The organism is Aeromonas sp. 1805 (assembly GCF_013085525.1).
Taxonomy (GTDB): domain Bacteria; phylum Pseudomonadota; class Gammaproteobacteria; order Enterobacterales; family Aeromonadaceae; genus Aeromonas; species Aeromonas hydrophila.
The window spans coordinates 2,788,697-2,846,367 of sequence record NZ_CP038515.1 but is presented as its reverse complement, the minus strand read 5'-3'; the positions used below and the strand labels follow the sequence as shown (position 1 = coordinate 2,846,367).

The 57,671-nt window shown below is 62.2% G+C and carries 45 protein-coding genes and 1 pseudogene (2 of these 46 running past the window's edge); 16 read left to right on the top strand and 30 right to left on the bottom strand.

Features of this window, described 5'->3' with window-relative positions; genetic code table 11:
• Together E5E96_RS13435 and E5E96_RS13430 are read left to right on the top strand one after the other, a co-directional pair.
• Positions 1-429, top strand: the 3' end of a protein-coding gene (locus E5E96_RS13435) for an alpha/beta hydrolase (protein WP_171282371.1). The gene continues 441 nt to the left of window position 1, outside the view; only the last 429 of its 870 coding nucleotides appear in the window; its start codon lies beyond the left edge, outside the window; the stop codon is at positions 427-429.
• A 121-nt stretch (positions 430-550) separates the two neighbouring features.
• On the top strand, positions 551-1,696 hold the full coding sequence (locus tag E5E96_RS13430) for a patatin-like phospholipase family protein (RefSeq protein ID WP_171282370.1): 1,146 nt from the start codon (positions 551-553) through the stop codon (positions 1,694-1,696).
• 85 nt (positions 1,697-1,781) lie between these two features.
• Here the strand turns inward: E5E96_RS13430 and E5E96_RS13425 are convergent, their stop codons facing one another.
• Positions 1,782-3,734 (bottom strand): monovalent cation:proton antiporter family protein, encoded by a 1,953-nt coding sequence (locus tag E5E96_RS13425; protein ID WP_029303696.1) that lies wholly within the window; start codon positions 3,732-3,734, stop codon positions 1,782-1,784.
• A gap of 100 nt (positions 3,735-3,834) precedes the next feature.
• Here E5E96_RS13425 and E5E96_RS13420 point away from each other — a divergent pair, with 100 nt between their 5' ends.
• A complete protein-coding gene (locus E5E96_RS13420; protein ID WP_029301567.1) occupies positions 3,835-4,755 on the top strand; it encodes a GGDEF domain-containing protein in 921 nt (306 codons plus the stop codon).
• Between the two features lie 65 nt (positions 4,756-4,820).
• Here E5E96_RS13420 and tilS read toward each other — a convergent pair whose 3' ends face one another.
• Positions 4,821-6,161: a tRNA lysidine(34) synthetase TilS gene (gene tilS, locus E5E96_RS13415; protein ID WP_171282369.1), complete on the bottom strand. Its 1,341-nt coding sequence runs from the start codon at positions 6,159-6,161 to the stop codon at positions 4,821-4,823.
• A 128-nt stretch (positions 6,162-6,289) separates the two neighbouring features.
• Here tilS and E5E96_RS13410 point away from each other — a divergent pair, with 128 nt between their 5' ends.
• From E5E96_RS13410 to E5E96_RS13395, 4 genes are all read left to right on the top strand, one after another.
• A complete protein-coding gene (locus E5E96_RS13410) occupies positions 6,290-8,320 on the top strand; it encodes a M13 family metallopeptidase (protein WP_171282368.1) in 2,031 nt (676 codons plus the stop codon).
• Between the two features lie 111 nt (positions 8,321-8,431).
• Positions 8,432-8,869, top strand: coding sequence for a PliI family lysozyme inhibitor of I-type lysozyme (locus E5E96_RS13405; protein WP_016349890.1), 438 nt, complete (start codon positions 8,432-8,434; stop codon positions 8,867-8,869).
• 364 nt (positions 8,870-9,233) lie between these two features.
• Positions 9,234-10,973 (top strand): ABC-F family ATP-binding cassette domain-containing protein, encoded by a 1,740-nt coding sequence (locus E5E96_RS13400; protein ID WP_171282367.1) that lies wholly within the window; start codon positions 9,234-9,236, stop codon positions 10,971-10,973.
• Positions 10,974-11,056: 83 nt separating this feature from the next.
• Positions 11,057-11,596 (top strand): GNAT family N-acetyltransferase, encoded by a 540-nt coding sequence (locus E5E96_RS13395; RefSeq protein ID WP_171282366.1) that lies wholly within the window; start codon positions 11,057-11,059, stop codon positions 11,594-11,596.
• Positions 11,597-11,637: 41 nt separating this feature from the next.
• On the opposite strand, the gene yjeH is transcribed toward E5E96_RS13395, so the two are convergent.
• The gene (gene yjeH, locus E5E96_RS13390) at positions 11,638-12,918 is read right to left on the bottom strand and encodes an L-methionine/branched-chain amino acid transporter (RefSeq protein WP_171282365.1); all 1,281 of its coding nucleotides are present in this window, start codon (positions 12,916-12,918) and stop codon (positions 11,638-11,640) included.
• Between the two features lie 123 nt (positions 12,919-13,041).
• Entirely contained in the window at positions 13,042-13,938 is an 897-nt protein-coding gene (locus E5E96_RS13385; RefSeq protein WP_049048385.1) for a LysR family transcriptional regulator, read from the bottom strand.
• Between the two features lie 244 nt (positions 13,939-14,182).
• On the opposite strand from E5E96_RS13385, the gene E5E96_RS13380 reads away from it, so the two are divergent.
• Positions 14,183-15,094 carry an alpha/beta hydrolase gene (locus tag E5E96_RS13380; RefSeq protein WP_171282364.1) on the top strand — a complete coding sequence of 304 codons (912 nt, stop codon included), beginning with the start codon at positions 14,183-14,185 and terminating at the stop codon, positions 15,092-15,094.
• A 20-nt stretch (positions 15,095-15,114) separates the two neighbouring features.
• A complete protein-coding gene (locus tag E5E96_RS13375; protein WP_171282363.1) occupies positions 15,115-16,059 on the top strand; it encodes an alpha/beta hydrolase in 945 nt (314 codons plus the stop codon).
• 19 nt (positions 16,060-16,078) lie between these two features.
• Here the strand turns inward: E5E96_RS13375 and E5E96_RS13370 are convergent, their stop codons facing one another.
• Positions 16,079-16,981 carry a LysR family transcriptional regulator gene (locus E5E96_RS13370; RefSeq protein WP_171282362.1) on the bottom strand — a complete coding sequence of 301 codons (903 nt, stop codon included), beginning with the start codon at positions 16,979-16,981 and terminating at the stop codon, positions 16,079-16,081.
• 156 nt (positions 16,982-17,137) lie between these two features.
• Between E5E96_RS13370 and E5E96_RS13365 the strand changes: the two genes are divergently transcribed.
• Positions 17,138-18,178, top strand: coding sequence for an MBL fold metallo-hydrolase (locus E5E96_RS13365; RefSeq protein ID WP_171282361.1), 1,041 nt, complete (start codon positions 17,138-17,140; stop codon positions 18,176-18,178).
• Between the two features lie 19 nt (positions 18,179-18,197).
• Here E5E96_RS13365 and E5E96_RS13360 read toward each other — a convergent pair.
• Together E5E96_RS13360 and E5E96_RS13355 are read right to left on the bottom strand one after the other, a co-directional pair.
• A pseudogene (locus E5E96_RS13360) lies at positions 18,198-19,160 on the bottom strand (IS1595 family transposase).
• A gap of 124 nt (positions 19,161-19,284) precedes the next feature.
• Positions 19,285-20,580: an HAAAP family serine/threonine permease gene (locus tag E5E96_RS13355; RefSeq protein WP_024946034.1), complete on the bottom strand. Its 1,296-nt coding sequence runs from the start codon at positions 20,578-20,580 to the stop codon at positions 19,285-19,287.
• 504 nt (positions 20,581-21,084) lie between these two features.
• Between E5E96_RS13355 and E5E96_RS13350 the strand changes: the two genes are divergently transcribed.
• Positions 21,085-21,993, top strand: a complete 909-nt coding sequence (locus tag E5E96_RS13350) for a LysR substrate-binding domain-containing protein (RefSeq protein WP_045790426.1) — start codon at positions 21,085-21,087, stop codon at positions 21,991-21,993.
• Between the two features lie 106 nt (positions 21,994-22,099).
• Positions 22,100-23,521 (top strand): MATE family efflux transporter, encoded by a 1,422-nt coding sequence (locus tag E5E96_RS13345; protein WP_171282360.1) that lies wholly within the window; start codon positions 22,100-22,102, stop codon positions 23,519-23,521.
• A gap of 9 nt (positions 23,522-23,530) precedes the next feature.
• Here the strand turns inward: E5E96_RS13345 and pdxY are convergent, their stop codons facing one another.
• The 21 genes from pdxY to rpsB all read right to left on the bottom strand — a co-directional run bounded on the left by pdxY (position 23,531) and on the right by rpsB (position 50,034).
• Entirely contained in the window at positions 23,531-24,397 is an 867-nt protein-coding gene (gene pdxY / locus E5E96_RS13340; RefSeq protein WP_171282359.1) for a pyridoxal kinase PdxY, read from the bottom strand.
• A 72-nt stretch (positions 24,398-24,469) separates the two neighbouring features.
• On the bottom strand, positions 24,470-26,602 hold the full coding sequence (locus E5E96_RS13335; protein WP_139391135.1) for a lysine decarboxylase CadA: 2,133 nt from the start codon (positions 26,600-26,602) through the stop codon (positions 24,470-24,472).
• Between the two features lie 76 nt (positions 26,603-26,678).
• Positions 26,679-28,013: a cadaverine/lysine antiporter gene (gene cadB, locus E5E96_RS13330; RefSeq protein ID WP_171282358.1), complete on the bottom strand. Its 1,335-nt coding sequence runs from the start codon at positions 28,011-28,013 to the stop codon at positions 26,679-26,681.
• 791 nt (positions 28,014-28,804) lie between these two features.
• On the bottom strand, positions 28,805-30,325 hold the full coding sequence (gene cadC, locus E5E96_RS13325; protein ID WP_130632840.1) for a lysine decarboxylation/transport transcriptional activator CadC: 1,521 nt from the start codon (positions 30,323-30,325) through the stop codon (positions 28,805-28,807).
• Positions 30,326-30,728: 403 nt separating this feature from the next.
• Positions 30,729-31,679: an acetyl-CoA carboxylase carboxyl transferase subunit alpha gene (accA, locus tag E5E96_RS13320; protein ID WP_171282357.1), complete on the bottom strand. Its 951-nt coding sequence runs from the start codon at positions 31,677-31,679 to the stop codon at positions 30,729-30,731.
• Between the two features lie 16 nt (positions 31,680-31,695).
• A complete protein-coding gene (gene dnaE, locus E5E96_RS13315) occupies positions 31,696-35,175 on the bottom strand; it encodes a DNA polymerase III subunit alpha (RefSeq protein ID WP_171282356.1) in 3,480 nt (1,159 codons plus the stop codon).
• A gap of 38 nt (positions 35,176-35,213) precedes the next feature.
• A complete protein-coding gene (rnhB, locus tag E5E96_RS13310; RefSeq protein ID WP_039212964.1) occupies positions 35,214-35,804 on the bottom strand; it encodes a ribonuclease HII in 591 nt (196 codons plus the stop codon).
• A 75-nt stretch (positions 35,805-35,879) separates the two neighbouring features.
• On the bottom strand, positions 35,880-37,019 hold the full coding sequence (lpxB, locus tag E5E96_RS13305; RefSeq protein WP_011705104.1) for a lipid-A-disaccharide synthase: 1,140 nt from the start codon (positions 37,017-37,019) through the stop codon (positions 35,880-35,882).
• Positions 37,012-37,803: an acyl-ACP--UDP-N-acetylglucosamine O-acyltransferase gene (lpxA, locus tag E5E96_RS13300; protein WP_011705103.1), complete on the bottom strand. Its 792-nt coding sequence runs from the start codon at positions 37,801-37,803 to the stop codon at positions 37,012-37,014. Before lpxA ends, lpxB begins: the two co-directional genes overlap by 8 nt.
• Before the next feature lie 5 nt (positions 37,804-37,808).
• Entirely contained in the window at positions 37,809-38,270 is a 462-nt protein-coding gene (fabZ, locus tag E5E96_RS13295; RefSeq protein WP_010634777.1) for a 3-hydroxyacyl-ACP dehydratase FabZ, read from the bottom strand.
• 24 nt (positions 38,271-38,294) lie between these two features.
• Positions 38,295-39,314 (bottom strand): UDP-3-O-(3-hydroxymyristoyl)glucosamine N-acyltransferase, encoded by a 1,020-nt coding sequence (gene lpxD, locus E5E96_RS13290; protein ID WP_171282355.1) that lies wholly within the window; start codon positions 39,312-39,314, stop codon positions 38,295-38,297.
• A 3-nt stretch (positions 39,315-39,317) separates the two neighbouring features.
• Complete coding sequence (locus E5E96_RS13285; protein WP_011705101.1) at positions 39,318-39,830, bottom strand: OmpH family outer membrane protein; 513 nt, start codon at positions 39,828-39,830, stop codon at positions 39,318-39,320.
• A gap of 148 nt (positions 39,831-39,978) precedes the next feature.
• Positions 39,979-42,402 (bottom strand): outer membrane protein assembly factor BamA, encoded by a 2,424-nt coding sequence (gene bamA, locus E5E96_RS13280; protein WP_171282354.1) that lies wholly within the window; start codon positions 42,400-42,402, stop codon positions 39,979-39,981.
• A gap of 34 nt (positions 42,403-42,436) precedes the next feature.
• Positions 42,437-43,789 carry a sigma E protease regulator RseP gene (gene rseP / locus E5E96_RS13275; RefSeq protein WP_044799422.1) on the bottom strand — a complete coding sequence of 451 codons (1,353 nt, stop codon included), beginning with the start codon at positions 43,787-43,789 and terminating at the stop codon, positions 42,437-42,439.
• 82 nt (positions 43,790-43,871) lie between these two features.
• A complete protein-coding gene (ispC, locus tag E5E96_RS13270; RefSeq protein ID WP_171282353.1) occupies positions 43,872-45,065 on the bottom strand; it encodes a 1-deoxy-D-xylulose-5-phosphate reductoisomerase in 1,194 nt (397 codons plus the stop codon).
• A 63-nt stretch (positions 45,066-45,128) separates the two neighbouring features.
• A complete protein-coding gene (locus tag E5E96_RS13265) occupies positions 45,129-45,986 on the bottom strand; it encodes a phosphatidate cytidylyltransferase (RefSeq protein ID WP_005303453.1) in 858 nt (285 codons plus the stop codon).
• A 26-nt stretch (positions 45,987-46,012) separates the two neighbouring features.
• Complete coding sequence (uppS, locus tag E5E96_RS13260) at positions 46,013-46,789, bottom strand: polyprenyl diphosphate synthase (RefSeq protein ID WP_017408605.1); 777 nt, start codon at positions 46,787-46,789, stop codon at positions 46,013-46,015.
• Between the two features lie 72 nt (positions 46,790-46,861).
• Positions 46,862-47,419, bottom strand: coding sequence for a ribosome recycling factor (gene frr, locus E5E96_RS13255; protein WP_011705096.1), 558 nt, complete (start codon positions 47,417-47,419; stop codon positions 46,862-46,864).
• Positions 47,420-47,513: 94 nt separating this feature from the next.
• Entirely contained in the window at positions 47,514-48,248 is a 735-nt protein-coding gene (gene pyrH, locus E5E96_RS13250) for a UMP kinase (protein ID WP_011705095.1), read from the bottom strand.
• A gap of 71 nt (positions 48,249-48,319) precedes the next feature.
• Entirely contained in the window at positions 48,320-49,201 is an 882-nt protein-coding gene (gene tsf / locus E5E96_RS13245; RefSeq protein WP_016349867.1) for a translation elongation factor Ts, read from the bottom strand.
• 104 nt (positions 49,202-49,305) lie between these two features.
• Positions 49,306-50,034, bottom strand: a complete 729-nt coding sequence (gene rpsB / locus E5E96_RS13240; protein ID WP_005303470.1) for a 30S ribosomal protein S2 — start codon at positions 50,032-50,034, stop codon at positions 49,306-49,308.
• A gap of 359 nt (positions 50,035-50,393) precedes the next feature.
• Here rpsB and map point away from each other — a divergent pair, with 359 nt between their 5' ends.
• From map to E5E96_RS13220, 4 genes are all read left to right on the top strand, one after another.
• Positions 50,394-51,182: a type I methionyl aminopeptidase gene (gene map, locus E5E96_RS13235; protein WP_011705093.1), complete on the top strand. Its 789-nt coding sequence runs from the start codon at positions 50,394-50,396 to the stop codon at positions 51,180-51,182.
• Positions 51,183-51,279: 97 nt separating this feature from the next.
• Positions 51,280-53,934 (top strand): bifunctional uridylyltransferase/uridylyl-removing protein GlnD, encoded by a 2,655-nt coding sequence (gene glnD / locus E5E96_RS13230; protein WP_171282352.1) that lies wholly within the window; start codon positions 51,280-51,282, stop codon positions 53,932-53,934.
• A 165-nt stretch (positions 53,935-54,099) separates the two neighbouring features.
• Positions 54,100-54,927, top strand: coding sequence for a 2,3,4,5-tetrahydropyridine-2,6-dicarboxylate N-succinyltransferase (gene dapD, locus E5E96_RS13225; RefSeq protein WP_005303473.1), 828 nt, complete (start codon positions 54,100-54,102; stop codon positions 54,925-54,927).
• A gap of 128 nt (positions 54,928-55,055) precedes the next feature.
• Positions 55,056-55,439: a DUF3461 family protein gene (locus E5E96_RS13220; RefSeq protein ID WP_011705091.1), complete on the top strand. Its 384-nt coding sequence runs from the start codon at positions 55,056-55,058 to the stop codon at positions 55,437-55,439.
• Positions 55,440-55,619: 180 nt separating this feature from the next.
• Here the strand turns inward: E5E96_RS13220 and ptsG are convergent, their stop codons facing one another.
• Positions 55,620-57,050 carry a PTS glucose transporter subunit IIBC gene (ptsG, locus tag E5E96_RS13215; protein ID WP_016349865.1) on the bottom strand — a complete coding sequence of 477 codons (1,431 nt, stop codon included), beginning with the start codon at positions 57,048-57,050 and terminating at the stop codon, positions 55,620-55,622.
• A 432-nt stretch (positions 57,051-57,482) separates the two neighbouring features.
• Positions 57,483-57,671: the 3' end of a MalM family protein gene (locus E5E96_RS13210; protein ID WP_168966188.1), read on the bottom strand. The gene runs 783 nt beyond the window's last position; 189 of the gene's 972 nt are visible here — the last part of the coding sequence; its start codon lies off the right edge, out of view — the gene reads right to left on this strand; its stop codon occupies positions 57,483-57,485.

Genomic DNA, 57,671 nt, shown 5'->3' with positions numbered 1-57,671 from the left:
CAGGGCGTCATCGCCCACAGCATGGGGGGCGCCGTCACCCTCTCCAGCCGCCGACGCGAGCTGGATGCCCTGCCGCTGCTGCTCATCTCGCCGGTGCTCGACTACGTGCCCCAGCTCTACGGCATGGTGGCGCGCTCCGGCTACTCCATCCGGCTGTTCGATGCGGTGGTCAAGGAGATTGAACAGGAGTACCAGCACCCCTTGAGCACGGTCGACCCGCTGGGGCGGCTCGCCGGCCGCAGCGGGCTCGCCATCATAGTGCACGACGAGGAGGACCGCTTCGCCCCGCACGGCGATTCCCTGCGCGCCACCCAGGATGGTCGCACCCGGCTGGTGAGCACCCGCGGCCTCGGCCACGGCCGCATCCTCGCCAGTGCCCCCGCATTTGCCGCATTCGATCAGCTGAGCGCCGCTCGCCGCGCCAACTAAACAGCCTCAAAAAGGGCCTGCAAAAAATGGTTGGCAGGCCTGTTTTTATATTTGATACAGCGTCTTATAGTTAAATTGCTCGGTGGCAACACCCCCAGTGGCATGCATAAGGCGCAGTATCATGGCCAAACCCAACACAGCTCTTCTGTTGACCGGTGGTGGTGCCCGCGCCGCCTATCAGGTCGGCGCCCTCAAGGCGATCGCCGAGTTCTATCCCCGCAATCTCGGCATTCCGTTTCCCATCCTGTGCGGCACCTCGGCCGGCGCCATCAATGTCACCGCGCTGGCCTGCTACGCCTCCTGCTTTCATCTGGGGGTACGCAAGCTGGAGTGGGTCTGGCGCCGCTTCGAGACCCACCACATCTTCGACTTTCACCCGGGGCGCCTGTTGTGGCGGCTGATGTATGAGGGCTCGGCCGGGCTCATCAATCCCCACACCAACCACGCCTTTCACCTGTTCGACAACGCGCCGCTGCGCCGCCTGCTGGATCAGCTCATCGACTATCACCGCATCGATGACAACATCCTCTACGGCAGTCTGGAGGCGCTGGCCATCACCGCCTCCGACTACGACGACGGCCTCTCCACCACCTTCTTTCAGGGGCGAGCCGAGCACCTGCCGTGGGAGCGGGCCAGACGGCGCGGGCTGCGCACCCTGCTCACCTCGGATCACCTGCTCGCCTCCTCGGCGCTGCCGTTCGTTTTCCCGGCCACTCACATCGGCGACAAGTTCTACGGCGACGGCTCCATCCATCAGTTGAGTCCGCTCAGCCCCGCCATCCACCTGGGGGCGGAGCGGATCCTGCTGATCACCCTGGATCCGCCGGCGCACACGGCCCCCACCTTCCACCATGGCCACCTGACCAGTTCCAACATCGCCAGCCACCTGCTGGACACCGTCTTCACCGACACCCTCAACTCGGATCTGGAGCGATTGTGGCGCATCAACCAGACCCTGGCTCTCATCCCGGAGCGGGAGCGCAACCGGTTGAAACTCAAACGGGTGGAGACCTGCGTGCTCAAGCCGAGCCAGGATCTCGACCTGCTGGCGCTGGCCTATCTGCGCAAACTGCCGGTGCACCTGCGCCGCCTGCTGCGGGTACTGGGGGTGACGGGGGACGAGACCAGCAGCCTGGCCAGTTTCCTGATGTTCTATCCCGGCTACTGCCAGCAGCTGATCAAGCTGGGCTACCTGGATACCCTGAACGAGCGCCGGCGGGTAGAAGCGTTTCTGGGGATAGAGGAGATGGTACCGGTCGAAGCCTGAATTGGCCTCTTGAGGGTGGGCCGGTACGCCCGTCAGCAAGCGGCTCACTCACCTTCGGCATGGATGAATACACATTAAGGGAGGGCTAACGCCCCTCCAGCAGGCGCTGCTCCGCCTGCTCCACCGCCACCCCATTGCCGAACAGCACCAGCCGATCCCCTGCCGCCAGCACCAGCTCAGGCTTGGGCTCCAGCCGCAACTCGCCGCGCTGTACCTCCTTGATCCGCACCGTCTCCAGCGCCAGGGCCTGCACGCTGCGCCCCACCGCCCAGGCCTGCTCGTGCAGCAGTACGGGGTGCAGCCGCTCGAGCAGCTGGTCCGTTTCCAGATTGCCGGCGCTTTGATCCCCCCAGTAGAAACCGTGCAGAAAGCGGTACTGGCTGCTGCGCTCGTGCTCCATGCGCCGGATCACCCGGCCGATGGGGATGTCGCAATTGAGCAGCAGGTGGGAGACCAGCATCAGGGCCCCCTCCTGGGATTCGGGGATCACCGCAAAGGCGCCCGCCCGCTTGAACGCCTCCAGAAAACTGTCATCCCGGGTGCGCACCAGCACCTTCACCTCCCCCGCCAGTTCCCTTATGAGCGCCAGCATGGCCTCCACCCGCTTGTGATCGTCAAAGGTGATGATCACCAGCCTGGCCCGCAGCAGACCGGCGGCCAGCAGGATGTCGCGGCGGCTGGCATCGCCAAACGCCACCTGCTCCCCCGCCGACTTGGCCTCGCTCACCCGCTCCGGGTCGAGATCCAGCGCCAGGAAGGGGATCTCCTCCTGCTTGAGAAAACGGGCGCAGGTCTGGCCAGCCCGACCAAAGCCCGCGATGATCACATGCTGGGTCTTGCTCAGGCCCGACTGGGCCACCTCGGAGCGGGTGAGCAGGGCAGGATCTGTGAGGGAGCGGGCCAGATGATGGGCCTGCAGCACCAGCCAGGGCGTCATGGCGATGGAGGTGACACCGATGCCGATGAGCAGGGAGACCAGCCGATGGTCGAGCAGACCGTGGTGGTTGGCCAGTGCCAGCAGCACGAAGCCGAACTCCCCCACCTGGCTCAGCATGATCCCCGCCGCCATGGCATCACGCTTGCGCTCCCCCATCAGCCGGCCGGCCAGCAGCACCAGCAGGGACTTGAACAGGATCAGGCAGAGCACGCTGGTGGCCACCAGCCACCAGTCCTGCGCCACCCGCTGCCAGTCCATGGTCATGCCGATGGTGATGAAGAAGAGCCCCATCAGCACGTCCCGAAACGGCCGGATGTCCACCTCCAGCTGATGGCGATAGTGGGACTCCCCCAGCATCATGCCCGCCAGAAAGGCCCCCAGCGCCATGGAGAGCCCCATCCACTGGGTCAGCGAGGCCGCCAGCAGCGCCACCAGCAGGGCGCTCAGCACGAACAGCTCGTCGGAGCGGGCCCGCGCCACCTCGTGAAACAGCAGCGGCAACAGCCACTTGCCCACCGCCAGCAGGCTCAGCAGGGCAAACAGTCCCTTGAGGGTGGCCCAGGCGATCTCCGCCAGCAGGGCGCTGCCCTGGATCTCGGGCCTGGCCAGGATGGGGATCATCACCAAGAGCGGCACCACCGCCAGATCCTGAAACAGCAGCACGCTCACCCCGAGCTGGGCGCGGCGGGTGTGCAGCTGCTTCTGCTCCCCCAGCTGCTTGATCACCACGGCGGTGGACGAGAGCGCCAGGGTGCCAGATACCACCAGCGCCTGGGGCAGGCTCAGGCCCCACCACCAGGCAATGGCGAAAAACAGCAATGACGTGAGCAACACCTGCAGACCGCCCACCCCGATCACCAGCCGACGCATGGCGATGAGGCGGGGCAGCGAGAATTCGAGGCCGAGCGAGAACATCAGAAAAACGATGCCAAGCTCGGCGATGGTCTGCATGATCGCCTGGCCGGTGATCACGGCCACGCCATAGGGGCCGAGCAGTACCCCGGCAAGCAGGTAAGCGAGGATCACCGGCTGGCCGAGGCGCCGGAAAATCGCCACCAACAGCACGGCGGCAAGCAGCAGGATCAACACATCTGCGTACAATATTTCCTCCCTTTTTATCTACTTAAGCCTAGCCAGCCACTCTTGTTCGCATCGAACATATTTTGGGCACAAGGATTGCAGGTAAGTGTCAGGAAGTAGGTTGTTTGAGGGCTGTACCGTGGAAAACACATCATCATTGAACGGTCTGGGACATGGCATCGAGCAGTGGGTTCGCCAGATGGAGCGGCTCACGCCGCTGGCCAGTCAGGATCGCAACCAGTTGCTCGAGTTGTTGTTGGTGCAGATGGACCTCGGCAGCCTGCTGGCAACCTTTGCCGATCGTGCGGCAAGAATTGTCCGGATCCACAGCCTGCACTTCGACTGCGGCCAGCCTCATACCCTGATCCAGCATCCGCCCCAGGCCAGCCTGACCCTGCACAGCTACCCGTTCGAGCTGCGCGGTCAGCATGGCCAGCTGATCGGCCAGTTGCACTACACCCTGGAACATGCCCTGAGCGGCAGCCAGCAGCGGATCCTGCAGCAGTATCACCAGCTGCTCTGCCTGCCCCTGCCCCTCTACCTGCGTCTGTCACAGCTGGAGCTGCAGGTCAGGCTCGATCACCTGACCGGGCTCGGCAACCGCTCCTACTTCGACGAAGCCATCGGCCGGGCGGTGGAGCAGCACAGCCGGGAATCCCACGGCCTGGTGCTGGTGCTGCTGGATCTCGACAACTTCAAGCAGATCAACGACACCTGGGGTCATCCGGTCGGCGATCTGGTATTGAGCCGCTTCGCCCAGCTGCTGACCCACTGCATCCGCAGCACGGATCAGGCGTTTCGCCTCGGCGGCGACGAGTTCGCCCTGCTGCTGCAACCCGCCGAACCCGAGGCCTGGCGCCCGGTCTGGCTGCGCCTGCAGCACATGCTGATGATCCACAAGGAGCTCAGCACCTTCTCGGTCGGCTGCAGCCTGGGAGCCGCCAGCTGGCAGTCCGGGGTGGACGTGCACAGCCTGTACGAGGCCGCCGATGCCCACCTCTATGCCCGCAAGAAGGCGGGCAAGGCCGGCCTGCTGGACTGAACCGACCAGCCGCTGAATACGACAAGGCCGGCATATGCCGGCCTTGTCATTTGCAACGGATAGGATCAGGCGGGAGGCTGACAGGCCGCCGCCGGCAGCCAGTGCCAGGCCAGACCGGCGCCCTGCGTCATGAATCCGTCACAGAAGAACAGCTCACCTACCGCCGCCACCTGCTCGCCATAATAGAGGATGGGAATGCGGCCGCGCTGCCAGGAGGGAACCCCGTACTCCTGCAACAACTTCTTGAGGCGCCGGCTGCCGCCACGCCCTACCGGCTTGAGCATGCTGCCGGCGGCCACCCCGAAGCGCACCGACAGCGGCTCGTCCGCCCTTGGCAGCCGCAGCCCCTCGCCTTCCACTCGCGGCAGCAGCCGCACCTCCCCCAGCCCGTCCGGCAGGATCAGCGTCTCCCCCACGGCCAATGTCAGCTGCTCGTGGCGAGGCTGCAGCCCGGGTCGCACCAGATGGAGCCGCCCCTGAAAGCGGCGGCAGCTCTGCCCGCCCCAGTTGAGCTGGGGATTGGCGTCTTCCCGTGCCAGCGCCACCTCCTGCCAGAGCAGACCGAGCTGCTCGCGGGAGGGCATCTCGCCCCCCTGGCGGCGGATCCAGTAACGCAGCAGGTTGTTGCGCCGGGTAGCTGACAGGGCCAGCAGCGGCGCGATCTGCAGCACCTCTCCTGCCGCCGCCAGCCGCCAGTCGGCCTCTGCCAGCTCCTCCAGCAGCGCCTCCTGCTCGGCGCACAGCGCCATGCTGCGCGCCGCGGTCTGGGCCATGGCGGGCCAGCGGGCCTTGAGCTGGGGAATGAGCCGTTGGCGCAGGAAGTTGCGGTCATAACTCACATCTTGGTTGCTCTCATCCTCCACCCAGCCATAGGGGAGGCTGGCCGCCGCATCGGCAAGCTCGGCCCGGCTCACCTCGAGCAAGGGGCGCAGCAACAGGCCACCGGCAAAGGGCTGGCTCGGCACCATGCCCGCCAGCCCGCGCAGACCGGCGCCGCGCTTGAGCGCCAGCAGCAGGGTCTCCAGCTGATCGTCCTGGTGGTGGGCGGTTAGCAGCCACTCCCCCTCCCCCAGCTGAGCGGCGAGGCGCAGATAGCGGGCCTCCCGCGCCTGCGCCTCCAGGCTGTCGCCACTATCCCGCTGCAGTTGCACCCGCTCGACCAGCAGCGGCACCGCCAGTTGCTGACACACCGTTTCGCAGTGGGTCACCCACTCGTCGGCATTTGGGCTCAGGCCGTGATGAACGTGCAGGGCGCGCAGCACCAGCCCCTGCTCGCGGGCAAACTGCGCCGCCAGCACCAGCAGCACGGTGGAGTCGAGCCCGCCGCTGAAGGCCACCAGCAGACCACGGGAACCTTCCGGCGCAGGCAGAGTCTGACAAAAACGAGAATAAATACGAGAAATCATAGGCTTCCCCAATACGACCAGGCCGATCTTAGCAGACTCGGGCTTATCAAGCGCTAACCCGACTGCTAGAGTGAGACGCTCCCTGCGTGGGCAAGGAAGCCGCATAACCCGAATTGGAATCCAACATAATGAACAACAAAAAAAGCATACTGGCCGCCCTCGTCGGGCTGGCCCTGCTGGCCGGCTGCAGTCAGGCCCCGGACGGCGCAGACAAACACTCCGGCCTCGCGCTGGCCAACATGGACACCAGCGTCAAACCCGGTGACGACTTCTTCCGCTACGTGAACGGCCACTGGCTCTCCACCGCCAAGATCCCGGACGACAGACCCGCCGACGGCGCCTTCTACATGCTGCGCGACAAGTCCCTGGCGGATGTGCGAGTACTGGTGGAAGGGCTGGACGGCAAGGCCGCCGCCGGCACACCGGCCCAGCAGATCCACGACCTTTACCAGAGCTACCTGGATCAGACGACCCGCAACGCCAAGGGCACGGCGCCGCTGATGCCGATGCTGAGCGAGATCGAGCAGATCCGCACACCGCAGGATCTGGCCCGGGCCTTCGCCCAGAGCGGTCGCAACGGCGGCGGCGCCCCGTTCGGTTTCTGGGTCGATGCCGACGCCAAGGCGCCGGACAGCTATGCGGTCTACCTCTACCAGGCCGGGCTTGGTCTGCCGGATCGGGACTACTACCTCAAGACGGATGCCGCCAGCCAGGCGCTGCGCCAGAAATACGAGCAGCACATCGCCACCATGCTGGGCCGCTTCGGCGAGGCGGATGCGGGGGCCAAGGCCAAACACATTCTGGCCCTCGAGAGCAAACTCGCCCGGATCCAGTGGGACAACGTCACCCTGCGAGATCGGGAGAAGAACTACAACAAGGGGCCCCAGAGCGAGCTCAAACGCCTCGCCCCCGCCATCGACTGGAATGCCTACCTGACCCAGGCCGGCCTCGCCGGCCAGAGCAGCCTCATCATCGGCCAGCCCACCTATCTCGCGGCCCTCAACGAGGTGGTGCAGCAGACCCCGGTCGGCGACTGGCAGGCCTACCTCAAGTGGCACCTCATCACCGATTACGCCCCCTACCTCGACAGCCAGACCGATGCCCAGAACTTCTCCTTCTTCGGCACCACCCTGAGCGGCACGCCCAAGCAGCGCGCCCCCTGGGAGCGGGCCCTCGGCGTGCTGGACGATCACCTGGGCGAGGCGGTAGGCAAGCTCTACGTGGAGCGCTACTTCCCGCCAGAGGCCAAGGCCCGCATGGAGCAGCTGGTGGAAAACCTGCGCACCGCCTACGGCCAGAGCATCGAGGAGCTGGACTGGATGTCGCCGGCCACCAAGGCCCAGGCCCAGGCCAAGCTCGCCAAGTTCCGTCCCAAGATCGGCTACCCGGACAAGTGGAAGGATTACAGCGCCATCGCGATTCACGCCGACGATCTGGTGGGCAACCTGCAGCGGGCCCGCGCCTTCGAATACGCCGACAACCTGGCGCGCCTCGGCAAGCCGGTAGACAGGGACGAGTGGCACATGTCGCCGCAGACGGTGAACGCCTACTACAACCCGAGCAACAACGAGATCGTCTTCCCGGCCGCCATCCTGCAGCCTCCCTTCTTCGACATGACCGCAGATGACGCGGTCAACTACGGCGCCATCGGCGGGGTGATCGGCCACGAGATGGGTCACGGTTTTGATGATCAGGGCGCCAAATCCGACGGTGACGGCGTGATGCGCGACTGGTGGACGCCCCAGGATCTCAAGGAGTTTCGCTTCCGCACCAGCCGGCTGGTGGCCCAGTACAACCGCTTCGAGCCCATCAAGGGGCAGTTCGTCAACGGCCAGTTCACCCTGGGAGAGAACATCGGCGATCTGGGTGGCCTTACCATCGCCCACAAGGCCTACCTGCTGTCGCTGGATGGCAAGGAGGCCCCGGTGCTGGACGGCTTCACCGGCGAGCAGCGCTTCTTCCTCGGCTGGGCCCAGGTGTGGAAGGGCATGTATCGCCCCGAGCTGATGCAGATGCTGCTCGCCTCGGATCCCCACTCACCGCCGGAATACCGGGTCAACGGCGTGGTGCCGAACATCCCCGCCTTCTACGAGGCGTTCAAGATCCAGCCGGGTGACAAGCTCTATCTGGACCCGGCCAAACGGGTCAAGATCTGGTAATGACCGCCCCGATGAGGGGCGGATGACGCGAACCGGCGGGGACAGCCCGGCCGGTTCGCACAGTGACACAGGTGGCGGGCAACCGCCGCCGCAGTAACAAGGGTCAAACCGATGAAAGCCTTGCTCATGACACTCGGCCTGCTCACCCTGCCCCTCGCCAGCCAGGCGGCGGACGGGTTCTTCAAACAGCTGACGCTCCCCTCAGGCCAGGTAGTGACCGTCAGCGAAGGGCGCGGCGAACCTGCCTCCACCGGCAGCTACGACGTGCGCCTCTACTCCGGCGCCAACCCCCAGTTCCCGCTGGATCAGTTCATCGACGGCAAGGTGTTGCCGCGCGATGGCAGCATCAAGGAGCTCAAGCTGCTGGATCTCAACGGCGACAAGCAGCCCGAGCTCATCGTCGTGGTCGAGAGTGCCGGCAGCGGCAGCTACCTGAGCGCCGACGCCTTCACCATCAACCCGCAGGAGGGGCTGGACAGCTTCAACCATGTGGAGGGGCTGGCCCCCAATGAAGATGTGATCCAGGCGCTCAAGACCCCGCGCGACTGACATCCCCATCACCACGCCCCGCCCAGCGGGGCGTTTTTTTGTCCCGCCACTGACAAAGCGCCTTCCCGCCTCACCCGCAGGGCACCGCCATGGATAGACGGTTATTTTTTCTGCGCTTATAATCGCCGCACCGTGCCATCACGAAACACAAGGAGGTAAAAAATGGTTATCCAAGCGTGTCCGATGTTCTCGGCTCGCCTGTTCGGCACATTCGCGTGCTCTTGCCTGCATACCATCGCGCTGCGATAGCGGGTTCGAGCAAAGCCGACTCCCTTCCATACCGAGACCTTTCTCGACTCTGCCGTTGTCGCCAGCGCTCCTGATGACAGGGATTTCTGATCCCGCGATTTAAGAGAGCAAGAGCATGACAACCCTGATGAGTACCCATTCCCTGCAGATGAGTGCGGGGCACCTTCCGTTATTTGACCACCTCGAACTCGGCATCCGCGCGGGCGACCGGCTCGGCCTTGTCGGTGCCAACGGCTGCGGCAAGAGCACATTGCTGGCACTGCTGGCGGGCGAGCGCACGCCCCAGGCCGGCCGGGTCGTGCAGGCGGCCGCCTGCCGCTGCGAGTTCGTGGCCCAGCAACTGCCAGTCAGGCTTTCAACCCTCAGCACCCGCGCCGTGCTGCTGGATGCGCTGGGCAACGACCCGAGCGCCGAATGGCAGGTGGACAAGCTGCTGGCCGAGCTGCAGCTGGAGGCCCAGGCCGCGCTGCCGGTCAGTGCGCTGAGCGGCGGCCAGCACAGCCGGCTGCAGATAGGCCGCGCCCTGCTGCGCCAACCCAACCTGCTGCTGCTCGATGAGCCCAGCAACCACCTGGACTTGCCCGCCCTGCTCTGGCTCGAGCAGTTTCTGCTGGGCTGGCGCGGCGCCTTCGTGCTGGTCTCCCACGATGGTCGCCTGCTGGACCGGGTCACCGAGCAGACCCTGATCCTGCGCGATGGCCAGCTGCACCGCTTCGCCCTGCCCTGCAGCCAGGCCCGGGCGGCGCTGGCCGCCGAGGACGAGCAGGCCCGTCTGCGCCGGGCCGACGAGCAAAAAGAGATCGACCGCCTGAGCGCCAGCAGCAAACGCCTCGCCATCTGGGGGCGGGAGCATGACAACGAGAAGCTGGTGCGCCAGGCCAAGTCCATGGAGAAGCGCATCGCCCGCCTGCAGGAGGAGCAGAGCCAGGTGGCTGCGCTGGCCCCCTGGCGGCTCGAACTGCGCGGACTCAGCCTGCCTGCCGACACCCTGCTGCGGCTGGAGGCCCTCGACGTGGCGCCGGCGCCCGCATTGCCGCCGCTGCTGCGGGCCGAGGAGCTCTGGTTGCGGGCGGGGGACAGGGTCGCCCTGCTCGGTGCCAACGGCACCGGCAAGTCCTCCCTGCTGCGTCAGTGCTGGCGCGAACTGGCCGCGCAGAGCCCGCAGGCAGGCTGGTACTGCCACCCAGGTGCCAGCATCGCCTATTACGATCAGTCCCTGCAGCAGCTGGCTGACGATGCCACCCTGTGCGACGCGCTGTACCCCCTGGCCCCTCTGCCTGAGGTGACGCGGCGACAGGCGCTGATCCGGGCGGGCTTCCCCTATGCCCGCCACGGTCAGCAGGTGCACAGCTTGAGCGGGGGCGAGCGGGCACGGCTGCTGTTTCTCGCCCTGTCGCTCGGCAGCCACCACATGCTCTGGCTCGACGAGCCCACCAACCACCTGGATCTGGCGGGCAAGGAGCAGCTGGCCGAGGCGATTGCCGCCTTCCCGGGCGGTGTGCTGCTGGTCTCTCACGACCGGGAGCTGATCGAGCTCAGCTGCAACCGCTTCTGGCTGATCAAGGACGGCCGCATCCAGGAGGCTCACAGCGCCGAGCGGGCCTATGCCGAGCTGCTCGGCGATGCGCCCTCGCCGGCAGCAGACAAGGCAAGCCTGGCCGCCCCCGCCATGGGGCAGGCCCCGGCCGGCCCGGCGGATGACGAAGAGGCGCTGCTGGCACGCTGGTATGAACTCGATGCCCTGCTCGCCGCCGATCTGGCCCGCAAGCCCAGGCACCAGACCCCGCGCCTGCAGCAGCAGTGGCGTGACGAGCTGGCCAGGCTCACCGAGCAGCTCGGGCTGGTCGGATCATGAGTAGAGCCATCAACCGGCTCTGCCAGCCATCCCTGTTTGACTCAACACTCGCGGCCAGCCACGACTGGCCGCAAGGAGCCACCATGACTTCAACGCAACAACCCCACATCAGGCTGGATCCGGTCAGCGACGCCGATCTGCCCCACATCTTCCGCGGCCTCTCCGATCCGCGGGTCATCGCCTACTACGGCGTCAGCTACGACAGCCTGACGGCGTGCCAGGCCCAGATGGCCTGGTATGCCGAGCTGACCCGCACCGGCCGTGGCGCCTGGCACCTCATTCGCGACCGCCACACGGGCGAACCGCTCGGCGCCATCGGTTACAACGATGCCGACCCGACTCACCGGCGGGCCGCGCTGGGCTACTGGCTCTATCCCGAGCATTGGGGCAAGGGGGTGATGAGCGTGGCGCTGCAACTGTGGCTGCCGCTCACTTATCGCACCAGCGAGCTGCACCGGCTACTGGCAGTGGTGGAGGAGCCCAACCTCCCCTCCGCCCGCCTGCTGGAGCGGGCGGGCTTTCACTACGAGGGCACTGCGCGGGAGTGCGAGCGCAAGGGGGATGGTTTTATCTCCCTGCGCCACTACGCCATCTTGCGCAGCGACCTGCCCGCCAGCATCTGACCAGCAACAAAAAGCCCCGCACTGCGGGGCTTTTTTTCGGGTTACTTGATGGCGCAGACACCCTCATCGGACGCCGAGCGGCGGCGTCTGCGCCGCCACAACGAGAAGCAGCCGTACCCCAGACTGAGCACGACGGCATAGAGCACCTGGGAGGCGAGCGCTACCAGCACCAGGGCACAGAGCAGCACACTCACCCCCGCCAGCCCCTTGCCCACCCCGCCGAGCAGGCGCCAGCCCGCCGCCATGCAGAGCAGGTAGACCAGCACGAAGTTGCCGTTGGCGTAGCGGATCAGCTCATCGAGGGGCAATCGCAGCCAGATGATCAGGGTGATGCAGACCAGACAGATGGCGAGCACCAGACTCAAGGCCCGCAGCGGCGCGCCACGGGCGGTGAGGCGGGCCAGCGAGACCGGCAGCTTGCCTTCGCGCGCCATGCTCCAGATCAGCCGAGCAAACCCCTGCAAGTAGATGTTGATGCTGGCAAAGCAGGAGAGATAGCCGAGCACCGCCACCAGCCACTTGGCGGTGGGGCCGAACAGCAGCGAGAGCAGGACCGGAATGGCGGTGGCGTTGGTCGCCTCATCGCCGTAGAGGCCGTATTTGAGCACCACCAGCGAGTGCACCCAGTAGATGAGCCCCGCCAGCAGCACGCCGCCGAGCAGGGCCAGCGGATAGTCCCGCTCCGGTCGCTTGAACTCCTCCCCCATGTGGGCGAAGGCCTCAAGCCCGACGAAACACCAGAACATCACCGCCAGCGCGGTGGCCATGGCAGGCCACTCGTCCGTCGTCGGCAGCGGCCGGGCGGCGTCGCGCCAGCTGATATCCCCCTTGAACCAGATGAGCAGGGTGAGCCCCAAAATGGCGAGCGCGATCAGCAGTTGCAGGTTGCCGGAAGAGCGCGCCCCGCGCAGCCCGAGCAAAAATACCCCGAGCAGGGTGAGCAGCTGGATGCCCCACAAGGTCCACTCCCCCAGATCGAACAGGGCGTGCCAGAAGCCGGCGGCGATCATCAGGGCGGCGGGCAGGCCCACCGGCAGCACTGCCAGAAACAGGAAGGCGGAGAAGCGCTCGGCGCCGTTGCCAAAGGCGAGGCCAATCAGGTGCGGTGCCCCGCCGGCGTGGGGATAGCGGCGGCCGAGGCGAGCGAAGGTAAAGGCAATCGGCAGTACCAGCGCAATCAACAGCAACCAGGCCCACAGCGAGGCCCCACCCGCCAGCGAGGCGGCAGTCGCCGGTACCACGAAGATCCCGGTGCCCAGCAGCGAGGTGGCGAGCAGCCCCATCCCCTGCCAGAGCCCGAGATCCTTTTTCAACCCAGACATATCCTTTTGTCCCGACTAGAAAAACATCCCGCCATGTTAGGCCTACCCCGCTCCTTTGTTAAGCAGGATGGCAAGAATATGCAGCGCTTTATTCAGGCCGGGAGGCTCGCGGGTGAGTCGAGGTCAGCTGCGGTGGCGCAGCGCCCCCAGCAACAACGAGAAAGCGGGCGAGGCCTGCAAGCGGCTGGTGTAGTAGAGGTAGTAACCGGGGTGCACCATGTTGTAACCGGCAAGCACCTCCTCCAGCCGGCCATCCGCCAGATAGGGCTCAGCCATGCTCTGGGGCAGGTACGCCAGCCCGTAACCGTCGAGTGCCGCCTCAAGCACGTTGCCGATGCTGTTGAACACCAGTTGCCCTTCGCCACGGATCTTGAGCTCCCGCCCCCCTTCCAGAAAACTCCAGGAGAAAAATCCGCCCTGGGTCGGCAGACGCAGATTGATGCACTGATGGACGCTGGCGATCTCCTGCGGCCGGCTCGGGCGGCCATGAGCCGCCAGATAGCGGGGGGCTGCCGCCACCAGCATCCTGATCTCGGGGCTGATGGGAGTGGCAATCATGTCCTTGGCGATCAAACCGCCGCGACGCACCCCGGCGTCGTAGCGCTCGGCGACGATGTCCACCAGGCCGTAATCGGTGCTGAGTTCGACCCGAATATCCGGATAGTGGTGCAAAAAGGTGCTGATCTTGGGCCAGAGCACGGCGCGAATGGCGTATTCGTCCGCCGTGATGCGGATGGTGCCGGCCGGTTTGTCCCGCAGCGCCGTCAGCTGGCTGAGACCGCTGTCGATCTGCGCCAGCGCCGGTCCCACCAGCGCGATCAGCCGCTCACCGGCTTCAGTAGGGGTGACGCTGCGGGTAGTGCGTGACAGCAGCTTGAGGCCGAGTCGCTGCTCCAGGGTCTTCACCGTCTGGCTGATGGCGGACTGGGACGTCCCGAGCTGGGCAGCCGCGCGGGTGAAGCTCTGCTCCCTGGCCACCACCATGAAGGTCGTCAGCTCGTTGAGGTTCTCTTTCATCATTGATTAGTCATGGTGATAACACTGCCTCGATTATACGCCCCATCCAGATAAGTTTTCTCACCGCTGCTGCCCTGCTGTGCCAGAGTCCATCCGCGTCCCGCTCGCAACGTCACCCGATTCTTGCCGCTATTCATAAGAAATCAGTATTAAAGCATTCGGATTGGGCCATCTAATCAAATCAAAGGTGGCGGCATATGCTCTCTTCGTCGCCGCATCCTGGCGCCCCACTCCCAAGGAGCACACCATGCACCCCGTTCGCTTTGCCAATCAACACCTGAGCCTGGCCGGCCACCTTCATCTGCCTGCTGACCTGCAAGCGGGCATACGCTACCCCGCCATCGTCTGCGTTCACCCTTCCGGTGGCGTCAAGGAGCAGACCGCCGGCCTCTATGCCACGCACCTGGCAAAGGCCGGTTTCATCGCGCTGGCCTTTGATGCCAGCTATCAGGGAGAGAGCGAGGGTGAACCGCGCCAACTGGAAAATCCCCATGTGCGCGTGGACGACATCAGCGCCGCCGTCGATTACCTGACCACTCTGGCCGAGGTCGACCCCGAGCGCATCGGCGTACTCGGGATCTGCGCCGGAGGCGGTTACGCCGCGGCTGCAGCCATGATGGACACCCGGCTCAAGGCGATCGGTACCGTGAGTGCGGTCAACTACGGTCAGATGTACCGCCAGGGTTGGGACAAACGCGGCACGCCGGCCGAGTGTCTGGCCTTGCGCGACCTGGCGATGGCCGCACGCACTGCCGAGGCGACCGGCGCAGCCATCCAGTACCTGCCCACCACGCCGCTCAGCCGTGAACAGGGAGAGCAGCTTCATCCGGATTGGGCGGAAGCCTTCGATTACTACCGCACGCCACGGGCCCGGCATGACAACGCCCCGAGTCGGCTAACCACCCGCAGCCTGGCCCAGCTGGTGACGTTTGATGCCTTCCACCAGGCTGAACTGTTCCTGACCCAGCCCCTGCTGCTGGTGGCAGGCAGCGAAGCCGGCACCCGCTGGATGAGCGAAGCGCTGTATCAGCTGGCCGCCAGCGCACACAAGGGGTTGTTCATCGTCGAGGGAGCCACCCATATCGGTTTGTACGACCAGCCCCAATGGGTCGACGGCGCGCTCACCGGCCTCATCCCCTTCTTTCATACCCACCTTTGATTCTTTGTGAGGAACAACCGATGACACAGCAACAATCGGTCCGCTTTGCCCACCACCACTGGGACGTTGCCGCCACCCTGCGCCTGCCTGAGGGATTTGATGCCGGCCAACACTATGCGGCCATCGTCTGCGCCCACCCCATCAGCAGTTGCAAGGAGCAGACTGCCGGCGCCGTCTACGCCGAGGCCCTGACCCGGGCCGGCTTCATCACCCTGGCCTTCGATGCTTCCACCCAGGGAGAGAGCGGCGGCGAGCCGCGTTTTAGCGAAGACCCCGCTACCCGGGTCGAAGATTTTCGCTGCGCCGTCGACTACCTGGTGACCCTGCCCTTCGTGGATGCCGACAGCATCGGCGTACTCGGGGTGTGCGGCGGCGGTGGCTACGCGGTGAACGCCGCCATGACCGAGCGCCGCTTCAAGGCGGTGGCCACCGTGGTGGCGGCCAACTACGGCCGCATCCTGCGCCAGGGGGATCTCACCCCGGATGCGGCCCTCAAGACTCTGGAGGCCATCGCCGCCCAGCGCACCGCCGAGGCGCACGGCGCCGACACCATGGTGACGGGCTATATCCCGGGCTCGGAGGCAGAACGCGAGCAGGCGGGGCTGCACGACATCGACATCGTCGAAGCGGTGCAGTACTACACCACGGCGCGCGGCCAACAACCCGGCTCCCCCAACAAGCTGCGCATGAGCAGCCTGGGGCCGGCCATGAACTGGGATGCGTTTGCCTTTGCCGAACTGCTGCTGACCCAGCCCCTGCATATCGTCATCGGTGGCGGAGCGCCCGGGGCCTTCGGCTCATATCGGGACGGGTTCGAGCTCTTTGGCCGTGCCCGCTCACAGCAAAAACGCTTGCAGATTGTCGAGGGGGCCAGCCATTACGATCTCTACGACCAGCCCGACGCCACCGGCCAGGCACTGGCACAGATAGTCCCCTTCTTCAGGCAACACCTGGCGCAGGCATAACCCAATCACCGCAGCCGGCTCATGCCGGCTGCGGTGATTTGTCGGCCAGCGCCTCAGCCAGAAAGTCCCCCAGCAGGGTAATCTTGAGCACCTGCCGGCGCTCTGCCGGGTAGATGAAATGGAGGGTTTTGTCCGGAATGCGGTAGGTATCGAGCAGGGGCAGCAGCCGTCCCGCAGCGATATGCTCTTGCACCTGATCGGCAGGCTGCAAGCTGATGCCGGCCCCTGTCAACGCTGCCGTCAGCAGCGCCGGCCAGTGGTTGATGCGAAGACGCGAGGCTACCCGCACCTCCTCGCTCTGGCCATCGCCCCCGACAAACTGCCAGCGCTCGTGCTCGCCCCAGTTGCCGTGCAGGCACTGGTGGCTGGCGAGATCGGCCGGCTGACGGGGCACACCGTGACGAGCGAGGTAGTCGGGCGCGGCACAGAGCCGGTAGTGCTGGGTCAGCAGCGGGCGGGCAATGAGCGCCTCATCCTGCGGGCGCAAGGTGCGGATGGCGGCGTCAAATCCCTCCTCCACCAGATCGACCCAGCGCGGGGTGAGCTGCAGATCCACTTCCAGCTTGGGGTAGCGGTCGAGAAAAGCGGGTAGCAGCGGCACCAGCCGATGGTGGCCAAAGCTTAGAGGGGCGGCGATGCGCAGCCGCCCGGCCGGCTCGGCCAGCAGGTGCTGGGTGAGCGACTCGGTCAGCGCCAGCTCCTCCAGCACTCGCTGGCAGCGAGCCAGAAACAGCTGGCCCAGCTCGGTCAGGGTCTGCTGGCGGGTGGTTTTGTGAAACAGCTTGCCCCCCAGCCACTGCTCCAGCCCCTGCACATGCTTGCCCACCATCTGGGCGCTGATCCCCTGCTCGTTTGCCACCGCGCTGTAGGAACCGAGATCCACCACCCGGGTGAAGATGCGCATGCTGGTCAATCGGTCCACAACCCCTCCTTTGCCCCGCTCCGGGGCCATTTAGCCCGCAGCAAGCGGCCCACATTAACAACCAAAAGTTTAGTAAGAAATGGTTTTTAGCCAATTTATCGCACTTTTGGTTACCAATATAGTGATCAGCAACCTCACCCATCAGGACATATATCCATGAAAAGTACCTATCTGGCCGCCCTGCTGGTCGGTCTGCTGGCCACCGGCGTCAGCCAGGCTGCCGAGAGCAGCTTTATCAACCCGCAGCAGAACGCCCCCGTCAGCGCGACACTGGCCGCGACTCAAGCCCAGCCCGATATCTTCCGGGTCAGCCTGCTCGGCACCGGCACCCCGGTGCCCCAGATCAGCCGCGGCGGTTACAGCACCCTGGTCGAGGCGGGCAACCAGAAGCTGGTGTTCGACTTTGGCCGCAACTCCGCCACCCGCTTATGGCAGCTGCATATCCCCATCGGCCGGGTCAACGCCTTCTTTCTCACCCACTTCCACTCGGATCACACCAACGGGCTGGCGGATCTCTGGCTGACCGGCTGGCTGCAACCGGCCTATGGCCAGCGCCACGCGCCGATGGAGCTTTACGGACCCAGGGGCACCGATGCCCTCGCTCACGGCCTGCAGCAAGCCTACGCCACCGACATCGCCACCCGGGTCAAGGATGAAGGCACGCCACTGGACGGGGTGAAGATCAACAGCCACGAGGTAACAGCCGGGGTGGTCTACAACCAGGATGGGGTCAAGGTGACCGCCTTTGACAACGACCACGGGGTCAACATCAAGCCGTCGTTTGGCTATCGCATCGACTACCACGGCCACAGCGTGGTGCTCTCCGGCGATACCCGCTACAGCCCGCAGGTGGTGAAAGAGGCCAAGGGGGCCGATCTGCTGGTGCACTGCGTCTCCATGACCTCCGCCGCCCGCATGAAGGCCAACCCGGGCTACCAGGCGATCGCCGGCCACCTCGCCTCTCCCGAGCAGGCAGCCAGGGTAATGAACGAAGCCAAACCGGCGCTGACCGTGTTCAGCCATATCGGCCTCAACGGCCAGCTCGGGGTGAAGGATCTGGCGCAGAGCCTGCGCGCAAGTTACTCCGGCCCCTTCGTCATCGGCAATGACCTGATGCAGATTGACCTGCCCACTACCGCCTCCGGCAAGGGCTACGCCCTCTGGCAGGCGGAGAACATCGACAACGCCCAGCCCTGAATCCCGGCCATAAAAAAGGCTATGTCCCAATTACGTGTTGCATGGGGCGCCCCAGCGCCTCATGCAAGCAACGTGAGATATTCACTTCCTGCCCATAGCGTTCCAACATCCTTCGCCAACCCAGATAATTCCTCAGATAGTGGGTCGCGACCCCATGGAACCGTTCCATCCACTCCTTCAATCGCCTGTGGTACCCGTTCACATGTTGGATGTGATATGCACCCACCACCCGCTCTCCCGCTCGATTGCGCACCACTTGGTGTGTTATCCCTTGCCTCTCGCTGAAACTGGCATACACCCCGGCACCATCGCTGCACAGGACGGCATCCGGGGCGATAAGTGGCCGAAGCACTGCCTTCACCGCCCTGACATTCAACTATTCCAACTGGAAGTCAGCCAGGTGGCCTGCTCTGTCTTGCACCACCATCACCGGGATGTAATCCGGTCCTGTGCCTCGGGTACGGCCTTTACCTCCACGATGGCGGGCCGGGCGGGACAATCCGCGCTGTCCTTTGAACGACTCTAGGAAGAAGGTCTCATCGACCTCGACGATACCCTCTTCCCGTACCGCCTGGTGGCTAGCCATGGCCTTCAGGAAGCGGTGACGCCACAAAAAGGCGGTGTTTTTACCGACCCCACAGCGGAGCGCCGCCTGCCGGACGGTCAGACCGTCGATGAGGGCCTGTGCATAGTCTTCCCAGCATTGTGGCTTGCGAAGTCGGGCGAGAGGCGTGTTGGTGAGAACGGAACTGGTGCGCAAACACTGCTTGCAGCGATAACGGCGCAGCCCTCGAGACCAGCCCCAGGGAGCCAGCAGTGTGGCCGCGGCCTAGCAGTGAGGGCAGCATTGGCATGCGGGCAGTTGAGTGGCCAACGAGGTGATGGGGTGAGGGGTGGTGAGTTCCTGTTGCGCGAGACGACGCTGACGCAAAGTGAGCAATGGGAAGAGGGACAGTAGATGTTGAAAGGCTTGGGTATCCATGATGGTGGCCCTCAAGGTGATGACCTACTTCAAGGTTAGCCTTTCAACACATAACTGGGACTGAGCCATAAAAAAGCCGCCTCTTGCGAGGCGGCTTCTTCATTCAAGCGGGTAACCAGTGTTATCAGGCAATCAGCTTGTAGATGATACCGGACATGGCGATCAGGCCGATGATGGTCACGAACACGTTGCTGATGTTGCCAGCGTATTTGCGCATGGCCGGAACCTTGGTGATGGCGTACATCGGCATCAGGAACAGCAGCATCGCGATGATGGGGCCGCCCAGGTCTTCAATCATGCCGAGGATGCTCGGGTTGATGGTGGCGATGGCCCAGGTGGTCAGGATCATGAACACTGCAGTCACTTTGTTCAGCTGCTTGACGTCAACGTTCTTGCCTTTCTCACGCAGGGACTTGGCCATCAGACCGTTCATGCCCTCTTGTGCACCCAGGTAGTGACCCAGGAAGGACTTGCTGATGGCGACCATGGCGATCAGCGGAGCCACGGTGGCGATAACCGGGTTGTCGAAGTGGTTGGCCAGGTAGGACAGGATGGAGATGTTCTGTTCTTTGGCAGCAGCCAGGTCAGCCGGGGAGAGGCTCAGTACGCAACTGAATACGAAGAACATCACGGTCATCACCATCATGACGTGGGCGCCCAGCAGGATGTTGCTGCATTTCTTCTCGGCACCTTCACCGTAACGACCCTTGTTGTCCACCGCGAAGGAGGAGATGATCGGGGAGTGGTTGAAGGAGAACACCATGACCGGGATGGCCAGCCACAGGGTCTTCAGGAAGTCACCGTTGAAGGCGTCACCCAGAGCCGGAGCTTCAGTGATGATGGCACCGTTCCAGTGCGGGATCAGGTAGAGTGCCAGGCCCATCAGGGTGATCACGAACGGGAATACCAGCACGCTCATCGCTTTGACGATAACCTGGCCGCCGAGGCGAACGATCGCCATCAGACCCAGGATCAGCGCCAGAGACAGGATGGCACGGGGAGGTGCAGTCATGCCCAGCTGGTGCACCATCAAGCTCTCGACGGTGTTGGTGATGGCTACCGAGTACATCAGCAGGATCGGGTAGATGGCGAAGAAGTAGAGCAGGGTGATGAACTTGCCTGCGGTCTTGCCGAAGTGCTCTTCTACTACCTCGGTGATGTCGCCATCACGGGTGGAGCCGGACAGCACGAAGCGGGTCAGGCCACGGTGTGCGAAGAAGGTCAGCGGCAGGGCCAGGACCAGCATGGCAACCAGCGGCCACAGACCACCTACACCGGCGTTGATCGGCAGGAAGAGTACACCGGCACCGATGGCGGTACCGTACAGACCCAGCATCCAGACCACATCGGCCTTGTTGATGCCACGGGAAGACGCATTACTGGCTAAGCTGCCTTCTACTGCAATGTTCATGTCAGACATAGGGGTGTTCCTGTCATCAAGGAAAATAGAAAATTTCTAGTCAACCGGGCGCAATGCCCTGTTCCATCTCCCTGGAACTCCTGCAGTCCATCCCTGTTATTCTCATCCCGTCGGCCCGGCAAGCTGGTCATCACTCCATGTAACAACCAAATTGCAACAAACAAGCCGGCGGGTCATAGGCCCGAGGGCCACAAACGCGTCAGACTTTACAACTCGCTAACACGCTTTTATTCCGATGCGCTGACTCTAATTAAATCCCCTTAGCGATCACAGTGTTTTTTTGAATTAATCAACCAAAGTTTGACTGGAATCGCCTTTCTGGCGTCAGAGATCACGTTACGAGCCCAATTTTGTGAACAGCCGTTAACAAATAGAGGTAGTTTCACCCGTATCTATATCCTTGTAGGTACAACAATTTGCTTACATTCGTTCATTTGTTGCTCAGGTTGTGCCTCGCCGTCCGCTGACGTACCCTGTTGCTCAACATTTTTTCGCTGAATTAATATGGCCATCACCCGTACCGATCTCGCCGAACTGGCGGTGTTTGCCGCCGTCGCCCGCCACCAGAGTTTCAGCAAGGCCGCCCTCGAACTCGGCGTGTCTGCCTCCGCCCTGAGCCACAGCCTGAAAGGGCTGGAGACCCGTTTGGGAGTGCGCCTGCTCAATCGCAGTACCCGCGCCGTGGTGCCCACAGATGCCGGTCAGCGCCTGTTGACCCAGTTGCTGCCGACTTTGAGCCATCTGGAGAGCGCGCTGGGTGAACTGGCCCGTCACAGCGACGAACCGGTAGGAAGGCTGAAGATCAGCGCGCCACGCGGCGCCATCGATGAGTTGCTGGCCCCGGTGCTGATCGATTACATGGTGCGTTACCCGCGCATGCAGGTGGAGGTGGTGGAGCAAGAGTTGATGCCGCGCCTCATCGAAGATGGCTATGACGCCGCCCTCTTTTATGGGGATCTGCTGCCCAAGGAGATGATCGGGGTACCGCTCGGCCCGCCCCAGCGCTATCTGGTGGTGGCCGCCCCCGCCTATCTGGCCGAGCACGGTACCCCGCAGCACCCGCGCGAATTGACCCGGCACGCCTGCATCGGCTATCGGCTCACCCCCTCCCATCACTATCGCTGGGCCTTTGCCGGCGAGGAGGGATCCATGCTGGAGATCGAAGTGACCGGGCCGCTCACCACCAGCACGCCGGCCCTCTACCTGGGAGCGGCCGAGGCGGGGCTGGGGCTGGCCTACTGTCTGGAAGAGGAGGTAAGCAGGCAGCTGGCCGAGGGCACCCTGGTGAGCGTGCTGGAGCCCTGGTGCCCCACCTTCGTCGGTTTCTCGCTCTTCTATCCCAGTCGCCATCAGCTGGGCAACGGGCTGCGCGCCCTCATCGACATGCTCAAGGGACACTACCAGCCACGCTGATTGATGAATATGGCTCATCAATTCATCAAGTAGAAACCGGATTATCGATAAAAAAATATTAATCTAGACTATCTGCTCGATAATCGAACTCCCCAAGAGAACAGATATGTCTGCCTACTTCACTCTGCGCCAGCGGGCGATGACCCGCCGTTTCTGGGGCTATGCCCTTCCCTCCATCATGGCCATGCTGGTCTCCGGCGCCTACTACCTGGTCGATGGCATCTTCGTCGGTCACTACGTGGGGGCCGCCGGCCTCGCCGGCATCAACCTGGTCTACCCGGTCATCATGGTGCTGATCGGTCTCGCCGCCATGATCAGCATGGGGGCGGCCACCGCCATCTCCTTCCAGCAAGGCGCCAGAAATTTCGGCCTGGCCCGCCAGGCGCTGGTCAATGCGCTCTGGCTGCTGGGGCTGCTGGGCGCCGTGGCACCGCTGCTGCTGCACTACTGGCACGTCGACATCCTGCTGGCACTGGGCATTGAACAGGGTACCGACACCTGGCAACAGGCCAGCGACTACCTCTACTGGATTGGCGGCGGCACCCTGCTGCTGGCCTGCAACCTGGCGGTGCCCTATCTGCTGCGCAACGATGGCCGCCCCCGTCTCGCCATGCTGCTGGTGAGCAGCGGCGCCATCTTCAACATCATCCTCAACTACATCATGGTAGGCCGGTTGGGGCTGGGTCTGATCGGTACGGCGCAGGCCACCCTCATCTCGGAAGGGGTCGTCAGCCTGCTCGGGCTGGGTTATTTCTTTACCCACCATGCCAAGCTGCGCATAGAGTGGCGCCACCTGGTGCCCGACTTTCCGGCCATGCCGAACCTGCTGTTCACCGGCCTGCCGAGCCTCATCGCCCAGTTCAACCTCGGCCTGCTACTGCTGCTGCACAACAGCCAGCTGATGGTGCACGGTTCGGTCAAGGATCTGGCCGGCTTCACCGTGGCGGGTTACACCGAGGCGGTGTTCATCGTCATCCTGCAGGGACTGGCCTTCGGCATCCAGCCGCTGGTCAGCCAGGCGGCCGGCGCCAAACGTCATCGTGACCTCAAGTTCCTGATGGAGATGGGGCTCAAGATCACGCTCGTCTACGGTCTGGCGGTCTGGCTGCTGATCCAACTGCTGCCGCGCCAGGTGGCCATGCTCTACACCGGCGACCAGGATGGCGAGCTGCTCGCGGCCGCCATCAGCAGCCTGACCCTCAACCTCGGCGCCATTCCGCTGGAGGGGATCATCATGTTCGGCATCGTGCTGCTGCAGTCCATGGCCCGTACCCGACAGGCGCTGCTCATCTCGGCCGCCAAGACCCTGCTGCTGCTGCCGCTGATCTTCATGCTGCCGCTCTGGTGGGGCCGGGACGGCGTACTGCTGGCCCAGCCCACCACCGTGGTGTTGCTGACCCTGCCGCTGTGCTGGTTGCTGTGGCGCGAGTGGCGCCGCCTCAAGCTGGCCTGTGCCCCGCTGAGCCGACCCGGTCGCAAGCCGCTTGGTGCGCGCCAGGGTGTACAACTGGCTAGGCGTGCCGGCTAAACGCTGCCATCAGGCCGGCAGCCGGCGGGCACAGGTGCGGATCTCGGGCTCGACCATCGCCTGCTGGGTGGCCACCAGCTGCAGTTCGTAGGCGCCCGCCAGCCAGGTCTGGGCCAGCACCGCATCCACGCTGGCATTGGTGCGCTCGAACGCCGCCACCGGCGTAAAGCCCGCCAGCAGGTTGGCCAGCATGGTGGCGCTCAGCAGATCCCCCACTCCGATGGGCTGACGCTGAAACTCATAGAGGGGGCGCGAGATATGAAACGCCCCCTCTTCGCACACCAGCAGCATCTCGAACCGGTCCAGGCTCAAGCCGGCGCGGCCCAGATGCTTGACCATCACCAGCTCCACTCCACCTTCACGCAGTTGCTGGCACGCCGCCAGCGCCTCGCTCAGATTGCAGATCTCGCGGCCGGTCAGCTGCTCCAGCTCCAGCAGATTGGGGGCCAGCAGGTCGGCGCAGGCCAGCGCCCGGTTTTTCAGAAAATCGGCGACGCCGGGCGCGACTATGCACCCCTTGTCGGGATGCCCCATCACGGGGTCGCAAAAATAGCGGGCATTCGGATTGAGTGCCTTGAGGTGGGCCACCGCCGCCAGGATCTCCTCCCCCTGCTCGGCCGAGCCGAGATAACCGCTCAGGATCGCATCGCACTGCCCCAGTACGCCGATGTCGGCCAGCCCCGCCATCAGCTGGCGGATATGACCGTTTGGCATCACCATCCCCTGCCAGCCTGCGCTGTACTGGGTATGGTTGGAAAATTGCACCGTGTTGACGGGCCACACCTCCAGCCCCATGCGGCGCATGGGAAACACGGCGGCGCTGTTGCCGGCGCAGCCGAACACCACGTGGGACTGGATGGAGAGAACTCGCTTCATGCTGACTCGCAAAAAAATGGATGAACCCAGATGGGAAAAACGGGCCTTGCGGCCCGTTGTTGTCACTCTCGCTTAGCGCAGCACCTTGACGGTGTAGCTGCCATCGGCCTGACGATAGAGGCCGTGGATGTCGGTCTCGAAGCCCGGGTAGTGGGCGCCGATCTCGCACAGCATCTCGAGGAACTCGAGCACCGGCAGAGAATCCTTGGTCACCATCTCGCCCGGCAGCACCAGCGGTACTCCCGGCGGGTACGGCAGGATCATGTTGGCGCTGATGCGGTCCACCATGTCACGCAGCGGCACTTCCACCACGTTGCCGGCCAGCTCTTGCTGCCAGGCGGCATGCGGCGTCATCTTCATCTCCGGCAGCACGTCGAACGCCTTGAACATCAGCTCCGGCAGGCGGTACTTGCTGGTCAGCTCGTGAATGCGCTGGGCCAGCTCCTGGATGCGCATCCCTTCGTAGAAGCTCGGGTCTTCACGATAGAGGCTCGGCAGTATGCTCTTGATGGTCAGGTTCAGGTCATAGCCACGCTTGAACTCGGTCAGGGCACGCAGCAGCTGCATCGCCTTGGACTGATCGATACCGATGGAGAACAGGAACAGCAGGTTGTAGGGGCCGGTCTTCTCCACCACGATGCCGCGCTCGTCCAGGAACTTGGAGACCAGCGAAGCCGGGATGCCGTTGTCCAGCAGCTGACCATTGCGACCCATGCCCGGGGTCAGCAGGGTGACCTTGATGGGATCCAGGTACATGTGGTTGTCGTCGATGTCCTTGAAACCGTGCCAGTCATCTTTCGGATCCAGCTTCCAGCACTCGACGGTATCGATGTCGTCCGGCTGCCATACGTCGAAGAACCAGCCTTCGCTCTGCTCGCGCAGACGCTTGATCTCTTTGCGGAAGGAGATGGCGCGATCGATGGAGTCCTTGATCAGCCGCTTGCCGGTGTTGCCACGCATCATGGCGGCGGAGATCTCGGTGGAGGCCACGATGCCGTACTGCGGCGAGGTGGAGGTGTGCATCATGAAGGCTTCGTTGAAGGTCTCTTCCTCCACGTCGCCCTTGATGTGGATCATCGAGGCCTGGGAGAAGGCCGCCAGCAGCTTGTGGGTGGACTGGGTTTCATAGAACACCTTACCCGGCATCGCTTCGCCGCTCATGCCGCACTTGCCTTCGTAGATCGGGCTGAAGTTGGTGTAGGGCACCCAGGCACTGTCGAAGTGAATGTAGGGAGTGTCCAGCGCCTCCTTGATGAAGCCGGTGTTGTAGAGCAGGCCGTCATAGGTGGAGTTGGTGATCACGGCGTAGCGCGGCGCCTGGGCACCCGGGGTGGCGGCGACCTTGGCTGCAATGGTCTCGCGGCTGAATTCGCTCTGCGGGATGCCACCCAGAATGCCGTAGGCGTTGCGGGTCGGACGGAAGTAGAGCGGGGTCACGTCGTTCATCATCATCAGGTGAGTGAGCGACTTGTGGCAGTTGCGATCCACCAGCACAGTGCTGCCGGCCGGCGCAGAGTACATGCCGACGATCTTGTTGGCGGTGGAGGTGCCGTTGGTGACGATGTAGGAGCGATCGGCATTGAAGGTACGGGCGATGTACTCTTCGGCTTCCTTGTGCGGACCGGAGTGATCCAGCAGGGAGCCCAGCTCCGGCATGGAGATGGAGACGTCGGCCTTGAAGGCGTTCGGGCCGTAGAAGTCATAGAAGATGCTGCCGGCCGGGCTCATCTGGAAGGCGGTACCGCCCATGTGACCCGGAGTACAGAAGGTGTATTTACCCTCTTCCACGTACTTGAACAGCGCCTTGGTGAAGGGTGGCAGGATGGCGTCCTGATACTCCTGGGTGGCCTGACCCATCTTGAGGGCGATGTCGTCGGCCATGCCGAGACGGTACTCGAAGAAGTGCACGTTCAGACGCAGGTCGGTCAGGTGAATGTCCAGGGTGGACTGATCGTTGGCGAAGGCGAAGATCGGCAGCTTCTCGTTGCGATCGTGGATCTCCTTGCACAGGCCCAGGGAGTATTTGTCCCAGTCGAAGATGGCGCCGCAGACGCGGGGGTTCTTCTCAATCAGCTTCAGCAGGTCGGCCACGTCGACCGGATAAACGACCTCGAAACCCTTGCGCTCGAGGGAGGCTTGCAGCTGGCGAATGGGCTCTTCTTTGAAGAAGACGCCGAGGTGGTTGAGGATGGCAATGATGTTCATCGTAATGCTCCACACGTGATGGGGCGCTCTCCATCGGGGATGGTGAGTGAAGAGCGCTCGGAAAAGGAAAACGGAATTAGTGGCTGGTCTGCTCTTTGAGCAGTGCGTCGTGCTGACGCAGACCCTGTTTCTTGGCGTAGAACATCAGGATGATGAGCGACACCACGAAGGTAGCGGTGAGGTTGGAACCCTTGGCACCCATCAGGGCCACCAGGCAGAACACGCAGGCGACACCGGAGAAGATCATGGCGCCGATACTGCGGGAGGTCATGCCTTCAAAACGGATCAGGTTAATGCTGGAGTAGAAGTAGGGCAGCATGGTCAGCAGCACCGCATCTGTGGTCAGCACGTTGAAGAGATCGGCCGCGTGGGCGGACTGGGAGGTGAAGGCGGTCAGGCCAACCATCAGCGCAGTCATCTTGAGGGAGCCCAGGATCAGACCCTTCTTGGCGACGCCGTTCTTGTCCACTTCGCCATAGATTTTCGGGAAGTTGCCGTCGTGGGCGGCACGCTTGCCCGCCTCGCCCACCAGCATCATCCAGGAACCCAGCGAGGTGAAGCAGGCCAGCGCGGTGAAGGCGGAGACGAACGGCGCGGACCAGCTGCCGAAGATGGCGGAGGAAGCCATGGCAAACGGCGCACCGGAGGCAGCCACTTCACCGGCCGGGAACATGCCGCTGATCACCTGGGTAGAGAGGATGTAGATGACGCCAGCGATACCGGTACCCAGCATGGTGGCGAGCGGTACGGTGCGCTTGGGGTTCTTCACCATGCCGGAAGAGACGGCGGCGGACTCGACGCCCACGAAGGACCAGAGGCAGATCAGCACGGCGCTGATGACGGCATGCAGGTCGCTGCCGCTGGTGGTGTTCCAGTTCTGGCTGTAGACGGTGGCATCAAAATGGCCCCAGCCCATCACGGCAGTACCCACTACCGGCAACAGGATCAGCACCAGACCCAGGGTACAGAGTCGGCTCACCCAGCTGCCGCCAAGCAGGTTGACGAAGGTGAAGATCCAGACGGCGGCGATGGTGGCCGCGGCGGCCGGGATCGGGCTGTTGAGAATGGGGAAGAATACGGAGAGGTAGGAGACGCCGGTAATGGCGATGGCCAGGTTGCCGATCCAGTTGGCGTGGTAGTAGAGCACACCGGTCTGGAAACCGAACACAGGGGAGATCTCGCCGGCGTAGGCGATGGGGCCACCCTCTTGCGGGTTCTTGGTGGCGAGGCGGGCAAACACGAAGGCCAGCCCCATGGCGCCGACCAGGCAGATGGCCCAGCTGAACACAGAGATGGAACCTATGGTGGCCAGGGCCGAGGGCAGCAGTGCAATACCGCTCCCCATCATGTTGCCGGCCACCACACCTGTACAGGCGACAAGGCCGATCTTCTTGTTCGTATCTAGGGACATAAAATCTCCGGGTCGATATTAAGGCATCAAACACACGCTTGGCGGAGCATCCCGCCAACCAATGGCCACAGACTAGGCTCCTCGGCCCCGGAAAACATAAAGACCAGCTAAGGGATAAAAACATGAGTGAACTTTTTCGACCGGGCGGCCTGAATCGATAAAAACACTTTAAAAACAAGCAGATGAACAATGCATCATCAAGCACCTTGATAAAATCTTGATATCCGCCGCCCCCTTGATGCGGCCGATAAGTGCCAGTCGACACGCCTTGATATTTTTCTGAGGGGCGCCACGGCATAAAGCGCGTCATTCATAACCCGCCGAGTCCGGATATGCCCGGCAGACGGGTTCGCACAGCCCCTTTTGCTGGGTGTTTTTGCTCCTCCCTCGGCCGTGGGCACGCTCTCGCCTTCGGCCGGCAGCGCCATGCCAATGCCCGGCCGCTGCAACAGGCGCCGGCTGGCGACCACAACTGCACCGCGCTCCAGGCTCAAGACAATATCAAGGCAAAGGTCGGGCACCTTGAGTGCTTGCAGCACGGTAAACACCGGCACCAGCTCGGCTGGTTCAGAGGTTCAGAGGTTCAGAGGTTCAGAGGTTCAGAGGTTCAGAGGTTCAGAGGTTTGATGCTGGCGCCAAGGATGGTGGCAACCATGGCTCATGCCTGCACGGGGTTGACCTAGGATGGGTACGGCTGAGAGATGATGTCAGGCGGCGCACCCGCCGGTGGCCCTAGGCAACCGGCGGGGAGCGCCACCTTGGCGACAGGGCCAGGATGGCCCCGGCAGGAGTCAGAACAGCTTCACCTTGCTCTGGCCAAGGGCATTGAACAGGGCCGGGGTGAGGGTTTCCATGTTGCTGTAAAAACCGAGCTGCTGGCAGAGCAGATAGGTCTGCTCGGTCGCCTCCATCAGGAAGGCCTGGCTGTAGGCATCCCCCGCCGCCTCGGGGCGGCCATCCAGTTCGGCCAGCTTGCCGCGCAGAATGTGATAGAGCACGGAGCGGCCCCGGCTGGCGGCCTCGGCCAGCAGCCGGGTAGCCTCCTGCTGCTGCCCGTTCAGGATCGCCTGCAAGGTAAGGGCCTCCCAGACCCGGGCCGGCAGGGCGGCCTGATCCCGTACCACGCTGGCCAGATGGGCACCTATGCCCTGCAGGCGCTCGCTCTGGGGAGTTCCCGTCAGGGTCGCCAGCGCCTCCCCGGCCAGATAACGCTCCGCCAGCAGCAGCGGCTGATCCGGCTGACTGGCCAGCGACTTGTCGAGCAGCTCGACGCCGCGTCTGAGGGCCACCGGATCCTGGCTGTTGATGTAGTAGTGCGCCTCCATCATGGCCATCAGCGCCCCGTCATCCGTCGGCCAGCCCATGCCGGGCAGCACGTCCGGCTGATCGAGGGCGCGCAGCAGATCCTGGCTGCTCGCCTGCAATACCCCGTGCACGTTGTGACGGCTGAGCTGGTACTGGTGGCTGAACAGCACCCGGTTGGTGTTGATGTTGCGGTACTCTAGATCGAGATAGGTGCCCCCCGGCTGGCGGGAGACCCGCACGCTCAGCTCCTTGCCGGGCAGGATGCCCCCCATCAGGGTATTGGCACCATACTGCACCCGCAGCGGCGTGGCGGCGGCCACCTCCCCCATCAGGGCGCGGGTGATACCGTCCGCCAGGCGCACGTTCTCGTTGCTGCCATCCATGCCGGAGTGAAAGCGAAATACCAGCAGGTCGGGATCCAGCATGGAGTGCACTTGGGGGCTGGCGTGCTGATAGCTGAGCAGGCTGACGATGGAGACCAGGATCACCGCCACGAAGACATCGAAGCCGATCATCTTCCAGCGGCTGCGGCCATCCTGGGCATGGCTCGAGATGGCCCGGGTCAGCGGGCCGGCCGGGAAGGGAGCTGCGGTGACCACGGCCTCGGCGTCCTCCTCCGCCAGCGGCGGGCTCGGATCGCTCTGGACCTCGTCGCCGGCTGGCGCCATCACCACCGACACCACTTGCAGCGGCCGCACCGGCGCCACCAGCTTGTAGCCACGCTTGGGCACGGTGACTATGTAGTCGGCGGCATCGTTGCGACCGTCTTTGAGGATCTTGCGCAGCTCGAAGATGGACTGGGTCACCACCTGATCGGTCACTTCGGCGCCATCCCACACCTCGTTGATCAGGCAGTCGCGCCCAAATACCGTGCCGGCGTTGCTGGCCAGGAAGCGCAACAGATTGACCAGCCGGGGCTCGAGGTAGACCTCGCGGTCGGGACGACACAGCATGTTGTCGTCGACGCTCAGGGTCCAGTCATGGATCTCAAAAACCGATTCGCTCATGATTCACTCGCTGCAGATGGAGACGATGCACGATGAGAGTGACGTAACACCGGGGCGGCTGGACGCAGCAGGGTGCTGCACAAGACTGGGCCGCCGGGAAGGTGAACATTCCTGTGAGTCAGGCCGGGCTGGCCTGTTTACGTCCGCAGAGCGTCCTTGCGGGCATGCCGATCGGGTCGATCGGAAACAATCACTTTAAGCAAAACGGGAGCGGGATCCCACTTTTTTCGGCCACAAATCGCCGTTGAATTGATCCAACAGGGGAGTTTTGGCAAACATCGTGCCAACAGGTATTCATATGAACAGGATTTTTCACTGCCCCGCTCTCGCCAAAACGCTCGCCCAAAAAAGAAGGCCCCCGCAGAGCGGGGGCCTTCCAGCCTGGTGCGATACCGCAGCGGGCTTAGCAGTAGCCGTAGCCCAGCAGGCGCTGGTAACGCTGCTCCAGCAGCTGCTCGGTCTCGAGCGGGCGCAGGGCGTTCAGATCCTGCTGAATGCGGTCTTTCAGGCGCTTGGCCATCTTTTCCACATTGCGGTGGGCGCCACCGAGTGGCTCCTCGACGATGTTGTCGATAAGTTTCAGCTCCTTCAGGCGCTGGGCGGTGATGCCCATGGCATCGGCCGCGACCGGCGCCTTGTCGGCGCTCTTCCACAGGATGGAGGCGCACCCTTCCGGCGAGATGACCGAGTAGGTGGAATACTGCAGCATGTTGACGCGATCGCCGACACCGATGGCCAGGGCGCCGCCGGAGCCGCCTTCACCGATCACGGTGCAGACTACCGGCACGGTCAGACCGGCCATCACTTTCAGGTTGCGGGCAATCGCCTCGGACTGGCCGCGCTCTTCGGCACCGACGCCAGGATAGGCGCCCGGGGTGTCGATGAAGGTGATGATCGGCATCTTGAAGCGCTCGGCCATCTCCATCAGGCGCAGGGCCTTGCGATACCCTTCCGGACGCGGCATGCCGAAGTTGCGTTTGATCTTCTCCTTGGTCTCGCGCCCCTTCTGGTGGCCGATGACCATCACCGGCTCGCCGTCGAGACGGGCGATGCCGCCGACGATGGCCTTGTCATCGGCATAGGAGCGATCGCCGGCCAGCTCGTCGAAGTCGGTGAAGATGTGCTCGATGTAGTCGAGGGTATAGGGGCGCTGGGGATGACGCGCCATCTGGGATACCTGCCAGGCCCCCAGATCGCCGAAGATCTTCTTGGTCAGCTCTTCGTTTTTCTTCTCCAGCCGACGGATCTCTTCTTTAAGATCCACGGCGTGATTGCCTTCACTCACATGACGGAGTTCGTCAATCTGCGCCTGCAACTCGGCGATCGGCTGTTCAAAATCCAGAAAAAGACTCATAGGGACTATAGATCCTCTAATCAAAAACCAATTCAACCCGCTCTCGTCCAAGCAGGACGCGCAAGTCATCTATCAGTTGATCGGTGGGCGTCACCCGCCACTCGGTACCGAGCGTCAATCGCGCCCGGGAACCGGGGCGACGATAGTTTACCTGAACCGGACAAACTCCGGCACGGGCGGGTTCCAAAATCTCGCACAAACGCGGGAAAAAACGATCATCAATCTGCTGTTCATCGAGAGAGATGCGGATCGCCCTGGCAAAACGCTCTCTCGCATCGTTGATATCCAGTAATTCACGGGCCGACATTTTAAGGCCACCGGAGAAGTCATCAAAGCTGACCTGTCCAGAAACCACCAAAATACGGTCTTTTTGCATCAATTCTTCATACTTTTCCAGCGCTTCACTGAACAGGGTCACATCGAGGCGACCGGAACGGTCGTCCAGGGTGAAGATCCCCATCTTGTTGCCACGCTTGGTCACCATGCTGCGCGCCGCGATCACCAGCCCCGCCGCCGTGGTCACGGTATCGCGGGAGGTGGGGTGCAGATCGCACAGCCGGCCAGAGGTATAACGACGCAGCTCGCCGCTGTACTGGTTGATGGGGTGACCGGTGAGGTAGAGCCCGAGGGTCTCGCGCTCCCCTTCCAGCCACACCTTGTCAGGCCAGTGCGGCACGTTGGCGAACGCCTTCTTGACGTCGTCTATCTCTTCGGTGAGCACGCCGAACATGTCGACCTGACCCACCGCCTGCGCCTTGGCGTGCTGCTCGGCGGCGCGCATCGCCTCCTCCAGGGTCGCCATCAGGGCGGCGCGGTGGGGGCCGAGCCGGTCCATGGCGCCGGAGAGAATGAGCTTCTCCATCACCCGCTTGTTGAGCTTCTTGATGTCGACCCGGTTGCAGAAGTCGAACAGATCGCGAAACGGCCCGTCCCGATCCCGCGCTTCCAGGATCGCATCGATGGGACCTTCCCCCACCCCCTTCACCGCGCCGATGCCGTAGACGATGTGACCATCTTCGTTGACGCTGAAGCGGTAGCGACCGGTGTTCACGTCCGGCGGGATCACGGTGAGCCCCATCCGCTGGCACTCGTCCACCAGGGTCACTATCTTGTCGGTGTTGTCCATGTCGGCAGTCATCACCGCCGCCATGAACTCCGCCGGGAAGTGGGTCTTGAGCCAGAGGGTCTGGTAGGAGACCAGCGCATAGGCGGCGGAGTGGGATTTGTTGAAGCCGTAGCCTGCAAACTTCTCCACCAGATCGAAGATCTTCATCGCCAGTTCGCCGTCGACGCCGTTCTTGACCGCCCCCTCCTCGAAGCCGGCCCGCTGCTTGGCCATCTCTTCGGGTTTTTTCTTGCCCATCGCCCGGCGCAGCATGTCCGCGCCACCCAGCGTATAACCCGCCAGGGTCTGGGCAATCTGCATCACCTGCTCCTGATAGAGGATGATGCCGTAGGTGGGCTCGAGGATCGGCTGCAGACTCTCGTGCTGCCACTTCTCGTCCGGATAGGAGATGGCCTCCTTGCCGTGCTTGCGCTCGATGAAGTTGTCCACCATGCCCGACTGCAGCGGGCCCGGGCGGAACAGCGCCACCAGAGCGATCATGTCTTCGAAGCAGTCAGGCTGCAGCCGCTTGATGAGATCCTTCATGCCGCGGGATTCCAGCTGGAATACCGCGGTGGTCTCGTAGCGCTGCAGCAGGTCGAACGAGCGCTTGTCGTCGATGGGGATGGCGGCGATGTCGACCGGCGGCTTGCCCTCTTTGGCAAGGCGCGGGTTAATCATGCCGAGCGCCCAGTCGATGATGGTGAGCGTGCGCAGGCCGAGGAAGTCGAACTTCACCAGCCCGGCGTACTCCACGTCGTTCTTGTCGAACTGGGTGACCGGGTGATGGCCTTCGTCATCGCAGTAGAGCGGCGCGAAGTCGGTGATCTTGGTAGGCGCGATCACCACGCCACCGGCGTGTTTACCGGCGTTGCGCACCACCCCTTCCAGCCGGCGCGCCATGTCGATGAGGTCCTTGACCTCCTCGTCCTGCTCGTAGAGCTCGGGCAGCTTGGGTTCGGCCTCGAACGCCTTGGCCAGGGTCATGCCCGGATCCGGCGGGATCAGCTTGGAGATGCGATCGACGAAGCCGTAGGCGTGGCCCAGCACCCGGCCCACGTCCCGCACCACCGCCTTGGCCGCCATGCTGCCGAAGGTGATGATCTGGGATACCGCCTCCCGGCCGTACATCTCGGAGACGTGGTCGATCACCTCGTCGCGCCGGTCCATACAGAAGTCGACGTCGAAGTCGGGCATGGATACCCGCTCGGGGTTCAGGAAACGTTCGAACAGCAGGTCAAATTCCAGCGGATCGAGATCGGTGATCTTGAGGGCGTAGGCCACCAGGGAACCCGCCCCCGAGCCCCGGCCCGGGCCAACGGGGATGCCGTTGTCCTTGGACCACTGGATAAACTCCATCACGATGAGGAAGTAACCCGGGAAGCCCATCTGGTTGATCACTTTGAGCTCGATGTCGAGCCGCTCGTCATACTCGGGACGGCGCTCGGCCCGCACCGCCGGATCCGGGAACAGGAATTCCAGCCGCTCCTCCAACCCCTCTTTCGACTTCATGACCAGGAAGTCTTCGGTGGTCATGTCACCGGTCGGGAAGTTGGGCAGGAAGTATTCGCCGAGGCGCACCGTCACGTTGCAGTGCTTGGCGATCTCCACCGTGTTCTCCAGCGCCTCGGGGATGTCGGCAAACAGCTCCGCCATCTCCTCCTGGCTGCGCAGATACTGCTGCGGGCTGTAGCGGCGCGGCCGACGCTTGTCCATCAGGGTATAGCCATCGTGGATGGCGACCCGGATCTCGTGGGCGTCGAAATCATCGGCGGTGAGGAACACCACCTCGTTGGTGGCCACCACCGGCAGCGCGAACTCGGTAGCAATCGCCACCGCCATGTGCAGGTAGACCTCTTCATCGGGACGGCCGGTACGCAGCAGCTCCAGGTAATAGGCGTCGGGGAAGTGAGTCTGATAGAAGGCGAGACACTGCTCGGTCATCTGGCGGTTGCCCTTGAGCAGGAACTTGCCCACGTCCCCCTCGCGCCCGCCGGAGAGCACGATCACCCCCTTGGCGTGTTCGGCCAGCCAGGCCTTGTCGATGACCGGGCGCCCCTGCACGTGACCGCGCTGATAGCCGCGGGAGATGAGCAGGGTGATGTTCTGGTAGCCGTCGTTGTCCATGGCGAGCAGGGTGAGGCGGAACTGCTCGTCGCCGAGCTCGTCACTCTGCACCCAGAAGTCGGCCCCGACGATAGGCTTGACGCCCTTGCCGTGGGCGGCGCCGTAGAAGCGCACCAGGCCGCACATGTTCATCTGGTCGGTCAGCGCCAGCGCCGGCATGTTGTTGGCCGCCGCCGCACCGACGATGGGATTGATCTTCTGCAGGCCATCGACCATGGAGAAGTCGGAGTGGACCCGCAGGTGGATAAAACGGGGTTCAGCCATCGTCATCCCCTCTCGTTGCTCGGACTAAAGTGCATGGTCTATTCGATCCCCAGTGCGCGACGCACCGGTTTGAAACTTTTGCGATATTCGGGCAGCGGGCCGCGCTCGGCCAGGATGGCGAGGTGCTCCGCGGTCGGATAGCCCTTGTGACGGGCAAAACCGTACTCGGGATGACGGCTGTCCAGCTCGGTCATCTCCGCATCGCGAGTCACCTTGGCCAGAATGGAGGCGGCGCTGATGGCGGCTACCAGGCTGTCGCCCTTGACCACGGCGCGGGCCTCCATCGGCAAACTTGGGCAACGGTTGCCGTCGATGAAGACCAGCTCGGGCGCGATGGAGAGCCCCGCCACGGCGCGCTGCATCGCCAGCATGGTGGCGTGCAGGATGTTGAGCTCGTCGATCTCCGCCGGGCTGGCACGGCCGACGGACCAGGCCAGCGCCTTCTGTTTGATCTCGTCAAACAGGGCGAGCCGCTTCTTCTCGGAGAGCTTCTTGGAGTCGTTCAGCCCGATGATGGGATTGGCCGGGTCAAGTATCACCGCGGCGGTCACCACGTCCCCCACCAGCGGGCCACGGCCCACTTCGTCCACACCGGCAACCAGCCTGTCGTCAGGAATATCGATCATCATCTTGTAGCCTTGAATCAAAACAGGCCCCGCAGGGCCTGGCGTCACGTTGGCGCAGCCCCTGCGGCCGCCCGGAAGTTATCTGCCGAGCAGCTCGGCCACCGCTTCGGCCGCCTGCTGATCCGCGTTGCAGCGGATGAGCTGATGGAGCTCGGTGAAGGTATTCACCAGCGCGCTGTTGTCGTGCTCGAAGAACTTGCTCACCTCGACCACCAGATTCTCCGGGGTGCATTCGTGCTGGATGAGCTCGGGCACCAGCATGCGGCCGGCCAGCAGGTTGGGCAGGGAGACGAATTCGGTCTTCACCAGCCGCTGGGCCAACCAGTAGCTGAACGGCTTGAGCTTGTAACCCACCACCATCGGCTTTTTCACCAGCATGGCTTCAAGCGCCGCGGTGCCGGAGGCCAGCATCACCACGTCGGCGGCGATCATCGCCTCACGGCCCTGCCCTTCCAGCAGCACCATGTCGAGATCCGGCGCCAGCTCGGCCTTGATGGCCAGGAACTGCTCGCGCCGCTTCTGGTTGACCAGCGGCACGATGAAACCGAGATCCGGATAGCGTACCGTCAGGTGCTTGCAGGCCTCGAGAAACAGGGGCGACATAAAGCCCACCTCGGCACTGCGACTGCCCGGCAGCACCGCCAGCCAGCGCCGGTTGGCGTCGATGCCGAGGGTTCTGCGTACCGCGGCCTGATCCGGCACCAACGGAATGTCGTCCGCCATGGTGTGGCCGACGAAGCGGCAAGGGGCATCGAAGCGGTCGTAGAAGGCTTTCTCGAACGGCAGGAAGGCGAGCACCATGTCGGTGGCGGCCTTGATCTTGTGAATGCGGTTCTGGCGCCAGGCCCACACCGAGGGGCTGACGTAGTGAACCGTCTTGATACCAGCGCGGCGCAGTTTGAGCTCCACCCCGATATTGAAATCCGGTGCATCCACCCCGATGAAGATGTCGGGCGGATTGGCGATGAAGTGACGCAGCAGTTCGCGGCGGACCTTGAGAATGCGCGGCAGACGGCCCAGCACCTCGGTGATCCCCATGACGGAAAGCTCTTCCATCTCGAACAGCGCCTTCACGCCGAGGGCCTGCATGCGCGGCCCGGCGATCCCTTCGAACTGGGCGTCCGGGTAGCGGGCCTGCAGCTCGCGCACCAGGCCGGCAGCCAGAATGTCGCCGGAAACCTCTCCGGCGACGATACCGATGCGAACGGGATCAGGCACGGATGATCCCGCGCTCGTTGTCTTTGAGGAAATCCACGTAGAGCTGGATTGCCGGCTCGGCTTGCGCCATCTCAGTCAGCACCGGCAGTACCTCTTCGATGGTCTTGCCGGAGCGGAAGATCTCCTTGTAGGCGCGCTTGACGGCGGAGATGGCCTCAGGCGTATAACCGCGACGACGCAACCCCTCGGAGTTGACCCCGAACGGCTTGGCGTAGTTGCCAGCGGCCATCACGTAGGGCGGCACGTCCTTGTTGAGGGCGGCGCAGCCACCGACGAAGGCGTGGGAGCCGACTCGGCCGAACTGGTGGATCGCGGAGAGACCGCCAAAGATCACGAAATCGCCGATCACCACGTGGCCCGCCAGGGTCGCGTTGTTGGCGAAGATGCAGTTGTCACCGATGATGCAGTCGTGGGCAACGTGGACGTTGACCATGAACAGGTTGCCGCTGCCGATCCTGGTCAGGGACTGATCCTGGATGGTGCCGCGGTGCACGGTGCAGTTCTCGCGAAAGACGTTGTTGTCGCCGATCTCGAGGAAGGTGCGCTCGCCGGCGTACTTTTTGTCCTGGCAATCCTCACCGATGGAGGTGTGCTGGAAGATCTTGTTGCCGCGACCAATCTTGGTCGGGCCCTTGATCACCACATGGGAGCTGACCCAGGTGTTGTCGCCGATTTCCACCTCGGCACCGATGACAGAAAAGGGGCCGATTTCAACCCCTTTACCGATGACGGCAGACTCATGGACGACGGCAGTATCGTGAATGATGGCAGTCTGGTCGATCACGTGTGTTAAACCTCGCGTTTGGCGCACATCAGCTCGGCGGTACAGACCACTTCACCGTTGACCGTGGCCACACCGGTGAACTTGGCGATACCGCGACGCTCTTTCAGGAATTCCACGTCAAGCACCAGCTGATCGCCGGGGCCCACCGGACGCTTGAAACGAGCGTTGTCGATTGAGGCAAAGTAATAGAGTTCATTGGGAGACGGCTTGCCCACCATGGTAAACGCCAGGATACCGGTGGCCTGTGCCATGGCTTCCAGGATCAGCACGCCGGGGAACACCGGCTTGGCCGGGAAGTGGCCCTGAAAGATCGGCTCGTTGAACGAGACGTTCTTGATGGCACGCAAGGTCTTGCGCTCATCGCTGATCTCGTAGTTTTCCACCTTGTCCACCATCAGGAACGGATAACGGTGGGGCAGCAGATCCATTATTTCCTGGATACCCAGGCTCTTCTTTTCAGTAGTCAAAACAGTACCCTATACCAATCGTGATTATTCTTGGTCCAGCTTCTTCTCAAGCTTGCTCAACCGCTTGTGCATCTCTTCGATACGCATCACCCGGGCGGCGGTCTTGCGCCACTCTTTATTGGTTTGCAGGGGGATGCCGGAAGAGTAGACACCGGGCTCGGTAATGGGTCGCATCACCATGGCCATGCCGGTAACGGTGGCCTGGTCGCAGATCTCCATGTGCCCGTTAAAGACGGAGGCGCCGCCAATGATACAGTATTTGCCAACCTTGAGACTACCTGCCATCACGGTGGAGCCCGCCACGGCGGTGCCGTAGCCGATCTCGACGTTGTGGGCGATCTGGCACTGGTTGTCGATGATGACGTTGTCAGCGATGCGGGTATCTTCCAGCGCGCCGCGGTCGATGGTGGTGCAGGCACCGATCTCGACCCGGTTGCCGATGGTCACGCCGCCGAGCTGGGGGATCTTGATCCACTCGCCGCGCTCGTTGGCATAACCGAAACCGTCTGCCCCGATCACGGTGCCGGCCTGTACCAGACAGTCCGTGCCCAGGGTCACTTTGTGATACAGGGTGACGTTGGCCCACAACCGGGAGCGAGCTCCCAGTCGGGTATTCTTGCCAACGAAACAGCCCGGACCGATGCGCACATCATCCCCCAGCACCACGCCGGATTCGATCACCGCATTGGCCCCGATGGCCACTCTCTCGCCCAGTTGCACGTCCGCCGCGATGACGGCGCTCGGATGGATATCCGTGGCCGGCTGCGGGGTGGTGTCCAGCAGTTGGGCAACCCGGGCAAAGCCCACATAGGGGTCTTTGAGCACCAGGGCATTGGTGGGACAAAATGGCAGATCCGCTTCTGTGATGAGCACGGCGGTCGCCTTGCTCTGCTCCAGATAATGCCGGTACTTTTTATTGGACAGGAAGGTGATATCCCCCTCCCCGGCCTTTTCCAGTGTCGCTACCTTGCGGATTTCCAGGGTTCCGTCGCCATGGACCTGGGCCCCCAGTTGCTGGGCCAGCTGTGCGAGAGTGAATGCCATCAATTAGTTGCTCTTGCTTACCTGAGAAATAACCTGGGCAGAGATGTCCAGCTTGCTGGCGGCGTACGGGGCGGCGTTGCGCTCCAGCACCAGATCGTAACCATTGCTCTTGGCGATGGAATCGATGGCAGCCTGCACCTTGGTCAGGATCTTGTTGCGCTCTTCGGACTGACGGCGACCGTTGTCCTGTTCAAACGCCTGACGCTTCTGGTTGAACTCCATCTGCAGCTTGGCCAGCTTCTCCTGGTTCTGCTTCTTCTGCTCGGCGCTCATGAAGGCTTCGTCCTTCTTGAACTTCTCGACCAGTTTCTGACCGTCGGATTCCAGCTTCTGCAGCTCACGCATGCGCGGCTCGAATTCGCCTTTCAGCTTCTTGGAGACTGCTTCACGCTGGGGCAGCTTTTGGAATACTTCGCCCATGTCGACCACGGCGATCTTGGTCTCGGCCAAGGCGGAGCCCATGCCGGCAGCCATCAGTGCAAAACTCAAACCAGCTACTTTCAACGCTTTATTCACACTTACTCCTTGTTCCCTCATGTGAGGGCTACCTGATTTACCTGATTATGCAAGTGGTACCCGGACCGACTTGTTACCTGGTGAGGCACGCAAGCTGCGCGTCCCATCATTGAATACCCCCACCGCTGGGTGGGGGCAGGGTCCGTCCTTAGAAGGTACGGCCGATGTTGAATGAGAAGAACTCGGTCCGGTCGCCCTCGTACTGCTTGAGCGGACGGGCAATCGCGAACACCAGCGGGCCCATCGGGGAGAGCCACTGCAGCGACAGACCGGCCGAGGCGCGGTAGTTGGTCGGATCCGAATAGTCGGCCAGATAGTTGCAGCCGCTGAAGCAACGGTTGCGGTACTGGTCATAGTCGAAGGTGGTATCCCATACGGAACCGGCATCGATGAAGAAGCTGGTCCGCAGTTGCGGCTGATAGGTCTCGGACGCAAACGGCGTCGGCACTATCATCTCGAGGGAGGCGACCGCCAGGGCGTTGCCGCCCACCGAGCTGTCGGTGCCCTGGATGACGTCGTTGCCGCTCAGGTTGTAGTAGTAGAGCGCCTTCGGACCCACGGTATTGCTCTTGAAGCCGCGCAGGGTGTCGAAACCACCGGCGAAGTAGTTCTCGAAGAACGGCAATACATGGTCATAGCTGCCGTTGCTGCCGTAGCCGTTGCCGTAGGAGGCTCGCGCCTTGGTCATCAGCACCCACTTGTGATCCGCATCGAACGGGAAGTAGTGCGCGTCTTCGGCGTTGAGCTTGAAGTACTGCAGATCCATGCCCGGCACGGTCACCTTGGCGTTGACCCGCTGACGGTCACCGGCGGTCGGGAACTGGCCCTTGTTGAGGGTGGAACGGGTCCAGCCGGCGGTGACGTCGACGGTGTTGAACACCATGCGGTTGTCGCCATCCTTGTTCTCGCTGTACACCTTCCAGAACTCATCCACCTGCAGATAGGGGTTGGGCTGGGACAGTTTGTTGTTTTCGACCCCGAGGCTGAAGTCGAGACGGTTGTTCTCGTTGACCGGGAAACCACTGGAGAGGCGGAAGCCGATGGTGGTGTTCTCGTAGTCCACGATGTTGGCGTCGGCCGCACTGAACTGGTTGTAGTAGAGACGACCGCCGAGGCTGACCCCGTCCACGGTGAAGTAGGGATCGTTGTAGCTGAGGTCGACGCTCTTGGAGTACTTGTTGGTACTGGCGGAGATGCCGATCTTCTTGCCGGTCCCCATGAAGTTGTCCTGCTGCAGGCCCGCCTGCAGACTCAGGCCAGATTCGGTACCGTAGCCCACGCCGGCGTTGATGGAACCGGCCGGCTGCTCCTTGACCTTGAAGTCCAGATCGACCTGGTCATCGCTGCCCGGCACCCGTTTGGTGTCCACTTCGGCGGTTTCGAAGAAGCCGAGGCGGTTGAGACGGGTCTTGGACTGCTCGACGCTGTCGGAAGAGAGCCAGGTGCCCTCCATCTGACGCATCTCGCGGCGCAGCACTTCGTCCTTGGTGGTGACGTTGCCGGTGAAGTTGATGTTGCGCACGTAAACGCGGGGGCCCGGCTCGATGTTGACGATGAGCTCCACTTCCTTGGTCTGGTCGTTGACCTGCGGGAAGGTGACCACTTTCGGGTAGGCGTAGCCGTAACGACCGAGGAACTTGGAGAGCACCTCTTCGGTGTGAGTCACCTGGCTGGCGGAGTAGATGCTGCCGGTCTCGATGGGGATGAGCCCCTTCATCTCGCCGCCGCGATCGATCAGATCGCCCTTGAGCTGGATGCCGGACACCTTGTATTGATCCCCTTCCTTGACGTTGAGGGTGACGTAGACCCCCTTCTTGTCCGGGGTCATGGAGACCTGGGTCGACTCCTGGGTAAAGCGGATGTAGCCGCGGTCCATGTAGTAGGAGCGCAGGGTTTCGATGTCGCCGGCCAGCTTCTGCTTCTGGTAGCGCTGGTCACCGGTGAAGTTCCACCAGGGCACGTCGTCCTTGAGGGAGAGCTGGGCCAGCAGCTTCTCTTCCGGGAACACGTTGTTGCCGACGATGTTGATCTGCTGGATCTTGGCCGCTTCCCCTTCCACGAAGGTGAACTTGAGGTCGACCCGGTTGCGCGGCAGCGGGGTGACGATGGCCTTGACCTTGGCGGAGTACTTGCCCACGCCGTAGTAGAAATCTTCCAGCCCCTTCTCGAGGGAGCTCAGCACGGTGCGATCCAGCGGATCACCCACCCGGATGCCGGAGGACTCCAGGCTCTGGGTCAGCTGCTCTTCCTTGATATCCTTGTTGCCGGAGAACTCGATGCTGGAGATGGTCGGCCGCTCTTTGACCGCCACTTGCAGCACCTGGCCGTCGCGGTAGACCTTGACGTCCTCGAAGTTGCCGGAGGCATAGAGCTTCTTGATGGCGTTGGCCAGCGTCACGGAATCGACGGAATCGCCCACCCGGATCGGCAGGTTCAGCAGGGCGGCCCCCAGGGTCACCCGCTGCAGACCTTCAACCTGAATATCTTGCACCACAAAAGAGGCAGGGGCCGCCTGGGCCAGGAAACTGGCACCCAGCAGGCAACTCAACACCAATGCTTTTTTAACAGCCATTTTGTTCTTATGTGTCCTTGTTGATGCTCTGGCCTCAGAGGCGAGCGAAATCATTAAACAGCGCAATACCCATCAGTAACATCAGAATGGCGGCGCCAATCCGGAAACCCACTTCCTGAATTTTTTCTGATACCGGCTTGCCGGTGACCGCCTCGATGAGGAAGTAGACCAGATGGCCACCGTCCAGCACCGGCAGGGGGAACAGGTTGATGATCCCCAGGTTGACGCTGATCAGCGCCAGAAAGCCGAGAAAGTAGACCAGACCGTAGTCGGCACTGCTGCCCGCGCCCTTGGCAATGGAGATGGGGCCGCTCAGGTTGTCCAGCGAGACGATGCCACCGATCAGCTTGCCGATCATGTCGAAGGTCAGGGTGGTCAGGCTCCAGGTCTTCTGGGCACCCTGCCACAGGGCTTGCAAAGGCCCATACTGTAACAGAATCCGATACTCATCCGGTAATGGAACCAGTTGCGGCGACAGGCCGACAAAACCGACCAGCTGGCCCCGCACCTTCTTGGCATCCGGCGTCAGGGTCAGGGTCAGCTCGCTGCCCGCCCGCTCGACGGTCACCTCAAGCGGCTGCTGGGGCGACTGCTGCACCTGGTGGACAAACTGGGCCCACTCGGTGATCTCCTGCTCCCCTACCCGCTTGATGCGATCGCCCGCCTGAACGCCGGCCTTCTCGCTGGCGCTCGCGGCCACCACCGCATCGACCACCGGCAGCACCTTGCCACCGAGCGGCACTATGCCCAGGCTGCCGATGGGAGACTCCTTGTCGGGGTCAAACTTCCAGCCGGCCAGCTGCAGGGTCTTGTCCACCGCGTAGCTGGTGTTGGCCGCCTTGAGCTTGAGCTGGACCGAGTCATCGCCAAGGTGGCTGATGAGGGCATAGGTCACGCTCTCCCAGTCACCGGTCTCCTCGCCGCCGACGCCGACGATCTCCATGCCGGGTTCCACCCCGGCCGCCGCCACGATGGAGGCGGGACGCACCTCGCCCACCACGGGTTTGACGGCGGGCACGCCGATCATGAACATCAGCCAGAGGGCGAACAGGGCAAACACGAAGTTGGCCATGGGGCCGGCAGCGACGATGGCCATCCGCGCCCAGACGCTCTTGTGATTGAAAGCGAACTGCTCGTCACCGGGTTTGAGCTCGTCCACCCGGCCGTCCAGCATCTTGACGTAACCGCCGAGGGGGATCAGGGCCAGCACGTACTCGGTGCCATCCTTGCCCAGCCGACGCCAGATGGCCTTGCCGAAACCGATGGAGAAACGTTCGACCTTGACGCCGCAGCGACGGGCCACCCAGAAGTGGCCGAATTCATGTACCGCAACCAGCAGCCCGAGGGCGACGATAAAGGCACCGATGTTCCACAACACACCGCCCATCAGCCCATCACCTCGCTTTCATGCATGGTCCTGTCTCCGACAATCAGGGTGAAGGCAGCACAATGCCACGAAACAGCTCTCATCAGCTAAGCTCCTCAATCAAATTGTGAGCACGGGCACGGGCCGCCCCATCCAGCGCAATCAAATCGTCCAGCGAACCGGCCGCCGTACCGCCCAGGGCGAGCATGGTGGCCTCATTGACTCTGGCAATATCCATAAAACCGATCCGCTCTGCAAGGAAAGCCGCCACGGCCTCCTCGTTGGCGGCATTGAGGGCCGTGGTTGCGGCCTGCCCCTGCTGACAGGCATGCATGGCAAGCTGCAGGCAGGGATAGCGCTCATAGTCGGGACGGATAAAGCTGAACTCTCCGACACTGAAGAAATCCAAAGGTTCCACACCGGACTCGATTCGAGCCGGATAGGCCAGCGCGTGGGCGATGGGGGTACACATGTCCGGATTGCCGAGCTGGGCCAGCACGGAGCCATCCTTGTACTGCACCATGGAGTGAATCACCGACTGGGGATGGATCACCACCTGGATCTGCTCGGGCGCCGCGTTGAACAGCCAGCGCGCCTCGATATACTCCAGCCCCTTGTTGATCATGGTGGCGGAGTCGACCGAGATCTTGGCCCCCATGGACCAGTTGGGATGGGCGATGGCCTGAGCCGGGGTGACGCGGGCCAGCTCAGCGATGTCGGTATAACGGAACGGGCCGCCGGAGCCGGTCAGCAGGATCTTGCTGATGCCCGCTCCCGCCAGGTCACAAAAGCCGGGCTGGCGCTGGATGGCCTCGGGCAGGCACTGGAAAATGGCGTTGTGTTCGCTGTCGATGGGCAGCAGCTCGGCCCCGTGCTCGCGCACCGCCTCCATGAAGAAGGCGCCGGACATCACCAGGGCCTCCTTGTTGGCCAGCAGGATGCGCTTGCCGGCACGCACCGCCGCCATGGTGGGCGCAAGCCCGGCGGCGCCGACGATGGCGGCCATCACGCTGTGGGCATCGGGGTGAGCGGCCACTTCGCACAGGGCGGCCGGGCCAGCCATGACACGAGTCACGCTGCCGTGGGTCTTGAGTTGAGCGGCCAGCTCGCTGGCGGCGGCCTCGTCCACCATAACGGCGAAGCGGGGAGAGAATTCGAGGCAGTCGCGCAGCATGGCCTCCACGCTGCGAGCCGCGGTCAGCGCCAGCACCTGCCAGCGCCCAGGATTGTGCCGCAGTACCTTGAGCGTACTCTGACCGATGGAGCCGGAGGCTCCCAGAATCACCAGGTTATGCATCAAAACTCCCGCTGTATGACGAATGGATGGCGCCCGCCGCAGGCAGACGCATCAGGCTGAGCATCAAAACTCCTGGCTGAGCAGCAGATAGCTGAGCAGGAATACCGGCAGCGCGGCGGTCAGGCTGTCGATCCGATCGAGGATGCCACCGTGGCCGGGCAACAGGGTGCCTGAATCCTTGATGCCGGCTTCACGCTTGAACATGCTCTCGGTGAGATCGCCCAGTACCGATGCCAGCACCGCCAGCAAGGAGCAGAACAGCACGATGGCCATCTTGGCAGGCACGAAGCCCATGAACCAGGTCACCCCGACCGCCAGCAGGCTGGCGGTAAACAGGCCGCCACACATGCCTTCGATGGTTTTGCCGGGGCTCACGGCCGGCGCCAGCTTGTGTTTGCCGAACGCCTTGCCGAAAAAATACGCGCCAGAATCTGCCGCCCAGACCAGTCCCATCACGAACAGCAGGATCCAGGCCCCCATCATGGGGTCGTGATAGAAGTTGTAACCACGGATGGCCACCAGGGACCAGAAGAAGGGGACCAGGGTCACCAGGCCGAACAGGGACTTGAGCCAGATGGACTCCTTCCACAGCTTGGCGCTCTGGGGATAACGCAACACCAGCAGCAGCCCCAGCAACCACCAGCTGACGGCGGTCCAGAGCACGCCCATCACCAGCGGATGCAGATGAGGAGTCCACAGCTGCTCCACCGGCAGCCAGAACAGGCTGGCCCCGAGCAGCAGGCAGTACACCAGCGGCAGCCACTGCTGCGGCTTGGCAGAGACGAAGCCGCTCCACTCGCGGCTGGCCAACAGAAATACCAGGGATGCCAACAGGGCAAAGAATTTCAACGGCAGAAAAAACAGCGCCCCCAACACCAGGGGAACCAGTAGCAATGCGGTAATAATTCGTTGTTTTAGCAAAAGAAGCCTCTCTCTTGGGAGGGGGGTTAGCCGGTCTGTTGCTCGGCGATCAATTCCCGGATCTGTTCACCCGTGCAGCCGAAACGACGCTCACGGGCCACGAAGGAGGCAACGGCCTCGCTGAACTCGGCCTCGTTGAAATCAGGCCACAGCACCGGGGTAAAATAGAGCTCGGCATAGGCGAGCTGCCATAACACAAAATTGCTGATGCGATGATCGCCCCCGGTGCGGATCAGCAGATCCACCGGCGGCAGGTCGGCCATGCATACCTCGCGGCCAAGCATGGCTTCATCTATCTGGTCGGCAGCCAGTTCCCCGCTCGCCACGGCACGGGCCAGCTTGCGGGCCGCCTGGGCGATGTCCCACTGACCACCATAATTGGCGGCGATATTGAGGGTCAGCCCCTGATTGTTGGCGGTCAGCGCCTCCGCCTTGGCAATCTTGGCCTGCAGACGCTCGCTGAAACGGGCGGTATCGCCGATCACCTTGAGCCGGATGCCGTTGCTGTGCAGCTTCTGCACCTCACGGCCCAGCACCGTCATGAACAGCTCCATCAGGGCGCTGACCTCCCCTTCCGGGCGACGCCAGTTCTCGCTGGAAAACGCAAACAGGGTCAGCGCGTCTATCTTGGCCCGCGCAGCAAAGGTTACCGCCTCGCGAACAGACTTCACGCCTGCCTTGTGGCCATAGACCCGCATCTTGCCACGGTTCTGGGCCCAGCGTCCGTTGCCGTCCATGATGATGGCGACGTGACGAGGCAAGGACGAATTGGCGCAATCACCTACGGCTGCCAAAAGCGACATTCATTTCTCCCACAAAGACAAAAGCGCCGTGCAGGGGCACTACACGGCGCTCGTAATATACCTGTCAGAGGCTTAGATTTCCATTAGCTCCTTTTCCTTCAGGGCCAGTGCTTCGTCTACCAGCTTGATGAAGGAATCGGTCAGCTTCTGGATCTCTTCCTGAGCACGACGGTCGTCGTCTTCGGAGATCTCTTTGTCTTTGAGCAGCGCTTTCAGGTCGGCGTTGGCATCGCGACGGATGTTGCGCACGGCAACCCGGGCACCTTCCGCTTCGGCACGCACGATCTTGGTCAGGTCGCGACGACGCTCTTCGGTCAGCGGCGGCAGCGGCACGCGCAGGGTCTGGCCGTTGCTGGACGGGTTGAGGCCCAGATCGGAGGTCAGGATGGCCTTTTCCACCGCCTGGATCATGGAGCGGTCAAAGATGGAGATGGAGAGGGTGCGGGCATCTTCAGCCACCACGTTGGCCAACTGTTTCAGAGGAGTGGCCGCACCGTAATACTCCACCTGGATACCGTCGAGCAGGCTCGGGTGAGCACGGCCGGTACGGATCTTGGACATCTGGGTCTTGAGCGACTCTACGCTCTTGGCCATGCGGTCCTTGGCGTCGTTTTTAATCTCGTTGATCACAGTGGTTTTCCTTTTGGCGAACGAGCCGTCAACCGGCCCGTATCTATCTTATTGGCTGGCGTCATGGACAAACGAGCCGAAGCTCACGCTTGTCTCACTTGCTGACGTGATGGATCAGGGTACCTTCCGGCTCGCCCATGATCACCCGACGCAGCGCACCCGGCTTGTTCATGTTGAACACCCGGATCGGCAGATCGTGGTCGCGGGCCAGAGTAAAAGCAGCAAGATCCATTACTTTGAGTTCTTTTTCAAGAACTTCATCATAACTCAGTTCATGGCACAGCACGGCATCCGGGTTCTTGACCGGATCGTCGGTGAACACGCCATCGACCTTGGTAGCCTTGAGCACGACGTCAGCTTCGATCTCGATCCCGCGCAGACAGGCCGCAGAATCGGTAGTGAAGAAGGGGTTGCCGGTACCGGCGGAGAAGATCACCACCTTGCCGGCGCGCAGCTGGCTGATGGCTTCGGCCCAGACATAGGAGTCACAGATGCCTTGCAGGGAGATGGCAGACATCAGACGGGCATTCACATAAGCACGATGCAGGGCATCACGCATGGCCAGACCGTTCATCACGGTAGCCAGCATACCCATGTGGTCGCCCACCACGCGGTTCATGCCCGCCTTGGCAAGACCGGCACCACGGAACAGGTTGCCGCCACCGATGACCAGACCGACCTGAACACCCAGCTCAACCAGTTCTTTGATCTCTTGGGCCATCCGATCCAGCACCGCCGGATCAATGCCAAAACCCTCGGATCCTTGCAGGGCTTCACCACTCAACTTCAGAAGAACACGTCTGTATGCAGGCTTGGGATTGGTACTCATGTCACTGATTCCTGGTCATATAAAGACCGCGACATAAGTCGCGGTCTGGGGAAACGGAAAAACCGGTTCGATTAGGCCTTTTGAGCGGCCGCGATTTGGGCTGCAACTTCCGCAGCGAAATCGGTCTCTTGCTTCTCGATGCCTTCGCCCACTTCGAAACGGGTGAAGGAAACAACGTCAGCGCCTTCTTTCTTCAGCAGCTCGGCAACGGTCATGGAAGGATCTTTCACGAACGGTTGACCAGTCAGGGAAACCTCACCGGTGAACTTCTTCATGCGGCCTTCAACCATTTTCTCGGCGATCTCTTTCGGCTTGCCAGAGTTGATGGCGATGTCGATCTGGATTTCGCGCTCTTTGGCAACGACTTCGGCAGATACATCTTCCGGCTTGACGAATTGCGGGCTGTTGGCAGCAACGTGCATGGCCAGATCTTTGGCCAGCTCGTCGGAACCACCGGCCAGCTTGGTGATAACACCGATGCGGGAGCCGTGAACGTAGGTGCCCAGGTTGTCACCTTCAACCAGCATCACGCGACGCAGGTTCATGTTCTCACCGATCTTGGCGATCAGGTTGGTGATGGTCAGCTCAACGGACTCGCCGTTGCCGAAGTCGGCGGCTTTCAGCGCGTCAACGTCAGCGATCTTCTGGGTAGCGGCGATTTCAACGATTTTCTGACCCATGGCCAGGAAGCCGGCATCCTTGGAAACGAAGTCAGTCTCGCAGTTCAGCTCGATCATGACGGCAACGTTGCCTTCGGTACGGGCGAAGATCACACCTTCAGCGGCGATACGGCCAGCTTTCTTGGCGGCTTTGGCCTGACCGGATTTGCGCATGTTTTCGATAGCCAGTTCGATATCACCGTTGGCTTCTTCCAGTGCTTTTTTGCAATCCATCATGCCAGCGGCGGTGCGCTCGCGCAGTTCTTTTACCAGGGCGGCAGAAATGTTTGCCATGTCCAGTATCCTCGGTCTTGAATTGACAAGAAACAGGGGCCACAAGGGCCCCTGCTAACCAATTACATCAGCTTGGTTAATAAGGGCTTTGCAGTCCTTATCAATTACTCAGCTTCAACGAAGCCATCTTGTTCGGCTTGAACAACGATGTCCTGAGCGCGAGCTTCCAGTACGGTGTCAGCAGCAGCATTCAGGTACAGCTGAACGGCACGGATAGCGTCGTCGTTACCCGGGATGACATAGTCAACGCCGTCCGGGTTGGAGTTGGTATCAACGATGGAAACTACCGGGATACCCAGGTTGTTGGCTTCTTTGATAGCGATGTGCTCGTGGTCGGCATCGACAACGAACAGAACGTCAGGCAGGCCGCCCATGTTCTTGATACCACCCAGGCTCTTCTCCAGCTTTTCCATTTCGCGAGTACGCATCAGCGCCTCTTTCTTGGTCAGCTTGTCGAAGGTACCGTCTTGGCTCTGGGTTTCCAGATCTTTCAGGCGCTTGATGGACTGACGAACGGTTTTCCAGTTGGTCAGCATGCCGCCCAGCCAGCGGTGGTTAACATAGAACTGGTCGCAACGCTCAGCGGCTTCTTTTACGGCTTCAGACGCGGCACGCTTGGTACCTACGAACAGTACCTTGCCCTTCTTGGCAGCTACGGAGCTGATGAAGTTCATGGCATCGTCAAACATCGGAACGGTTTTTTCCAAGTTGATGATGTGAACCTTGCTGCGGGCACCGAAGATGTAGGATTTCATTTTCGGGTTCCAGTAACGAGTCTGGTGACCGAAGTGAACGCCGGCTTGCAGCATGTCGCGCATAGAAACTTTAGCCATTTTATACCTCTATTGGGGTTAGGCCTCCACACATCCCATATAACCGACCCGTTAAGGCACCCCGGCATATGTGTCGATGTGTGTGTGTTGTTTAAGTAAGGGTGATGGCATGAGGACACAAGTTCCCCATTCCGGCGCGCTTTATACCATAACTTTGGTCAGGACACCACCAGCCGAACCGCTAAAAATGGATCCCTGGGCAGCATGCTGAAGCGCCGATTTGACGCTGTGATGACAATCACACTGGAAGTAAACGGGGGTTGGGGATAAAATTTTGGCCTGATTGCAAACGCATCTATTTTTCATTACCTGATTGCCGGACATCGATAGATGCGCGATCAGGTCCCAAGAGAGATCCCATGTCCATTAAAATCAAGACACCGGAAGAGATTGAAAAGATGCGCGTTGCCGGCCAACTGGCCGCCGATGTGCTGGTCATGATCGCCCCCCACGTCAAGGCGGGCGTCACCACCGACGAACTGAACACCCTCTGCCACGACTACATCGTCGACGTGCAGCAGGCCATCCCTGCGCCGCTCAACTACCACGGCTTCCCCAAGTCCATCTGCACCTCGGTGAACGATGTGATCTGCCACGGCATCCCGAACCACAAGAAATTGCGGGAAGGGGACATCATCAACCTGGACATCACCGTCATCAAGGATGGCTACCACGGCGATACCTCGGCCATGTTCATCGTGGGTGAGACCACCCCGCTGCGCCGTCAGCTGTGCAAGGTCGCCCAGGAGAGCCTCTACGCCGCCATCAAGCAGGTGCGTCCGGGCATGTGCATCACCGAGATCGGCGCCGTGATCCAGCCCATCGTCGAGAAGGCCGGTTTCTCCGTGGTACGCGACTACTGTGGCCACGGCATCGGGGCCGAGTTCCATGAAGAGCCGCAGATCTTGCACTATCGCAACGGCGGCAAGCAGGAGCTCAAGCCGGGCATGTGCTTCACCATCGAGCCCATGGTCAACAGCAAGAAGTACCACTGCAAGGTCAATCCGAAGGACGGCTGGACCGTGACCACCAAGGATGGCGGCGACTCCGCCCAGTGGGAACACACCCTGCTGGTGACCGAGGATGGCTGCGAGGTGCTGACGCTGCGCCCGGATGACACTATCGACCGTCTCATCAAACACGGTTAACATCAAACCCCGGCCTCCCGCCGGGGTTTTGTTTTTATCAGCCGCGACCCCGTGCGAGAACAGCGCACAGGCGTGCGACAGTAGAGTGTGAGACGCCATGGATGCCAGCCTGCTTTCCCCCCACCTGTTACCCGACGCTCAGCTCACCCGCGAGAACTGCAAGGAGTACCTGAGCCGTTTTCTCGGCTGGCTGCACGCCCGCTTCGATGCCGGTGACAACATCATCGAACTGGTGGCCACCCGCTCCGAATACATGGACGAGTTGCTGACCCGGTTGTGGCAAAAGTTCGGCTTCGACAAGACGGCGCTCACCCTGATCGCGGTGGGTGGCTATGGCCGCGGCGAACTGCACCCCCACTCCGACATAGACCTGCTGATCCTCTATGAAGGGGACGAGCTGGACGAGGTGTTGGGGCTGCGCATCGGTGAGTTCATTACCCTGCTGTGGGATCTCAAGCTGGAGGTGGGCCAGGCGGTGCGCAACGTGGCCGAGTGCCTCGAGCAGGGACGCGGCGACATCACGGTCGCCACCAACCTCATCGAGGCACGCTACATCACCGGCCGCGAGGCGGGCTTCCAGCAGCTCAAGGAGGCCACCGGCCCCCAGCACTTCTGGCCGAGCGAGCAGTTCTTCAAGGCTAAACGCGAAGAGCAGGCCCAGCGCCACCAGCAGTTTCTCGGCACCGCCTACAAGCTGGAGCCGGACCTCAAGAGCAATCCCGGCGGCCTGCGCGACATCCAGACCCTGGCCTGGGTGGCTCGCCGCCACTTCGGCGCCACCACCCTGTTCGAGATGACCAGCCACGGCTTTCTCAACCGGGCCGAGTATCGCGAGCTGCTCGATTGCCAGAACTTTCTGTGGAAGGTGCGCTTCGCCCTGCACATGGCCATCAACAAGGGCGACAACCGGCTGCTATTCGATCGCCAGCGTACCGTGGCCCAGATGCTGGGCTTCGAGGGGGAAGGCAACGCCCCGGTAGAGCAGATGATGAAGCGCTTCTACCAGACGGTGCGGCGGGTCTCCGAGCTCAACGAGATGCTGCTGCAGCTGTTTGACGAGGCGATCCTCGGCAACACCGCCATGGACGTGCGCCGTCTCTCCGACGAGTTCCAGCTGCGCGGCCGCCTCATCGATGCGGTGGATTCCGAGCTGTTCGGCCGCGAGCCCGCCGCCATCCTGCGCCTCTTCAACCAGATTGCCCAGCACCCGGAGATTGCCGGCATCCACTCCGCCACCCTGCGCCAGCTGCGCGAGGCGCGCCGCAAGCTCAACTGCTGGCTACAGGACTTGCCCGACTGCCGCCGCCTGTTCATGGCGCTGCTGCGCCACCCCAACGGCATCGGTCAGCCGCTCACCCTGATGCACAAGTACGGCATCCTGGCGGCCTACCTGCCGCAGTGGAACCTCATCGTCGGCCAGATGCAGTTCGACATGTTCCATGCCTACACGGTGGATGAGCACACCCACCGGCTGCTCAAGAACATCCATCAGTTTCCCAACCCGGCCAGCCGTCAGACCCATCCGCTCTGCCACGAGGTGTTCACCCGGCTGCGCAAACCCGAGCTGCTCAGCATCGCCGCCCTGTTCCACGACATCGCCAAGGGGCGGCGTGGCGACCACTCAGAGCTCGGCGCCGTCGATGCGCTGGAATTCTGCCAGCTGCACGGTCTGGATCGCTACGAGAGCCGGCTGGTCGCCTGGCTGGTGCGCCATCACCTGCTGATGTCGGTCACCGCCCAGCGCCGCGACATCTATGACCCTGAGGTGGTCACCGATTTTGCCCAGAAGGTGCGCGACGAGCAGCACCTCGACCTGCTGTATTGCCTGACCGTGGCCGATATCTGCGCCACCAACGACACCCTCTGGAACGACTGGAAAGGCACCCTGCTGCGCGAGCTCTACTTCGCCACCCAGAAAGCGCTGCGCCAGGGGCTGGAAAACCCGCCCGACATGCGCCTCAAGATCCGCGAAAACCAGCGCCAGGCCAAGCAGAACCTGGCCCAGCGCGACGTGCCGGAGGAGGCCATCAACCAGCTCTGGAGCGACTTCAAGGCCGACTACTTCCTGCGCCACACGCCGGAGCAGATCGCCTGGCACTGCCGCAAGATCATCGAACACGGCGACAACCCGGCGCCGCTGGTGATCATCGGCAAGCACCCGACCCGCGGCGGCAGCGAGGTGTTCATCTATTGTCGTGACACCCCGAATCTGTTTGCCACTGTGGCCTCGGCGCTGGATCAGAAAAACCTCAACATCCACGACGCCCAGATCATGAATTCGCGCAGCGACTACGTGCTTGATACCTTCGTAGTGCTCGAACCCAACGGCGAGCCCATCAGCCCCAACCGCACCGCCACCATCAAGAAGGCGCTGGAGAAGGCGCTGCAGGAGCCGGGCAAGCTGGTGCTGCGCAGCAAGCCCCTGTCACGGCGCCACCGCCAGTTCAGCGTGCCGACCCGGGTGGTCTTCCTGCCCCACAAAGGGGAGACCCGCCACACCCTGCTGGAGCTGACCGCGCTCGATACCCCGGGGCTGCTGGCCCGCATTGGCGCCGTGTTCCAGCAGTGCGGCCTGTCGCTCCATGCCGCCAAGATCACCACCATCGGCGAGCGGGTGGAGGACTTTTTCAGCCTCACCACCCTGGCCGGCGAGCCGTTGACCCAGACCGAGCAGCAGGCGCTGGAGGAGCGGCTGGTCAACCAGCTCAACCCGCAAGAGTCGGCCGATGATGAGGGCAGGCCGGGCCTGTGAAGGCTTCACAAGACGCCGAGCCCCCCCTGATTTATCAAGCAGAACAAATGGTTGGACTACGCCAGCACAATAAATCAGCGTTCCCGTGAAGAAATCGGCCCGAGCCCTTAAAAACAATTGGAAAAGTGTGATACAACAAACGGAATTTTTTAAAGGAAACCTGTCATGACCGAGTTGCAACAGATCATCGAAGCGGCCTTCGAGCGCCGTGATTCCATCACACCCGGCTCCGTCGATGCCGCCACCAAGGCCGCCATCCTGCAAGCCATCGACCTGCTGGACTCCGGCAAGGCTCGCGTTGCCGAGAAGATTGCCGGCGAGTGGGTGGTACACCAGTGGTTGAAGAAGGCGGTACTGCTCTACTTCCGCATCAATGACAACGGCATCATCAAGGGTGACGACGCCCAGTACTACGACAAGGTTCCCCTCAAGTTTTCCGACTACAGCGCCGAGCAGTTCAAAGCTGCCGGTGTGCGCGTGGTGCCGCCGGCCACCGCCCGCAAAGGCTCCTTCATCGCCCCCAATACCGTGCTGATGCCCTCCTACGTCAACATCGGCGCCTTCGTCGATGAAGGCACCATGGTCGACACCTGGGCCACCGTGGGCTCCTGCGCCCAGATCGGCAAGAACGTGCACCTCTCCGGCGGCGTCGGCATCGGCGGCGTACTGGAGCCGCTGCAGGCCAATCCGACCATCATCGAAGACAACTGCTTCATCGGTGCCCGTTCCGAAGTGGTGGAAGGGGTAATCGTGGAAGAGGGCTCCGTCATCTCCATGGGCGTCTTTATCGGCCAGTCCACCCGCATCTATGACCGTGAAACCGGCGAGATCCACTACGGCCGCGTCCCGGCCGGTTCGGTGGTCGTCTCAGGCTCCCTGCCCTCCAAGTGCGGCAAATACAGCCTGTACGCCGCCGTCATCGTCAAGAAGGTGGATGCCAAGACCCGTGCCAAGGTCGGCATCAACGCCCTGCTGCGCTCCATCGACGAGTGAGCAGTTTTGCAGTGATTTAAAAGGGCGCCTGATGGCGCCCTTTTGATTTTGGCACCCCTGTCACAGGCAAGCCACACCGACTCGGTTAAGATAGATTGGTCAGGATCGTTTCAAACCGAGGAAGCCCGATGTACGAGAATCTGAAGAGCCTGGGGATCCAGGAACCCACCTCAGTGGACAGCTATACCCTGCGCCAGGAAGCCAATCACGACATCCTCAAGATCTATTTCAAGAAACAGAAGGGCGAGTTCTTCGCCAAGAGCGTCAAGTTCAAGTATCCCCGCCAGCGCAAGACCATGCTGGTCGACTCGGGCACCCACGAGTACAAGGATGTCACCGAGATCAACGCCAATCTCAAGTACGTGGTGGATGAGCTCGACAACCTGACTCAGGGCGTGCACGTGCAGGCCGACCCGGACATCAAGCAGAAGATCTTGCGCGACCTGCGCCACCTGGAAAAAGTGGTGCAGAACAAGATCAGCGAAATCGAGCGGGATCTGGAAAAGCTCTAAACCGGTCTGATGCAGCAAAGGCGCCTATGGGCGCCTTTTTCTTTGAGCTGAACACCGATGACAACATTGATACCCCGCCGGTCGAAACATGCACCACCGCATCCGGCTGCCCTATGACGCCCAGCAAAAAGGGAGGCTTGCGCCTCCCTTTTCAACAACTCTGGTATTCAGGCAACAGGATTAGTTGCTCTTCATCCAGATGTCCATGTCGGTTTTCAGGTTGTCGGACTTGGTACCGAAGATGGCTTGTACGCCGGAACCTGCCACTACCACACCGGCAGCGCCCAGTTTCTTCAGACCAGCTTGGTCAACCTTGGCCACGTCTTTCACACCGACCCGCAGACGGGTGATGCAGGCGTCCAGCGAAGCGATGTTCTCTTTGCCACCGAAGGCAGAGACCAGTGCGGCAGACATCTCGTCCTTGCTCTGCCCAACGCTCTCTTCGGCCGCTTCGTCTTCACGACCCGGGGTTTTCAGGTTCATGGCACGGATGACCACGGTGAAGACCACATAGTAGATGACGGCATAGACCAGACCCAGACCCACCAGCAGCAGCATGTGATCGGCACGCGGGGATTGCACCACGAAGTCGATGAAGCCGTTGGAGAAGGTGTGACCGTGTACCACGCCCAGGGAGTTGGTCAGCACGTAGGCCAGACCAGCCAGCACGGCGTGGATGGCGTACAGTACCGGCGCGATGAACAGGAAGGAGAATTCGATCGGCTCGGTGATACCGGTCAGGAAAGAGGTCAGGGCGGCAGAGGCCATGATACCTACGATCTTGGCGCGGTTTTCCGGCTTGGCGGAGTGCGCGATGGCAAACGCGGCGGCAGGCAGACCGAACATCTTGAACAGGTAGCCACCGGCCAGCTGACCGAAGCCGTTGCCAGCAGCGCGGGAAGCGTCGTCAGCAGTCAGGAAGCAGGTCATGATGCCGTGTACGGTTTCACCGGCAGCGTTGACACAGGTACCAGCCTGATAGAAGAAAGGTACGTTCCAGATGTGGTGCAGACCGAACGGGATCAGGGAGCGCTCAACCACGCCGTAGATACCGAAAGCCAGTACCGGGTTCTGGTTGGCAGCCCAGTCGGAGAAGGCACCGATGGCAGCGCCCACCGGCGGCCAAATGACGGACAGGATCACGCCCAGGCCGATGGAGACGAAGCCGGTGATGATGGGCACGGCGCGTTTGCCGGCGAAGAAGCCCAGATACTCGGGCAACTGGATCTTGTAGAAGCGGTTGAACGCCCATGCGGCCACGCCACCGGCGAGGATACCGCCCAGGACGCCGGTTTCGATGGTCTCAACGCCCATCACGGGTGCCATGACCTTCAGGGTGGCAACCATGATGCCGTAGCCGACGATGGCCGACAGACCGGATACGCCGTCGTTATTGGTAAAGCCAAGGGCCACACCCACTGCGAACAGCAGAGCCATCTGACCAAATACGGAACCACCGGCCTGCTCCATCAATTGGGAGACAATTTCCGGCAACCAGCTGAAGTGGGCAGCACCCACCCCCAGCAGAATACCTGCAACGGGCAAGACCGATACTGGCAGCATCAGCGCCTTACCGACCTTTTGCAGATTAGAGAAAGCATTTTTTAACATGTGTGCGCTCCTGAATGGAATGTCTTACCGTAGACGCTTCAGTCCAATTTATAGACGATCATCAACATCATCTCTCATCGGCATGAATTCGACGCGGGTTTGTTTATTTTGACCAGCTGAATATAACCCAGCAGATCGCAAATATCTTCCATCAGGGGTAAGCGAATAAAAAATTTGGAGGGGAGATCACAAGATAATTTCGGCGGGAATTTTCGGTTAATTACAGATATATTTTGGCATCTTCATGCTAAGCCATAAATATGAAAAGTGCTGTTTCGCATTGTATTTTAGCCAATCAAAACAATACCTAACGAAACGCATTGTAACTTAATGTAACCATTTGCTGTTTTTTCTATTTTAGTCTACCGATTAAAAAGGCCTCCAACAAGGGAGGCCTCAAATAAATATTATATTTTAATGACCGGGCAATATTCAGCCCTTTTGGGAACGCTTGACCGCATCAATAAAGACCGATTTCGCCTTGGTCGAACCGGCCCGCTCCGCCTCGCTGACCAGTTGCATCGCCTTGTCGATATCACCGGCTTTCACCGCTTTTTCGATCTGGGATTGATAGAAGGCCTCGGTTTCGCTCAGCATGGCGGGCGCAGGCTTGGCAGGTGC

Coding starts and splice junctions, on each gene's coding strand:
- E5E96_RS13355 (WP_024946034.1), bottom strand. CDS start 20,580: ATGTCTGACATGAACATTGCAGTAGAAGGCAGCTTAGCCAGTAATGCG.
- E5E96_RS13405 (WP_016349890.1), top strand. CDS start 8,432: ATGAAAGCCTTGCTCATGACACTCGGCCTGCTCACCCTGCCCCTCGCC.
- yjeH (WP_171282365.1), bottom strand. CDS start 12,918: ATGTCTGGGTTGAAAAAGGATCTCGGGCTCTGGCAGGGGATGGGGCTG.
- dapD (WP_005303473.1), top strand. CDS start 54,100: ATGACCGAGTTGCAACAGATCATCGAAGCGGCCTTCGAGCGCCGTGAT.
- accA (WP_171282357.1), bottom strand. CDS start 31,679: ATGAGTCTTTTTCTGGATTTTGAACAGCCGATCGCCGAGTTGCAGGCG.
- E5E96_RS13385 (WP_049048385.1), bottom strand. CDS start 13,938: ATGATGAAAGAGAACCTCAACGAGCTGACGACCTTCATGGTGGTGGCC.
- rseP (WP_044799422.1), bottom strand. CDS start 43,789: ATGGGCGGTGTGTTGTGGAACATCGGTGCCTTTATCGTCGCCCTCGGG.
- bamA (WP_171282354.1), bottom strand. CDS start 42,402: ATGGCTGTTAAAAAAGCATTGGTGTTGAGTTGCCTGCTGGGTGCCAGT.
- tsf (WP_016349867.1), bottom strand. CDS start 49,201: ATGGCAAACATTTCTGCCGCCCTGGTAAAAGAACTGCGCGAGCGCACC.
- ptsG (WP_016349865.1), bottom strand. CDS start 57,050: ATGTTAAAAAATGCTTTCTCTAATCTGCAAAAGGTCGGTAAGGCGCTG.
- E5E96_RS13350 (WP_045790426.1), top strand. CDS start 21,085: ATGGCCATCACCCGTACCGATCTCGCCGAACTGGCGGTGTTTGCCGCC.
- tilS (WP_171282369.1), bottom strand. CDS start 6,161: ATGATTTCTCGTATTTATTCTCGTTTTTGTCAGACTCTGCCTGCGCCG.
- pyrH (WP_011705095.1), bottom strand. CDS start 48,248: ATGAGTACCAATCCCAAGCCTGCATACAGACGTGTTCTTCTGAAGTTG.
- rpsB (WP_005303470.1), bottom strand. CDS start 50,034: ATGGCTAAAGTTTCTATGCGCGACATGCTGCAAGCCGGCGTTCACTTC.
- E5E96_RS13365 (WP_171282361.1), top strand. CDS start 17,138: ATGAAAAGTACCTATCTGGCCGCCCTGCTGGTCGGTCTGCTGGCCACC.
- dnaE (WP_171282356.1), bottom strand. CDS start 35,175: ATGGCTGAACCCCGTTTTATCCACCTGCGGGTCCACTCCGACTTCTCC.
- lpxD (WP_171282355.1), bottom strand. CDS start 39,314: ATGGCATTCACTCTCGCACAGCTGGCCCAGCAACTGGGGGCCCAGGTC.
- uppS (WP_017408605.1), bottom strand. CDS start 46,789: ATGTCGCTTTTGGCAGCCGTAGGTGATTGCGCCAATTCGTCCTTGCCT.
- E5E96_RS13430 (WP_171282370.1), top strand. CDS start 551: ATGGCCAAACCCAACACAGCTCTTCTGTTGACCGGTGGTGGTGCCCGC.
- cadB (WP_171282358.1), bottom strand. CDS start 28,013: ATGTCCCTAGATACGAACAAGAAGATCGGCCTTGTCGCCTGTACAGGT.
- ispC (WP_171282353.1), bottom strand. CDS start 45,065: ATGCATAACCTGGTGATTCTGGGAGCCTCCGGCTCCATCGGTCAGAGT.
- glnD (WP_171282352.1), top strand. CDS start 51,280: ATGGATGCCAGCCTGCTTTCCCCCCACCTGTTACCCGACGCTCAGCTC.
- E5E96_RS13345 (WP_171282360.1), top strand. CDS start 22,100: ATGTCTGCCTACTTCACTCTGCGCCAGCGGGCGATGACCCGCCGTTTC.
- E5E96_RS13375 (WP_171282363.1), top strand. CDS start 15,115: ATGACACAGCAACAATCGGTCCGCTTTGCCCACCACCACTGGGACGTT.
- E5E96_RS13410 (WP_171282368.1), top strand. CDS start 6,290: ATGAACAACAAAAAAAGCATACTGGCCGCCCTCGTCGGGCTGGCCCTG.
- E5E96_RS13380 (WP_171282364.1), top strand. CDS start 14,183: ATGCACCCCGTTCGCTTTGCCAATCAACACCTGAGCCTGGCCGGCCAC.
- rnhB (WP_039212964.1), bottom strand. CDS start 35,804: ATGATGATCGATATTCCTGACGACAGGCTGGTTGCCGGTGTGGACGAA.
- E5E96_RS13395 (WP_171282366.1), top strand. CDS start 11,057: ATGACTTCAACGCAACAACCCCACATCAGGCTGGATCCGGTCAGCGAC.
- pdxY (WP_171282359.1), bottom strand. CDS start 24,397: ATGAAGCGAGTTCTCTCCATCCAGTCCCACGTGGTGTTCGGCTGCGCC.
- E5E96_RS13220 (WP_011705091.1), top strand. CDS start 55,056: ATGTACGAGAATCTGAAGAGCCTGGGGATCCAGGAACCCACCTCAGTG.
- cadC (WP_130632840.1), bottom strand. CDS start 30,325: ATGAGCGAATCGGTTTTTGAGATCCATGACTGGACCCTGAGCGTCGAC.
- E5E96_RS13335 (WP_139391135.1), bottom strand. CDS start 26,602: ATGAACATCATTGCCATCCTCAACCACCTCGGCGTCTTCTTCAAAGAA.
- E5E96_RS13400 (WP_171282367.1), top strand. CDS start 9,234: ATGACAACCCTGATGAGTACCCATTCCCTGCAGATGAGTGCGGGGCAC.
- map (WP_011705093.1), top strand. CDS start 50,394: ATGTCCATTAAAATCAAGACACCGGAAGAGATTGAAAAGATGCGCGTT.